The organism is Novosphingobium sp. SG751A, from assembly GCF_013149295.1.
Taxonomy (GTDB): Bacteria; Pseudomonadota; Alphaproteobacteria; order Sphingomonadales; family Sphingomonadaceae; genus Novosphingobium.
The window spans coordinates 1-57,351 of sequence record NZ_JABGCB010000018.1 but is presented as its reverse complement, the minus strand read 5'-3'; the positions used below and the strand labels follow the sequence as shown (position 1 = coordinate 57,351).

Below are 57,351 nucleotides of genomic sequence, written 5' to 3'. Positions count from 1 at the left end.
CCCGAACATAAGAAGGCAAAGCGAAATGGTACTGGAGATGGATGCCCCAAGTCTTGAATGGGTTGATGTCGTGCGAATCGCATCGCCCGACCAGATCCGCCCCGCCGCCGAGGCGCTCAACCGCATCGCCCTTGGTTGCGGCATGCAGGTGGCCCCGGCACACAGCATTGCCGACAAGCGCACCCCGGTGGATACCGAGGGCAATGTGCTGGCCCGCGATGTGTTCGGCTGGACCAGCGAGAAGGCGTGGTGGCGCAATCCGCGCATCGCGCTGGATTCGCCGATCACCTCGGCCTGCCGCTTTGAAAGCGAGCCTTTCTGGCTGAACGAGAAAGGGTTCCGCACCAGGCAGGCCAACCGTTATCTGAGCGCCATTGATCTGAGCAATTTTGAAGCCCGCGCGATGACCAAGGCCGCGATTGTCGTGCCGGTGCACCTGCCCTTTGGCCAGATCGGCGCGGTTTCGTTCAACCCGCTCGACCAGTCGATCACCGATCTTGCTGATATGTTCGAGCGCTTTGGCGATATATTTGGCCTGCTGGGCCGGACCTTCATCGCCAGCTATGTCAACACGATGGGTCTGGCGCAGGCTTTGCCCGCCACCTCACGCCTGTCCAAGCGCGAGGTGGAATGCCTGCGCTGGGCCGCGATCGGCAAGACCGATCTGGAAATCAGCATGATTATCGGCCGCAGCCGTGCCACCGTGCGGTTTCATATCCACAATGCCTCGATCAAGCTGGACGCGGTCAATCGCAGCCAGACGGTCTTTAAGGCCGCGCAATTGGGCTATATTTCGCTGCACAAGTAATGGCCGCCCCCATATGGCCAAGTTTTGCGCCCCACGCCGCAGCGGTCGTGGGGACAAACGCGTTTGCGTACGCACCCAAGCCGGCCATCGGGCCTGTAAACTGTACCAGCCTAGCGTTTTGAAGAGTCGCCAGCGGCCGCATCGGCGCGCTTTATCAAGCCATAAGGAATCACGGGAACCAAGAGGAGAGCCACCCTGTCAGCCGATGCAGCCCTGTTTATGCCGGATGCCCCGCTGCATCTGATGGGAGGACGCCATCGGCAGAGCGGGCGGATCACGTTTCCTCATCCCGGCGACGGGTTTGATGCGGTGGCGCTGCCTTCGCGCGGGACGCTCTGGTCCTATACGGTGCAGCGGTTCCGTCCCAAATCGCCGCCCTATGCCGGGCCGGAGATGTTTGAGCCTTGGGCGCTGGCCTATGTCGAATTGCCCGGCGCGGTGATTGTCGAGGCGCGGCTGGTCGAGGTCGAATTTGATGCCATCAGCATCGGCATGGCGCTGGAACTGACCAAGGTGGCGCTCGATCCCGCCGCGTCGGCGCCCGTCTGGTTGCCCGCCTTTCGCCCGGTGGCGGAGGATGCCCAATGAGCGCGGCCACCAATGTCTGCATCATCGGCATCGGCATTCACCCCTTTGGCCGCACCGATGGCCTGTCGGGGCTGGATCAGGGCGCCTATGCCGTGCGCGCCGCGCTGGCCGATGCGGGCGTGACCTGGGGCGATGTCCAATTCGCCTATGGCGGGTCGGATGCGGCGGGCAATCCCGACACGATGGTTGATCGCCTTGGCCTGACGGGCGTGCAATTCATCAATGTAAAAAACGGCTGCGCCACCGGCGGATCGGCGCTGTTTTCCGCGCAAATGGCCATCCGCTCCGGCGAATTCGAACTTGGGCTGGCGGTGGGCTTTGACAAGCATCCGCGCGGGGCGTTCAACGCGATGCCTGCCGAATATAACCTGCCCGAATGGTATGGCGCGGCGGGCTATATGGTGACGACGCAATTCTTCGCGGCCAAGATCATGCGTTACATGCATCTGCATGGCATCAGCCGACGCACGCTGGGGCTGGTGGCGCAAAAGGCCTTTGCCAATGGGGTGCATGCCCCCCATGCATGGCGGCGCGAGGAGGTGGCGCTCGACACGATCCTCGATGCGCCGATGGTCTCGGACCCTTTCACCAAATATATGTTCTGTTCGCCCGGCGAAGGCGGGGTGGCGCTGCTGCTGGCCAGCGAGAAGAAGGCGCGGGAACTGGGCATCCGTCCGATCCATCTGGCCGCAGCCACGATGCGCACGCGCCCTCCGGGCAGCTTCGAGGTCTTTGCCCCCAGCATCGAAATCGGCGGCGGGGTCAACACCGCCACCCGCCTCGCCTCTGCCGCGGCGTTTGATAAGGCGGGCATCGGGCCGGACGAAATCTATGTGGCCCAATTGCAGGACACCGAGGCGGGCGCCGAGATCATGCATATGGCCGAAAACGGCTTTTGCGCCGATGGCGATCAGGAACAATGGATTGCCGAAGGGCGCACCCGCATCGGCGGCACGCTGCCGGTCAACACCGATGGCGGCTGCCTTGCCTGCGGCGAACCGATCGGCGCCTCGGGCCTGCGGCAGGTCTATGAAAATGTCGTCCAGTTGCGCGGGGCGGGCGGCGGACGACAAATCCCCGGCACGCCCCGCACCGCCTATAGCCATGTCTATGGCGCCCCCGGCGTTTCCGCCGTCACCATTTTGCACACGTAGATTGGGGCCATGAACCTAGAACTCTCCCCTGAAGAACTCCGCTTTCGCGAAGAGGTCCGCGCCTTTCTGGCCACGCATCTGACGCCTGCAATCCGCGAGGGCGCGGCAGCCACGCCTTCGGTCTTTGTCGAACCCGACATCGGTCAGGCATGGAACGCGATCCTCAACGAACAAGGCTGGCTGGCCTATCAATGGCCCAAGGAATATGGCGGCACAGGCTGGACCCCGGTGCAGCGCTATCTCTTTGAAAAGGAATGCGCCGAGGCGGGCGCCCCCAATCTGACCGTGCTGGGGCTCAAACTGGTGGCGCCGGTCATCTACACCTTTGGCACGGCGCAGCAGAAGGCCCATTACCTGCCCCGCATCCTGTCGGGCGAGGATTATTGGTGTCAGGGCTTTTCAGAACCCGCCAGCGGATCGGATCTGGCCAGCCTGCAATGCCGGGCGGTCAGGGATGGCGACCGATACATCCTCAACGGCTCGAAAATCTGGACCACCCATGCCCATTGGGCCAACCGGATGTTCTGTCTGGCCCGCACCGATGCGAGCGGGCACAAAAGCACCGGCATTTCCTTCCTTCTGGTGGATATGAACCAGCCGGGGATTTCGGTGCGCCCGATCCTGACTTTGGCGGGCGATCATGAGGTCAATCAGGTCTTTCTGGAGGATGTCATCGTGCCCGTCACCGACCTTGTCGGCGCGGAAGGCGATGGGTGGAAACTGGCCAAATTTCTGCTGGAAAATGAACGCGGCGGTTCGTGCCATGCGCCCAAACTGGCCTATGACCTGCGCCGGATCTGCGCCGATGCGGCCGATCAGCCCGATGGCGCGGGCGGCGTGATGGCGGGCAATGCCGATTGGCGGCGGCGCGCGGCGCGGGCGCGGCTGGGGGTGGAATCGCTGGAGATGATCGAGCTCAAGATCCTCTCCGAAATCGCGCAGGGTCGGGCGCCGGGGCCGCAAACCTCGCTGGTCAAGCTGCTCGCCTCCAACCTGCGGCAGGAAATCGACCTGATGGCGATGGATCTGCTGGGCCTTGCCGGGCTGGAGCTGGACATGCGCCGCCCGCTCTATGGCGCCGATGCCCCGCCCCCCGTTCACAGCCGCCAGACGCAGGTTGCCGCCGCCCGCTATCTCAACAGTCGGGCATGGACCATTTTTGGCGGGACCAACGAGGTTCAGGCCAGCATCATCGCCAAGACGGTGCTGAACCTCTAGCCTGTTCAACAAGATAACAAAACGCCGGGAGCCGGAAATGCAATTGAGCCGAGAAGCCCTGCTGGCCGCCTATCGCCAGATGAAGATCATCCGCGAATTTGAAGAGCGGCTGCATGTCGAAATCCAGACCGGCGAGATTGCCGGTTTCACCCATCTCTACTGCGGTCAGGAGGCAGTGGCGGTGGGCGTGTGCGAACACCTTTCCCCTGCCGACAAGATCGTCTCGACCCATCGCGGCCATGGCCATTGTCTGGCCAAAGGTTGCGATGTGAATGATATGATGAAGGAAATCTGGGGCAGCCGCGAGGGCCTGTGCAAGGGCAAGGGCGGGTCGATGCATATTGCCGATGTGACCAAGGGCATGCTGGGAGCCAATGGCATCGTTGGGGCGGGCGCGCCGATTGCGGTGGGCGCGGCGCTGGCATCGCGGGTTGATGGGCCGGGGCCGGACGGGCTCAGAGTCGCCATCGCCTTTTCCGGCGACGGCGCCTGCAATCAGGGCACGACGTTTGAGGCGATGAACCTTGCCGCCGTGACCAAGGCGCCCTGCATCTTTGTGTTCGAAAACAACCATTATTCCGAACACACCGGCGTATCCTATGCGGTGGGCACCAATCAGGACATCGCCAGTCGCGCCGAGGCCTTCGGCATGAAGGCATGGCGCGCCGATGGCACCGATTTCTTCGCCGTCCACACCGCGATGCGCGAGGTGCTGGATTACGTGCGCGCAGGCAACGGCCCGGCGGCGGTGGAATTCGACACCGAACGCTTCTTTGGCCATTTTGAAGGCGACCCCCAACGCTATCGCGGGCCGGGCGAACTCGACCGCATCCGCGCCACACGCGATTGCCTGACCAAATTCCGCGCCTCGGTAACGGGTGCCGGCCTGTTGGCCGATGCCGATCTGGACGCGGTGGACGCCGATGTGATGGGCGCCATCGAGGGCGCCGTTGCCGCCGCCCGCGCCGCCGACCGGCCTACCGCCGAAGACGTTCTGGCCGACGTCTATATCGCCTATTAAGCGCGGGAGAAAATTGATGAGCAATATGATGTACCGCGCCGCTGTTCTCTCCACCATCATGGAGGAGATGGAGCGCGACCCCAATGTGGTGGTGCTGGGCGAAGATGTGGTGGGCGGCATGGGCACCGAGGGCGGGCCGGAAGCGATTGGCGGCATCTGGTCGACCTCGACCGGCCTGTATGATCGTTTCGGGGCAAACCGCGTGATAGACACGCCGATTTCGGAAAGCGCCATTGTCGGCGCGGCGGCGGGGCTGGCGCTGTCGGGCAAAAGGCCGATTGCCGAACTGATGTTTGCCGACTTCATTGGTGTCAGCCTCGACCAGATATGGAACCAGATCGCCAAGTTCCGCTATATGTTCGGGGGCAAGACGCGCTGTCCGGCGGTGATCCGCATGGCTTACGGCGCAGGATACAATGCCGCGGCCCAGCACAGCCAGTCGGTGCATCAGATCCTGACCGGCATGCCGGGGTTGAAGGTGGTGATGCCGACCACGCCCGCCGACGTAAAGGGCCTGCTGCGCACCGCGATCCGCGATGATGATCCGGTGATCTTTCTCGAACACAAGGCGCTTTACGCCACCACGGGCGAGGTGCCCGACGACCGCGATTTCATGATCCCCTTTGGCCATGCGCGCCTGTCGCGCGCGGGCGGCGATGTGACGATCATCTCCTCCGGCCTTTTGCTTGGCATGTGCGAGGCGGTGGCGGACAAGCTGGCGGGCGAAGGGATCGGCTGCGATGTCATCGACCTGCGCACCACCAGCCCGCTGGATGAGGAGACCATCCTTGACAGCGTGGAGGTGACGGGCCGCGTGGTGGTGGTGGACGAGGCCCCGCCGCGCTGCGGCCTTGGCGCGGATCTTTGCGCGCTAGTGGCCGAAAAGGCCTTTTCCAGCCTGAAGGCCCCGCCGCTGCAAGTCACCCCGCCGCACACGCCCATCCCCTTCGCCCGCGAATTGGAAAGCGCCTATCTGCCCTCGGTCGACAAGATCGAGGCGGCGGTGCGCCGCGTGCTGGCATGGCGATAAGGAGGGGATGATGCCGGACATCCGCCCGTTCTGTATGCCCAAATGGGGCATCGAAATGACCGAAGGCACCCTGGCCGACTGGAAAGTGGCCGAGGGTGACGCATTCACAAGGGGGCAATTGCTGTGCCTGATCGAGACCGCCAAGATCACCAATGAGGTCGAGGCCGAATATGACGCCGTGCTGGCCCGCGTGCTGGTGCCCGCCGGGAGCGAGGCGCAGGTGGTGGGAACGCTGCTGGCGGTAACGGCGCAGGCCGGGACGAACGCGGAGGAGATCGACGCCTTCATCGCCGCATTCCGCCCCGCCAATGCCCCGGTCAATCCGGGCGCGACGGCGCAGGATAATCCCGCCCCGGCCACCACCTCGACCCCGGCCCCGCGCCCCATTCAGACCAACCGCGCCATCAGCCCCGAAGCGCTGAAACTGGCCGAGGCTAGCGGGCTGGACATTGAACCGATCGAAGGTTCGGGCCGGAATGGCCGCATCACGCTTCAGGATGTGCAGCAGGCGTTGAATGCTCCGGCAAACCCGGTGCTGTCGGGCGCGCTGGCGGTTGCCGCCGAGGATGGCAAAGCCTTTGCCTCGCCTTTGGCCCGCCGGATCGCCGCCCAGCATGGGATCGACTTGTCAGGCGTCATCGGGACAGGCCCACGCGGGCGCATTTCCAAGGCCGATGTGCTGGCGCTGGTGCAACAACCGGCCCCGGCGCCGAGTGCGGCCTTCGTAGCTGTGCCCAATCCGCCCGCGATCATCCCCTTCGACCGTATGCGCAAGGTGGTGGCCCAACGGCTGACACAGGCCAAGCATGAGATCCCGCATTTCTATCTGCGCTCCAGCGCGCGGCTCGATGAACTGCTGGCCCTGCGCAAGACTGCCAATCTGGTGCTGGGGGCCAAGGCCTCGATCAACGATTATCTGGTGCGCGCCGCCGCCCTTGCGCTGGCGCAGCATCCCGAGGTCAATGTGCAGGTCCATGGGCAAACCATCCATCGCTTTGCCCATGCCGACATCGCCATTGCGGTGGCCAGCCCCAACGGCCTTGTCACCCCCATCGTCCGGCTGGCCAACCGCCAGACCATCGCCCAGATCGCGCAAGCCACAAGCGGGCTGATCGACAAGGCCAAGGCCGGGCGGCTCTCGCTTGGCGATATGGAGGGCGGGACTTTCTCGATCTCGAACCTTGGCATGTTCGGGGTGGAGGAATTTGCCGCGATCATCAATCCGCCCCAGGCCGCCATTCTGGCTGTGGGCGCGGCGGCGCGGGCGCCCTATGAAAAACCCGATGGCAGCGTGGGCTTTGAAACCCGCCTCGCGCTGACCCTCTCGGTCGATCACCGCGCGATTGACGGCGCGGCAGCGGCCCAATTCTTCTCCACGCTCAAGGGGCTGATCGAAGCGCCTGAAGCCCTGTTTGCCTGAAAGGATCATCACCATGGCCAAGCGCGGCCCGCTTACCGACATCGGCCCGATCTTTCAGATGGCCTATCTGCCATCCGATTTCGACGCCGCCATTCGCCATTGGACCGAAGTTGTGGGGGCTGGTCCCTTCTTCATCATGGAGAATATCCAGATCGCCGACATGACCTATCTGGGCCAGCCCAGCGATGCGGTGATCTCAGCGGCATGGGGCTATTGGGGCGATATGCAGATCGAGCTGATCCGGGCGGAAGATGATGCGCCCTCGATCTACACCGGCGAATACGCGGTCAAGGACCGGCTGCACCATGTCTGCGTCGCGGTAGATGACATTGATGCCGCGCGCGCGGCGCTGAAAGAGGCGGGCGCGACGATCCTGATCGAGGGCAAGGTGGGGGAAAGCGGCGCGGTCATCTATGCCGATGCGGGCGGCGGGCCGGGCAATGTCATCGAGTACGTCAAATTGATGGAGGGCGGCGCAGAGCTGTTCGCGATGATGCGCGAGGCTGCCCGCGATTGGGATGGCAGCGAACCCCTGCGCAGGCTGGGCTGAGGCGATGGTGACACAGCGCGCCGCCGCCATGGCCGAGAGGGTGGAGGATTTCGTCCGCACAAGGATCATCCCCTATGAGGCCGATCCGCGCCGCGACCATCATGGCGCGCCGCTCGACGAACTGGTCTATGAAATGCGCGATCTGGCCCGCGCCGCCGGGGTGCTGACGCCGCATATCCTGCCCGACGGCACGCATCTGACCCAGCGCGAGACGGCGGTGGTGCTGATCGCCTCGGGCCTGTCCCCGCTGGGTCCATTGGCCTGCAACACGATGGCGCCTGATGAGGGCAACATGTATCTGATCGGCCATGTCGCCAGCGCAGAGTTGAAGGAACGCTTCCTGAAACCTCTGGTCGAGGGGCGGGCGCGGTCGGCCTTTTTCATGACCGAACCGGCGGAGCTGGGCGGGGCGGGTTCGGACCCGTCGATGATGATCACCACCTGTCGGCGCGATGGCAACCACTGGGTCATCAACGGCAAGAAGCGCTTCATCACCGGGGCGCAGGGAGCCAGCGTCGGCATCGTCATGGCCAAATCCGAGGAGGAGGACAGCAAGGGCGGGGCCTGCATGTTCCTTGTCGATCTGCCCGATCCGGCGATCCGTATTGATGATGTGCCCAACACCATCGACACCTCCATGCCCGGCAGCCACGCCGATGTCACCATCGACAATCTGCGCGTGCCCACTGACCAATTGCTGGGCCATGCGGGCGATGGGTTCAAATATGCGCAGGTCCGCCTGTCCCCTGCCCGGCTCTCGCATTGCATGCGCTGGCTGGGCGGCTGTATCCGCGCGCATGAAATCGCCGGCGATTATGCCAACCGTCGCATGGCCTTTGGCAAACAATTGATCGACCACGAGGGCGTGGGCTTTATGCTGGCCGAAAACATGATCGACATCAAACAGGTCGAATTGATGATCGATTGGTGCGCGGGCGTGCTGGACACGGGCAGCCTTGGCACGGTGGAGAGCAGCATGGCCAAAGTCGCGGTGTCCGAGGCCCTGATGCGGATTGCCGACCGCTGTGTTCAGGTGATGGGCGGGACGGGCGTGACCGACCGCACCATCGTCGAACAGGTCTTTCGCGAGGTGCGCGCCTTTCGCATCTATGACGGCCCCACCGAGGTCCATAAATGGAGCCTTGCCAAAAAGATCAAGCGCGACTGGAAACACGCCCATGGCGGGTGAAACAGACATCACCGCCGCCAACAGCGGGGTGGGCGCGATGCGGACGGTCTTCAACGTGGGCGCGCTGGAAAGCTGGCTGAGCGCCCATATGGACGGTTGGCGCGGGCCGCTGACGGTAGAGCAATTCAAGGGCGGGCAATCGAACCCGACCTATCGGTTGACCACGCCCGCGGGTCGCTATGTGCTGCGGCGCAAGCCTGCGGGGCCGGTGCTGAAGGGCGCGCATGATGTGCTGCGCGAGGCGCGGGTGCAGCAGGCGCTGGCGGGCAGCGATGTCCCCGTCGCCCGCATCCATGCCGTGTGCGAGGATGACGGCATCATCGGCAGCCCCTTCTATATCATGGATATGGTCGAGGGCCGCGTGTTCTGGGACGCCAGTCTTAGCGCCCTGCCGATGGGCGAACGGGCGGCCTGTTATGATGAAACCAACCGCGTGATCGCCGCCTTGCACAGGGTGGATTATGGCGCGGCGGGGCTGGAGAATTACGGGCGCCCCGGCAATTATTTCGCCCGCCAGATCAAGCGGTGGAGCGAGCAATATCTGGCCGATGAACTGGCCGGGCGGGATCCGATGATGGACGCAATGGTGGCATGGTTGCCCGGCGCCATTCCCGACGGCGATGAGACCAGCATCGTCCACGGCGATTTCCGCATCGACAATGCCATCTTTCACCCCACTCAGCCGCGCATTCTGGCGGTGCTGGATTGGGAGCTGTCGACGCTGGGCCATCCGCTGGCCGATTTTGCCTATCATGCGATGGTCTATTCGATGCCGCCCGATATTGTCGCGGGGCTGGGCGGGGCCGATCCGGTTGCGCTGGGATTGCCCTCGCTTGAGGATTACATCGCCGCCTATTGCCGGCGGACGGGGCGCGGCAGCATCGACCATTGGAACTTCTATCTGGCCTTCAACTACTTTCGTCTGGCCGCGATTTTCCATGGCATCAAGGGTCGCGTCCTGCGCGGCAATGCCAGCAATGCCCAGGCCGCGCAAAGGGCGCAGGCCTTTCCAAGGCTGGCCCGCCTCGCCCATTCCTTCATCTAGAAAGCTTCCGCCATGGCCGCGCTGCCTGCTCATGTCCCCGCCGATCTCGTCGTTGATTTCAACATCTTTGACCCGCCCGGCGCCGAGGCGGACTATATCGCGGCATGGCAGGCGCTGCGCCGCCCCGGCGGGCTGGGTCTGGTGTGGACCACGGCCTTTGGCGGGCACTGGATCGCCACGGATGGCGCGGTGATCCGCCGCCTCTGGGCGGATGCGCAAAACCTGTCGAGCCAGGTTCTGGCCGTGGTGCCGGGTCTTGGCGAGGTGATGCAACTGATCCCGCTGCAAAATGACGGGGCCGAGCATAAGGCGTTTCGCAATCCCATCATGAAGGGCTTTGCCGGGCGCCATATTGCCGCGCTGGAACCCGCGGTGCGCGCGCTGGCTCGCGAATTGATCGCGGGCGTGATGCCGCGCGGGACTTGCGATTTCATGCCCGATTTTGCCGAGATCTTTCCGGTCCATATCTTCCTCTCGATGCTGGGCGTGCCGGTCGAGGATCGCGAAAAGCTGCGCCCGCTGGGCGCGCAATTGACGCGGCCCGATGGCACGATGAGCGTGGTCGAATTGCGCGATGCGGTGGATGATTATCTGCGCGCCCATGTCCGGCAAAGGCTGGCCGCGCCGGGTGATGATCTGCTCAGCCGCATTCTGGCCGAACCGGTGCAGGGCCGCGCATGGACGCTGGACGAGGCGCTGCGCATGGCGCGCAATGTGCTGTTTGCAGGGCTGGACACGGTGGCGGCGATGGTGGGCATGGTGGCGATGCATCTTGCCCGCTATCCAGAGGATCAGCGCCTGCTCCGCGCCCGGCCCGACCTGATCCCGGCGGCGGCGGATGAATTGATGCGACGCTATCCCTCCGCCTCGGTGTCGCGCAATGCGGTGGCGGATATTGACGTCAACGGCGTCACCATCAAGGCGGGCGATATCGTCTATCTGCCCAGCATGCTGCACAATCTGGACCCGACCTGTTTCGACCAGCCGGAGGAGGCAAGGTTTGATCGCGGCCTCAACCCCATCCACCACACCACCTTTGGCGTGGGCGCGCATCGCTGTGTCGGCGCGGGGCTGGCACGGATGGAAATGATCGTGTTTCTTCAGGAATGGCTGGGCGCCCTGCCCGAATTTGCCATCGACCCGGAGAAGCCGGTCACGATGAAGGCCGGCAATGTCGGCACATTGACCAGCCTTCCCCTGATCTGGGATCAGCGCGTGGGAACGGGCTTCTCGCCCGCATAATCGTAAAAGCCCCGCCCCGTCTTGCGGCCATACCAGCCCGCCTCGACATATTTTTGCAGCAGGGGCGCAGGGCGATATTTGCTGTCGCCGGTGGTGCGCAAGTACACCATCATGATCTCATACAGCGTATCCAGCCCGATGAAATCAGCCAGCTCAAGCGGCCCCATCGGATGAGCCAGTCCCAGCTTCACCCCGGCGTCGATGTCGGCAATGCTGCCTGTGCCATTGCCCAGCACAAAGATCGCCTCGTTGATAAAGGGTACAAAGATCCGGTTGACGACAAAGCCGGGATCATCCTGCGCCAGCACCACGGTCTTGCCCAGTTTTTCACCAAAGGCACGGGTGCGCGCGGTGATATCAGGCCGCGTGGCAAGGCCGGGAATGACCTCGACCAGCGGCATCACCGGCACCGGATTGAAAAAGTGTATGCCGATGAAACGCCCCTGATCGGGCGCGCTGCGCGACATGCGGGTGATCGAGAGCGAACTGGTGTTCGTGGCCAGCACCGCGTCAGCACCCAGGACCGAAGCCGTGCTTTCAAAGATTTTGAGCTTGATGTCCTCGCGCTCGGTCGCGGCCTCGATGATGATGTCGGCCTGCGCCATGGGGGCGATATCGGCGACCGGCGTGATCGCGTCCAGAACCTCGCCCGCCTGCCCCTCGCTCATCTTCTCCTTGGCCACCAATCGGACCAGCGCTTTGCCGATCCCCGCCTTGCCCTGCTCGGCCCGCGTCAGGCTGACATCGGACAAGAGCACCTTGTGCCCGGTCTGGGCGGCGGTCTGGGCAATGCCCACGCCCATCTGGCCCGCGCCGATCACGCCAACAATCTGCATGCTTCTCAACCTTTCATGGCCATGTGTTGCACCAGAGGTAAGGCGCGCATGCGACCTGCAACACTGCCTCAAAGGATAGGGGGCAAGCGCGCCCCGCCATGCCAGAATTGCCCCGGCCGCACAGATGGCAAACGGGAGAAGGGCAATGCGAAACAGGCTGGATGGCAAGGTGGCCTTGGTCACGGGCGGCGGCATGGGCATGGGGGCGGCCACCGCGCGGGTCATGGCCGGATATGGCGCGCGCGTGATGGTGGCCGACCGCAATATGGAGGCGGCGCGCGAAACCGTGCAATCCATTCTCGATGCGGGCGGGACGGCGGCGGCGCAACTCTGCGATGTGGCCGAAGAAGCGCAGGTGGCCGAGATGATCGCGGCCTGTGTCGCCACTTTTGGCCGCCTTGATTGCGCGGTCAACAATGCGGCCATCGCGCCCGATCTGTTGCCGATTGCCGATGCCGATATGGAGGTGTGGGACCGGGTGATCCGGGTCAATCTGCGCTCGGTGATGCTTTGCATGAAATACGAGATCCGCCAGATGCTGGCGCAGGGCGGCGCGGGCGCCATCGTCAATATCGCCTCGGTCAGTTCGGTGCGCCCGCTGCCGGGCAATTCGGCCTATGTCGCGGCCAAACATGGCGTAATCGGCCTGACCAAGACCGGCAGCGTCGAATATGCGCCAAAAGGCATCCGCGTGAATGCGGTGATGCCCGGCGCCATCGACACGCCGATGCTGCGCCAGTCGCTGGCTGACACCGGCTATACCGAGGCCGATTTCGCCCCTGCGCTCAGCCTGTTTGGCCGCTTTGGCCGCCCTGAGGAAGTGGCCGAGGCGAGCGCGTGGCTATGTTCGGATGCGGCCAGCTATGTCACCGGCCACGCGCTGGGGGTCGAGGCGGGCTATCTGACACGGTGAACCGTCAATTGCGCGTGCGCATGTGCCGCCCCGCCAGATAGGCAAACACCATCCCCGGCCCCAGCGTGCCCCCGCCCCCGCCATAGGTCATGCCCATCATGCTGGCCATAGCATTGCCGGCGGCATAAAGTCCGGGGATGGGTTGCATATCGAGATCCAGCACCCGGCCCAGCGTATCGGCCTGCGCCCCGCCCTTGGTGCCCAATGCGCCGCTTTTGACCTCGGCGGCATAGTAAGGCCCGCCATCGATCCGGCCCAGTGTGGCCTCTTTGCGCCCCTTATGCGCCGGATCGCCCCAATAGAGGTCGTAATAGCTCTCACCGCGGCCGAAATCCTCGTCAGCGCCTTTGTCCACCATCGCGTTCCAGCGCGCGACCGTGGCCTCCAGCGCATCGCCCGGCACGCCCAGCCTGTCGGCCAGTTCGCCCAGCGTCTGCCCGCGCATGATCCAATCGGCAGGCTCCTTGCGATGGCTATCACCGGTGCCGATCAATTGCGCGTCCAGAAAGCCCCATTTGTCGTAAAACGCCTGATTGAACACGCACCAGCAAGGCAGGTTGCGATAGGTGCTGCTCTTCTGGTCGATCTCGTGAAAGGCGCTGCCAAACGCATTGTAATTGGCCGCTTCGTTGCAAAAGCGCTTGCCCGCCCGATTGATCATGATCGTGCCGGGCAATGTCCGCTCGCCGGTGAACAGCATCATCCCCTTGGCGTTGAGAGGGGCCTCGACAATCGGCATCCACCATGCCTCGCGCATCGATCCCATCATCGCGCCCGCACGCATCGCCATCTTCTGACCATCGCCGGTGTTGGTGTCGATCGACACCGCATTTTGCAAAGGCCCGCGCAGGAAGGCTTTCCTGAACGCCTCATTGTGCTCAAATCCGCCGGTGGCCAGCATCACATTGCGCGCCCGCAACACCTGTCCATCGGCCAGCTCGACGCCCGCGACACACCCCTCATCCAGCACCAGATCCTTGCCCCCCACGCCCAGCAGGAATTCCACCCCCCGGTCGAGACACCCGCGCAACAACCGGCCCACCAGCGAATGCCCCAGTCCGCGCTCATCATTGGCCGCGCGACGCTCCGCTTCTTCGATGGGCAAGGGATCGGGCACCGCCTGTGCCAGCGAAGTTTCCCCCACGGTGAAATAGACATGGGGCCAGTAATAGGGCGATTTCTCAACCCTTTCCGCCCATTCTCCCAATTCGCCATAGGGATAGACCGGACATTCCAGCGTCCGCCCCCCGCGCGATGCCGCGCCGGGCCGTTCGGGGTGATAATCAGGGAAATCCGGCACCACGCTGAATTTGACCGGCGTGCTCTCCTCAAGGAACTGCACCATGGTGATGCCGCCGTCGATATAGGCCGCCGCCATCGCCGGATCGATCAATCCATTCGACATGCTGTCAAGATAGGTCAGTGCCTTTTCGCGGCTGTCCTGCTTGCCATAGGCCTGTTGATGGGGGTTGCAGGGGATCCAGATCTGCCCGCCCGACCAGGCGCTGGTGCCGCCGATCTTCTCGCCCTTTTCCACCACGAGAACGCGCAGCCCCTCCTCGGCCGCCGTCAGCGCAGCCGTCAGCCCCGCTGCGCCCGAACCCAGCACTATCAGATCAAAATCCGCCTCCGACATAGCCAAATCTCCCGCATCAGGCGCAGGTCTGTTGCCTGACCTTTACGGTGATGTTAGCCAAGCCCGAGCCTGCCTGAACCTCTCAACAGTCTCAGGTGCCGCCATCCGCAACCGGCGTGCTAGAACCTCTGCGCCACCGCGCTATTTCGGAGATATTCGATGCTGCCATCCACCACCCGCGCGCTTGTCACCACTTTGCGGGAAGACGCAAGGATGGTGGTCGAACTGGTCGAACAGCCCCTGCCCGCGCCCGGCCCCGACGATGTGCTGGTTCAGGTGGAGGCGGCCCCGATCAACCCGTCCGATCTGGGGCTGATGTTCGGTCCGGCGCTGATGGCGGAGGCCACTTATGAGCTGGGGCGCGTGGAGGCGCCGGTGCCGCCTGCCGCGATGAAGGCGCTGAGCGCGCGGGTCGGGCAGCCATTGGGGATCGGCAATGAAGGCGCAGGGGTCGTGGTAGGCGCGGGCACCAATGCTCAGCACATGATCGGACGGCGGGTGGCCGCCTTTGCCGGGGCGATGTACAGCCAGTATCGCGTCATCCCGGCCGCCGAATGCATGGTGCTGCCCGAAGGAATTACTGCTCGTCAGGGCGCGGCAGCCTTTGTCAACCCATTGACTGCACTTGCCTTTATCGAAACCATGCGGGCCGAGGGCCTATCCGCCTTGGTCCATACGGCGGCGGCATCCAATCTGGGCCAGATGCTGGTGCGGCTTTGTCTGGCTGATGGCATCCCACTCGTCAATATCGTGCGCAGCGCGCAGCAGGTTGCATTGCTGCGCGCCATGGGTGCCCACTATGTCCTCGACAGCACCAGCGCCACTTTCTCTCAGGAGCTTGAGCAGGCCTTGGCGGAAACCGGCGCGCGGGTTGTGTTTGATGCCATCGGCGGCGGCCCGTTGCTGGGCACGATCCTGACCGCGATGGAAAGGGTGGCAACCGCTGATGGCGCCTATTCGCGCTATGGCTCGACGCAGGTGAAGCGCGGATTTGTCTATGGCGCGCTGGATATGGCGCCGATCACCCTGCCGCGCACTCTCGGCTTTGTGTGGGATGTGTCGGGCTGGTTGCTGTCTCCCATGATGGAGAGGCTTGGCCCCGAGGCGAGGGCGCGGGTGCATGGCCGCGTCGCAGCCGAACTGACGACTACCTTTGCCTGCCATTACAAGGGTGAATTGTCGCTGGCCGATGCGCTGTCGCGCGAAGCGGTCGCCGATTACACCAGACGCGCAACGGGCAGCAAATTCCTGATCCTGCCGTGTAACAGTTCAATTGACATGTGACAGCCCGCTCCTTCTGCGGCAATGGCACCTGCGACATCGAACGTGAAGACCTTGGGCGTTGGCGTGATGGGGTGGTCGGCCTGGGCGAAAGCACCGCCGACAACCAAGTCATGCATTGATCGCGTTGGGAATGGGGGAACCGTGGATGGCGCTCCCCGGCTACAACAGAAGATTGCCAATGTTGCTGCCCTATCCTGCCCAAGGCAGGAAACATCATTGCCTGCCCCCCCCCCCCGCCTGGGTTCTGTCGCAAAGATTGGGTTCGGCCGAGAAGGGCTCTTTGACATGTTGAATTATGTGGCGAGGGCTTCGAACTGCTGGGCGACGGACGGATTTCGCCCGTCGCTCCGGGTTTGAACAGGCCACCCCATTTGATTTTTGCGGATCATATGGATGAGTTCGATGCCCTCCAGGATGATCGCGGCGCTGGCCATCGACTTGAAGCCGAGCATCGGGCGGGTTCTACGTTTGATCCGCCGGTGGTCCTGCTCGATCCGGTTGTTCATGTACCGGTTCTGGCGGATGGTTACCGGCTTGACCCTGGATCGCGTCTGCAATCTGACCTCGCCATGGCAGCGCCGGGCGGCTTCCAGATTGGTCTGACTGCCGTCGATCGTAACCTGCGGCGGCAAGCCATGGCGCTTGTATGCGCGCCGGAAAAACCGGCGTGCGTCCTTGAGGTTGCGCTTGGCCGAAAACATGAAGTTGACCGTGGCGCCCACCTTATCGATGGCCCGATACAGATACATCCACTGGCCCTTCACCTTGATGTACGTCTCGTCCATATGCCATTGACCCGCGACCGGCCGCTTGCGCCGGTTGAAACTGGTCAGCAATTTCGGCGCATATCGCAACATCCAACGATGGATCGTGGAATGGTCCACGCTGATCCCGCGCTCGGCGATCATCTCCTCCAAGTTCCGAAGGCTCAAGCCGTAACTCAGATACCAGCGTACGCACAGCAGGATCAGCGACGCATCAAAGTGGCGACCTTTGAACATCTCAATCCCTCAAAGCCTGATGCCGCTACCCATTGCCGCCCCCATGCGCAAGCTTGCGACAGCCCCCCCACGCTGCCCCATCTGATCATCTGGAAACCGGCGGAAACGAGCCGCCCGCTTTTCGTGGTAGGCCGACCCTTTGATGGCGGGGCAGCGGAGGCAGGCAATGGCCAAATGGTGGCATTGCTCGCGCCTGACCGCCCAATGGTCGAGCGTATTCATGCCATGGCGCTGGCCCAAGGCGCAACATGCGAGGGCAAGCCGGGCCTGCGCCCGCATTACCACGCCGACTATTATGGCGCCTATTTTCGCGATCCAGACGGCAACAAGCTGTGTATCGTCTGCCATGATCCTCAAGGAGGCATCGATGCCTGAACGTGATCCTGCACCGCGCGAGGCTCTCGCCATTGCGCCGCGCGCGAAGCCTTCCAACTATCCGCCCGAATTTGCCGCCCGTGTGGCGGGGCGGGTCAAGCGGCAATTGGGCGATGCCTTCGGCCTGACGCGCTTCGGGGTGAACCTCACCATCCTGCCGCCGCAAGCCCAGTCCGCCCTGCTCCACCGGCATAGCCGGCAGGAGGAGTTCATCTACATCCTGTCTGGCCATCCCACCTTGCGCACCGATGCAGGCGAGACGCTGCTTTCGCCCGGCATGTGTGTGGGTTTTCCGGCAGAAGGTGTGGCGCATCATCTGATCAACCGAACCGGCGGGGACGTCCATTATCTGGAGGTAGGCGATCGTGATCCCAACGATCAGGGCGAATATCCCGAGGACGATCTGGTCGCCCAATGGTCAGGCGGGCGCTGGCTCTTCACACACAAGGATGGCACGCCTTGGTGAAAATCCCTCAAGAACCGCCGTTCATCTGAAGAAAGCGCTCCGCATCGAGAGCCGCCATGCACCCCATGCCCGCAGCCGTCACGGCCTGACGATAGACCTTGTCAGCCACATCGCCTGCGGCAAACACGCCGGGGATCGCGGTCAGCGAGGTGCCGGGGCGGACCTGCAGATATTGATCCTCGTCCAGCGGCATCTTCCCCGCGAACAGCGCCGTCGCGGGCTTGTGGCCAATGGCGACGAAGGCGCCCTGCGTCGGGTGGTGACTGATCCGACCGTTCACCGTATCGATCAGGGCCACCCCGCTCAGCGCCCCGCCCGGCCCCCCACCGACAAAACGCGCCACCGCCTTGTTCCACAGCACATGGATGCCGGGATGGGCCAGCAACCGATCCTGCAACATCTTTTCCGCGCGCAACGTATCGCGGCGGTGGATCAGGGTGACGCTGGGGCTGTGGTTGGTCAGGTAAAGCGCTTCCTCGACCGCAGTATTGCCGCCGCCGATCACGCAGACCTCCCGCCCGCGATAGAAAAAGCCGTCGCAGGTGGCACAGGCCGATACGCCCTTGCCCGACAGCGCCGCTTCACCCTCGGCCCCCAGCCAACGGGCCTGCGCGCCGGTGGCGATGATCAGCGCGTCGCAAGTGTAGGTGACGCCGCCATCCGCGATCAGGCGGAAAGGCCGCCTCGACAGATCGACATCCACGATCGTGTCCCACACCATGCGGGTGCCGACATGCTCGGCCTGCGCCTGCATTTGCTCCATCAGCCATGGCCCCTGGATGGCCTCGCGAAATCCGGGATAGTTCTCGACCTCGGTGGTGATGGTCAATTGCCCGCCCGGCTGCATCCCCTGAATGACGATAGGGTTCAGCCCTGCCCGCGCGGCATAGATCGCCGCACTCAGCCCCGCCGGACCAGACCCCAGAATGATCACGCGGGCAAAGTTCTGATCACCGCTCGCTGGACCGCTCATTGCCCTGCCCCCCCGGCCTTGGCAGGCAGGCGCAGGAATTCCGCCTCGATGACCACCGACACATCATCCCCCAGCATCGAGGCATAGCGGTTCATGCCGAATTCCGATTTGTGGATCACCGTACTGGCGGAAAAGCCTGCACGCGGGGTCGGCAGGCCAAAGCCGGTGCCCGTGCCGTTGAATGTGACAGCAAGGGTCACGGGCCGCGTCACGCCGCGCATCGTCAGATCGCCGGTCATGGTGCCGCGATGCCCATCGCCCGGATCAATCGATCGCGAAACAAAGCTGATGGTTTTGTCATGCGCGGCATCGAACCAAGCCTCCTGCGCCAATTCCTTGTCCAGCGCTGGCTGTCCGGTGCTGACCGAGGCGGGGTCGATTTGCGCGGAAACATGCGCGGCGGCGGGATGGGCCGGATCATAATCGAATTGCGCCGCGATCCTGTCGAACCGCAGGGTGAAGAACGAAAAGCCCAGATGGCTCAGCCTGACGGTGAGGCTGGCGTGGCCCGGATCGATCTTCCATGCCCCGGCGGGCAGATCGGCGGGATTGCGCGACACGATGCCCGGTTCCGCCCACGCGGGCGTCGCGGCAAGGATCGCCAGCGCAGCGCCGGCGAGACAACGAAAAGTCATGGGAAATTCCTGTGCAGAGATGTCGATCAGGGCTGAACCGCAGCGCGCGTGGGGTGCCAGACCATCAGCTTCCAGCCCTGTCCGTCGCGGAGATAGACCGAGGTGAAATATTGCGTCCCGACATTGCCGCGCCCGTTGACCGTGACATTGAAGCGGAACAGGCCTGACAAAACCCCCACCCCGCCACGCACCGAGGCATGCAGGTCATCGAGGCTGTAGCTGTTATAGACCACGCCTTCGGTCGCCAGATGGTCGAGATAGGCCTTCTTGTCGCGTTCAAACCCCGAGGCATCGACATAGATCAGATCGGCGCTGGTCATGGCATCGATAGCAGCCAGATCGACATGGGCGACGGCCTTGCGCCGGGCATGTTCAAAGGCGATCAGCCCATCGGCGGGAGAGGCAGCCGATGCAGCAACCGGCATGACCGCCAGCAGGCAGGTGAGCGAACCAAGGAAAAATCGGGTCATGAGGGGAAACCTCGCATGGCTTCGCCGCGCCCCCCAGCGAGAGGGACCGCAACGGGAAAATAGCATTGGGCGTCGGGGGCGTGGCTGGATTAAAGCCTATTTCAGCGCATATTTCACCGAACAGCCGTAAGGCATTGCCGCCTTGGTCGTGATCGGCTTGCCCGCCAGTGCCTCATCCAGCGCGGCGGCAATGTAGTTCTTGGCCATGGGCAGATCCTCCACCCGGTTAGTGGGGATGCTGTCAATGCCGCCCATATAGAGCAATTTGCCATCGCGCCCGATCAGGAACATATGCGGCGTGGTGGTGGCCCCGTACATATGCCCCACCGTGCCCTTGGGATCGAGCAGGACATCGGTGGGCGCCGCCTTTTGCAGCGCGGCGGTGGCCAGCGCCGCTTCGGGTGTGCGATAGCCTTCGCGCCCCGGCGCGCCCGAATTGATCGACAGCCACGTCACGCCGCGCTTGGTGTAGGTGCGCTGAAGCCCCTGCATATGGTTGCTGCCATAGTGTTTGCGCACAAAGGGGCATTCCGGGTTGGTCCATTCCAGCACGATGAACTTGCCCTTGAAGCGGTCGAGCGAGACCTCTTTGCCATGCATGTCGGTCAGGGTGAAATTGGGCGCGACATCGCCCACATGCACATCGGCCAGCGCCGCCACCGGACCGGCGACAAGGGTAAAGGACAAAACGACGGACAGAGATTTGCGGTTCATAATCAGCTCCTTGATCGGAATGACATTCATGCTTTGGGCGAGGCGGCAGGCAGGCGGGCCAATGCGCTGACGATCTCCTCCTTCGAGACCAGATCGCGCACCAGCAGCGGCTCGCCCTCGCCCGGCGCATAGAGGATGTGCAAGGGCACCCCGCTGCGCCCATGGGCGGCCAGAATTTTGGTGATAATCGCATCGCGCCGGGTCCAGTCGGCCTCCATCAACACCACGCCGTGCTCGCGGAAGGCGCGGGTGACGTCCGGTTTGCTCAGCACCATCTGCTTGTTGACGATGCAGGTGGCGCACCATGCCGCGCTGAAATCGACGAAAACGGGTTTGCCCTCGCTGCGCATCTGCGCCAGTTTTTCGGGGGTGTAGGCCTGCCACTCGCCCGAGGTGTCACTGGCCGCGGCGGGCGGCAGCAACAGCGATCCGGCATAGGCAAACCACAGCGCCGCTGCTCCAGAGGCCAGCAGCACGCCCAGCGCGCGACGGCGCACCGGCGCCTCCTGAAACATCGTGCCCCAGCGGCCCCATGTCCACAGCCCGATCGAGAGCAGCAGCATGGCGATCATCGCCTGCAACAGGCCGTTCATCCCGGTCTGCTGGCCAAACACCCAGAGCAACCAGATGATCGTGCCCAGCAGCGGAAAGGCCATCGCCTGCTTGAGCGTGTCCATCCACGCCCCCGGCTTGGGCAGAAAAGCCAGCCATTGCGGGCGCAGCGACAGCACCAGATAGGGCGAAGCCATGCCCAGCGCGAGAGCGGTGAACACTACAAAGCCGATGAAGGTGGACTGGGTCAGCGCAAAGGCCAGCGCCGTGCCCATGAAAGGCGCGGTGCAGGGCGTGGCCAGAACCGTGGCCAGAACGCCGCTCATGAACGAGCCGCTGACGCCGCCCTTGTTGCGCACACGCCCGGCAGCGCCCACCAAGCCTGCGCCCATTTCAAAGATGCCCAGCAGGCTGAAGGCCAGCGCCAGCAGCAGCAGGCACAGCAGCACGACGATGATCGGCGACTGCAACTGAAACCCCCATGCCAGTTGCGCCCCCGCCGCGCGCAGGCCCATCAACGTGCCCGCCAGCACCCAGAACGAAGTCAGCACCCCAAGCACATAAATCCAGCCATGCAGCGCGATCTTGCGGCGATCATCGCCCGCGCTTTGCACAAAACCCATGATCTTGAGCGAGAGCACCGGAAAGACGCAGGGCATCAGATTGAGGATCATGCCCCCGACAAAAGCCGTCAGCAACATGCCGCCCAGCGTGGCCAGATCGGTGCCGGATGCAACGGGGGGCAGAATCTGTCCAGCCGCCTTGGCCCCGATGCGGGTTGTCACCTGCGCGGCGCTGAGGCCATCGCCCCAGCCGCCGCCCGGCGCCACCCACACGCCGTTGAGTGCGCCGGGGGTGCCTTGCGCATATTGCGAGGGCTTGAGCGTGACCGACAGCGCGCCATTCTCGACCGTGGCAGTTTGCGGCGCGCCCGATTGGGTCACACCCGCATCATCGGCAAAGAAATAGGTGTCCTTGGGCAAGGCTTGCCCGGCGGCAGGGCGGGCAGACAGACGATAGGAACCATCGCCCAGCCGCTGCGAGGTGAACTGCCATTTGGGCGCGGATTGGGGCAATTGCGCGCCGGCCTTGGCAAACAGCGCGGCTTGCGCCTGATCCATCGCCACCGCTTGGCCCACCGGCAGAGTCAGCGCCAGATCCGCCCCGCCCGGAATGCATTCTTCCGCGCTGCACACCAGCCAGTCGACGCGCGCCTTGATCTGGGCTTTATCGCCCGCCACCGCTGCGGTCCGGATCGGGCTGGCCAACAGAACATCGCCTTCATAGCCATAATTCATGATGGTGGAGAGCGGCAGGCGTGCGGGCGTGGGCCATGCAATCGGCCCGGCCTCAAAACCTTTGGGCAGCGTCCATTTGATGGTCGTGGCCAGCCCTGAATCGCCCGAATTGCGCCAATAGGTGTGCCAATGCGGGTCCATCGTCAGATGCACGCCCAGCGTGACCGGCTGACCCGGCACATAGGCGCTTTCCCGCGCGACCAGTTCGGCCACTACATGGCCATCACGCACCGGCGCTGCGTGGGAGAGCGAAGCGCAAAGCAGACCGGCCAAGCCGAACAGCGCGCGGGCGAGTTTGGGAAGATGCATGTTCATGGAACCTTCGTTGCCTCCCAAGCCTGAAGCCGCCATTGGCCATGGTCCCGGACATAGACCGCGGTGAACAGCGTCTTGCCCGTGCGGACGGGGGGAGAGGATGCATTGGTGGCAAAGGTGTAAAGCCCGTGGGTGACGGCCACATCGCCGATCACCCGCACGCTTTCCTTGCCTATGTCATAGGATGCCAGCGTCACTTCACCCTTGGCGATATAGGCGAGATATTGTGCCTTGTTCTGCCGCAATCCGCCGGCGTGGACATAGTTGAGATCGGCGGTGGTCATCCGGTCCAGCGCGGTCAGATCGCGCGCGACGGTGGCATCCAGCCGCTGTCGCTCGATTTTCAGCACGGTCTGTTCGACTGGGGCGGCGGCGGGGGCCGGGGCGGTAATCGCCAGCAGCGGTAGGAAGGCAGCAGCCCTCCATGCGAGATGTCTCATCCTCGGGCTCCTCAAAACTTCTTGGAAATGTCGAGCGTCCAGGTCCGGCCCGGCAGCAATTGGCCATAAACACCCGTGTTATAGCCCTGCGGCGTGCCGTCGAGCGGGGGGTGCTGATCAAGCAGATTGACCACGCCGAGCCGCACGCCCAGCCCGTTCAGCACATCGCGGCGGTCGCGAAACTCATAGCCGACCGACAGGTTGTAGGTGGTGGTTGCAGGCACGACATAGCGGTAATAGACCGTGCCCAGATTGGTGCCCTTGGCGATATAGGACGGGGCGCCCAATTGCTGGTACAGCGCTTCGGACTGGGCCTGCTGAGCGGCGGTGGCGACCGGCAGGGTCACGCTGCTCGATTGATAGGAGCCGATGTAATAGGCCCCCAGCGAGGCCGAAAAGCCGCCCTTGAGCCAGGTCAGGTTGAGATTGCCGCGCCATTTGCTGGCCCCATCCCGCCCCAGCCGCACATCGGGCAGCGAGCCCGTGGTGGGCGTCACCTCGTAACGGCGCAGGTTGGCCGCGTCGAATTGCAGCATGAAGCGGCCAACCGGCAATTCGGGCAAACGATAAGTGACGCTGAAATCGAGGCCGGAGATGAAGGAACTGGCCGAATTATAGGGCGGCGTACGCACGCCATAGACCGTGTTGTCGGCATTGCGGATGACGCGCGGATCGCCCTTATAAGCATCGGTGCCGCTGCCGAACGGCTGAGCGCCATAGGCGATGCCCGGATTGGCCGCGACGATCTTGCTGAGCAAGGCCGCGTCATTTTGCAGAATGTCGGACACAGCCACCGTGGTGATCAGATTGCGCTGGCTGATCTCCCAGTAATCGACCGAAAAACGCAGGCCGCGCACAAAGGGCACATCGACCACCGCGCCCAGCGACCGCCCCGTCGATTCCTCGGGCTTGAGCGTCGAATTGCCCGCAAAAATTGTCCAACGCGGCCCGCTGACATTGGTCATAGGGTCGAGGAACACCGACAGGCTCTTGCGTTCGCCACCATTGAGTGTGGGCAGATTGGGCGCGCGAAAACCCTGATTGTACGAACCGCGGAACAGCAGCCAGCGGGTCGGGCGCAGCGTGGCGCCGAATTTGGGTTTCACCACTGAGCCAAAATCGCTGTAATTCTCAAACCGGAACGATCCGGTCAGTTCGAGCGAGCGGATCAGCGGCACCTTGTTGTCGGGAGAAATGACCGGCAACACCGCCTCGCCATAAAGGCTGCTGATGTTGCGGCTTGCGGCCCAGTTGGCGGCGGGACCGAACAGGATGAAATCATTGTTATCCGTCGCCAGTCCCGATCCCGCCGGGTTCAGCCCCGCATAGGGCGGCATGGTGAAACTGAACGTCTCGCGCCGGAATTCGCCGCCCGCCGCAACCGACAAGGGCCCTGCCCACAGATCGATCAGCTTGCCGCTGATTTTCGCGTCCACACTGGCCAGCGACGACCGGCCCTGCCGCTTGAAATCAGCCAGAAACGGGCTGTAGGCGCTGGCCGGATTGCTGTAGGGCTGATCAACGACAACCGCCCCGCCCACCTGTTTGAAGGTAAAGCCGAAGGGATTGTAGGTGCCATCGCTCACCGCCTTTTGCAGCAGGCTTTCGCGCACGGCATTATGGCCGATGTCGGTCACTTCGCTGGCGGTGTAATAGGCCGCCGCTTCCCAGCGCCACTTGTCGGCCAGCGTGCCGCGCAGCCCGCCCAGAACCCGGTAAACCGTATCGGTAATCTCATCGCGCTCATTGGGCAGATCGGTGAAGACCTTGGTGAGCAGCGTGACGGGCTGGCCATAGGGGTTGAACGGGCTGCCGGCGGGCACGATCAGCTTCTGATCGGCAAAGCTGCCGCCGTTATAGCTGATGGGCTGGCGCACCAGCACCGAATGGGCGCGGTAATAGGACAATTCGGCAAAGGCCGTGATGGCGGGCGAAAGCTCATAATCCACCGCCGCGAACAGGTTGATCCGGTCGCTTTGCGGCACGATGGCCTGATAGGCATTGTTGTTGAAGTAATAGCCGGGCGCGGTATCGATGCTGCGCGCAGGCGCGGTGGTGGTGAGGGAATAGGAACTGCTTTGCGGCACCACATAATTCGTCGTGCTGCCCGAACCCACGATAAAGCTGGGATAGGCCCCCGCCGCCTGCAGGCGATAGAAGGGGTTGGCCGACAGCGGGATCAGCGTGCTGACCGCATTCCACGGCGCGGGGGCCTGCGAAACGAAATTGCCGGCGGCGGTATAGGGTCGGTCTTTCAGAAAGATCGCGTCGCGGTGGTAAAAATCGACGGTGGCCGTGACATGCCCGCGCCCCTGCGCGAATTTCATGCCCGCCAGCAGCGAGCCGCTGAACTCCTTGCCATCGCCATATTCATTCGCGGTGGAGCGGATCCTGGCCTCCAGCCCGTTGAATTTCTTGTCGATGATATAGTTGATGACGCCCGCCACCGCGTCGGAGCCATAGATCGAGGAGGCGCCATCGCGCAGCAATTCAATGTGATCCAGACCCTGTGTCGGCAATTGATTCACATTGACAGAAGAGGAAGGCAGGCCGCCTTCGTCGGTCGTGCTGATGGCATGGGGGGCAAGGCGGCGCCCGTCGAGCAGGACCAGCGTATTGCCGCTGCCGATACCGCGCAGGTTGATCGCCGCGAAATCGCCGCGCGCCGAAAAGGAACCATTGGCCCCTTCGTTGAGCGGCGCACCCGTCACCTGCGGCAGGCTGGTGAGCAGCGCGACGGGCGTGCTGGCATTGCGCGTTTCGATGGCGCTGCGATCGACGACCGACAAAGGCAGGGCGCCGCTGTCGGCGCGCTTGATGTTGCTGCCGGTCACGATAATTTCTTGGACCGGCGGTTCGGGCTGGCGTGCCCCGCCTTCGATGGGCGCCACAGGAAGGCCGATGGCCTGCGTCATGGCCACCGGGGTCGTCCGGGCATGGGACGCCTCGCCCGATTTGCGCAGGACCACCGTATGCCCATTGTCGCTGATCACGCTCAGCCCGGTCCCGGTCAGGACAGTTTTGAGGGCCTGTCGGACATCATAGGCGCCGTGCAGGGATTGAATTCTGCCCGCGCTGGCATCGTCGAGCGGAAAGATGATCTGAAGCCCGGCCTGTCTGGCAAACAGGGGCAGACCGGTACGCACCGATTGAGCAGGAAGATCGAAATTCCTGGTCTGTGCTGTGGCGGTGGCAGGCTGGGCATAGATGGCAACACTGGCCATCAAGGCCGCCCGACAAAGGCTTCCTCTCATCACTCTCTCCTTACCTCACCCTTTGTTGTCCAGGGTGTTTTTGGTCTTCAGGACAGATGACGAGCGTGAAAAAATATTCCGCCGCTCTGACTGGATATTTTTACAAAAACCTTCGTGCCCCCGATTATTCTATCGAAGCACAGAAAAATTCACTTTTTCATCAGGCGGATCGTTTCGCCCTGCCGGTCCACTTTGGCATCCAGCATGGTGGCCGCCGCCAGCGCGAAGCCCTGAGGATCACCGCGCGAAAACCAGCCGATGACCCTTTTGTCGCCCAGCGCCGGATCGACAATGACGATCTGGGTCCGGTTATAGCGGTTGAAACTGTCCGCCGCCTCGCGCAGGGTTTCCCCGTCCAGCCCGACCGACCCTTCGCGCCATGCCATCTGGCGGTTCATCGCATCATCGGACAGGCGGGCCAGCTTCAGCCCTCCGGCCCGGTCGATCATCGCGGTTTCATTGCGGTGCAGGTCGATGGCGCGCGCATGATCGGCGGCTGTCATCCGTACGATGCCCTCGCTGACCACGATCCGCGTCGCGCCCTCCCTGCTGACCGAAAAGGCGGTGCCGACCGCAACGAAGCGGGCCCCATTGGCCGAAACGGTGAAAGGCCGGGTCTTGTCCTTGGCAACGTGGAACCAGCCGGTTCCTTCAACCAGCGCCACGTCGCGCGCATCGCGCCGCATCGTCACATCGACGCGCGATCCACTATCCAGAACGATATGGGATCCATCGGAAAGCGCAAATTCTCGAACCTCACCCCGGCCCGTTTGCAAAATCTGCTGCTCATCGCGCAGATAATTGCGCAGGACCAGCGCCCCGGCCACCGAGGCCGCCATGGCGCCCGCCCCGCCAAGCATCCGGCGCCGGGTCAAACGCGGATGAACCCGGTTGCGCACCGGCAGAACTGCATGCGCCGTCGGCAAGGCCGGAGCCTGCGCCGCGCCGTCCAGCATCCGCCATAGCGCCATCGCGCGCATATAGGCGCCCTTGTGACGACTGTCCGCCTCCAGCCACAGGGTCAGACTGGCACGATCTTCTTCGCTGGCATGGCCCGACACCATGCGGGCCAGCCACCGGGCGGCCATCTCGTCGATCGTGGTCGCCGGATCGGGGGTCATCTTGCGGTGCCTTCCTGCTGCTCACCGGCGTCCAGATCGCTTATGGCCTGCATCAGCAATTTCATCCCCCTTGCCACATCCTTTTCGACGATGTTTTCCGAAATGCCCAATCGCTCGGCCGTTTCCCGCTGACTCAACTGATGCACCTTGCGCATGGTGAACACCTCCCGGCATCGATCGGGCAGGCCTTCGATCAGCCTGCACACCATTTCATATTGCTGCTGTCCGCTGAGCACGCGCTCGGCGGAGGGACTCTCATCTATGACGTGCAGGGATTCGATTTCCGCCAGACTTTCGAATTTAATAATCTTCTCGCGCCGAAACCGCTCGATCATGATGGAGCGCAGGACGGTGTAGAAATAGGCGCGGCCATTGCGGATATGGGACAGATCCTGCGCCGCGCCGATCCGGCAATAGGCGTCCTGAATGATGTCATCCTCAAGATCACGCGACTTGCTGACACGGCGCAGCCAGCGGCGTACCTCACCCTCAAAAGGCAGGAGGTTCGCCCCGATCCAGGCGATGATGCCGTCATCCATGGCTTGTTGCAGCCTCTCCCCACGCGGCGCTTATGTCAGGGCCTGCCGTTTTTACGCGGGAAGACCTCTTGCCGTTATGCCCGTTATAGACCGGGATCGTTATGATGGGAAATAGCAGGTGGGATTGATATGTTCAATGACATTCTCCCTGCCAAAAAAGGTCGGATAGGCGGCGCCATAAAGCGGGCCCAATCGAAAGCGCAGCGATATCACGGCCGCCCCGGCGGACCCAACGCCAGACCACGCCCCGCCACCATCAGGAGCAAGGCGATCAGCAAAGGCCCGGCGGCCAGCAGCGCCATCACCGCGCTCAGAGACAGCGACGTTGAAAGCAGCAAACTGCCCAGCAACGGAATGGCGATGCCGCCGATGCGCCCCGCCCCACCGGCCCAGCCAAGGCCCGAACTGCGTAGGCCCAGCGGATAGGCATGGACGATGCTGACGTTCAGGGCCGCCTGCCCGCCCCCTTGTGCCAGACTCCACAGGAACAGCACGGCGGGAAACACCCCCGAGGCAAAGGGGATAAGGCCCAGCCCGCAAACCGCCGTCGCCTGTATCAGGTAAAAGCCGACCATCACCGGCCGCGGCGGCAAACGATCGAGCAACCCGCCGGCCAGCAAGGTGCCCACCGATCCGCCCAGCAAACCGAAACTGGCCACCGCGGCGAAACGTTCGACCGGCACGCCCGCCATCTGATGAAAGAAGCTGGGCATCCATGAGGCGAAAAGCGCGATCATGCCCATGCTGGCGAAAGACGCCGCCCAAAACACCAACGTTGCGTGACGCTGCTCGCGCCACAATTCGCTCAAAGGCGCCAGACGGCTATCGGCCTTGTCGGTGAGCGCAAAATGCTCGTTGCCGGTCAGGGGCGTGGCCGGATCAATCCGGCGCACAATGCGCGCGATCCGGGGGTCCACAGCATTGCGCGCCACCAGAAATTGCAGGCTTTCAGGCAACAGCCACAGCAATCCGGCACAGAGCAGACCCACCGCGCCGCAGAACCAGAACAGCCCTGTCCAGCCATAGGAGGGCAGCAACCTTGCGGTAAAAAACGCGCTGCCCGCATTGCCAAGGCCATATCCCACCAACCCCACCGCCATGATCGTGGTGCGCCGTTGACGCGGGGTGAATTCGGCCAGCAGCGCCAGGGTGATCGGCACCACCGGCGCCAGCAAAGCCCCCGCCAGCCCGCGCAGCAGGGCAAAGGCGGGGATCGAGGTCGCCTGCGCGCTCAGGATCGTCAAAAGGCCAAAGCCCAGCGCGCAAAACTCCAGCACCCGCTTGCGCCCGATGCGGTCGGCAAAGGGGCTGATCAGGAACGCGCCCAATGCCAGCCCCACCTGCTGGGCCACCACCACCATGCTCAGGCCTGCAGGGGTCGTGCCGAAATGTTTGGCGATGACGGGCGCGACCTTGCCGAACATGAAGATGTCAAAGCCATCGGTGAACAGCAGCAACAGGCAGACCACCAGCAAGCCATACTGGACCGGCGCCCAGCGATGCTCGTCGATGAAGCGCTGAACGTCGAACGGGGCCATATCAGCGCACCACGAAATAATGGATGGCATTGCCCTCGGGGAGCTTCTCGGCCACGCCCACGAACACATGTTTGGCCAGCCATTCATGCGGCCCAGCGGCCACCTCGAAACGGGGCGTGACGCGCATGTAATAGGCATCGAAGGGCACCGGCTCGCGCCGCGCCTGCGCCGCCATCACCTCGGGCGATCCCCAGCGGAAGCCCCGGTTCTGCATATAGACCGGCGTGCCGTCGGCCAGTTCGAGCGTATAGCGCGCATCGAAATCCAGCGTGCCATCGGGCCTGATCTGCGCCCAATCCGCGCCCGACATCGGCACAACCCGCCCTTGCAGCATGGGGCCGGTGATCGTGCCTTCGGTGATATGGATGATCGCCCGGTTTTGCCCGGTCACGCAAGGCTGCACCCGCGTGGGCGGCCCCGACAGTTTGATCGCGATGGTAAAGGCATATTCCAGCTGCGGGAAAAACGGATGCGGGTCGGTCATGCTGCAACCTTTGCTGTCATCTTGAACAGGTCCTGCGCGTTGGTCTGAAAGAAGCGCTTCTTGTCGGCATCGGCAAGGCCCATCGCATCAAGCGCGCGCACTTCATCGGCGGGGCATTGATAGGGATAGTCCATCGCATAAAGCACCCGGTCCATGCCCAGCACATCCTGACAGAAGCGGATCGCCGGTTCCCACGCCATGCCCGAACAGGTCACCCAGACATTTTCGCGCAAATAGGCCGAAATCGGCCCGCGCTGCAGGGGTTTGAGGACTTCATAGCGCCCCGAGCGAACCTGTGCGCCATGCATGAAATCGAGGCGATAGAGCCAGTAGGGCAAGGCCTCGCCCATATGGCCCAGCACCAGTTTGAGCCGGGGAAAACGGTCGAACACCCCCGCCGTAATCATGCGCAGCGCGTGAAAGCCGGTTTCGACGCCAAAGCCGAAAACCGCGCCGTCCAGCCCGGCCTCGACCATCGGGCCGATCATCGAGGCAGGCGGGGTTTGCGGATGCAGATAGAGCGGAACGTCCAAGGCCTCGGCCGCCTCCAGCATCGGCCAGAATTTGGGGTCGGAGAGATATTCGCCCAAAGTGTGCGAATTGACGATCACGCCCTTCATGCCCAAGCGGCCCACCGCGCGTTCAAGCTCGCGCGCGGCCTTGTCCGGCTCCTGCAAGGCGCAGGCGGCGAGGCCGACAAAGCGGTCGGGATGATCGGCGCAGGCCTGCGCCAAACGGTCATTGGCCAATTCGGCCAGCGCCGTTGCCCGGTCCGCCGCCAGCATCTGCACCCCCGGCGAGGTCAGGCCCAGCACCTGAATGTCGATCCCTCGCTCGTCCATATCGGCGATCCGCTGCTGCCCCAGATCGAGCAGCCGGTCGCGCACCCAGCGCGCCCTTTCCGATTCATGGGTGAAATAAAAGCCCAGCAGGCTGCGCACGCCGGGGTCCACATCGGGGCTGGCCAGCATGTCGCGGTAAATCTCGACCATTTCGGGAATGGCGAAGGCTTCTTCCGTGGCGATGCGTAAATAGCCTTGCGCGCCGCCGGTGCGAAGCGGGGGGAGTGTGTCGTTCATGCTGTATGGATCGCTTTCGTGATGCGGCATGCCATGACGCCCTCGGGTCCATCCTCGGAGCCATAGCCGCTTTCCTTGACGCCGCCGAAAGGCGCGTCAGCCGCGCCGATGGCGGTGGTGTTGATCGCCACCATGCCCGCCTCGATGGCGTCGGCAATCAGATTGGCGCGGCGGCCATTCTCGGTGAACGCATAAGCGGCAAGGCCGAAAGGCAGGCGATTGGCCTGTTCGACCACCTCGTCAAAGGTCGAGAAACGGGCGGTCATGACCACCGGGCCAAACGGCTCCTCCTGCATGATGCGGGCGGCAGCGGGCACATCGGTCAGGAGCGTCGGCTGCCAGAAATAGCCGGGCTCACCCGCCGGCTCGCCGCCCAAATCCAGCCGTGCGCCATGGGCCACAGCATCGCCCACCAGCGCGGAAATGGCGGCGGGGCGGCGGATATTGGCCATCGGCCCCATCGTGCTTTCCGGGTCCAGACCGTTGCCGGGCCGGATTGCCGCCATCCTTTCGGCCATCGCCGCGACGAAACGATCATGGATCGCCTCCTGCACATAAAAGCGCGTGGGCGAGACGCAGACCTGCCCGGCATTGCGGAATTTGGACGCCGCCAGCAACGGCACCGCGCGATCAAGATCGGCATCGTCAAAGATAATGACCGGCGCATGGCCGCCCAGTTCCAGCGTCGTGCGAATGGTGCGATCCGCCGCAAGCCGCGCCAGATGGCGCCCCACGGCGGTCGATCCGGTAAAGCTCATCTTGCGGATAACGGGACTGGCCAGCAGATGGCGCGACACTTCATCAGGCACGCCGAACACCAGTTGCACCACGCCCGGAGGCAGGCCCGCATCGAGCAGCGCCTGAACCACCGCCATGGCCGAAGCCGGAGCCTCCTCGGCGGGTTTGAGGATGACGCTGCACCCCGCCGCAATCGGCCCGCCCAGCTTGCGCGCGGGATTGTTGATCGGGAAATTCCATGGCGCAAAGGCCGCCACCGGCCCAATCGGCTCGCTGGTGACCATCGAGCGCTGGCCGGTGGGGCGGACCAGCACGCGGCCATAAAGGCGCTTCGTTTCCTCGGCGTAGAAATCGAACAGGGCGGCGCTCATCATCACCTCGGCCCTTGCCTCGGCCAAGGTCTTGCCCTGTTCCAGCACCGCGCAGGCGGCGATGGCATGGATACGTTCGCGCAGCAAAGCCGCCGCCCCGCGCAGCACACCGGCGCGCTGATCGGCGGCGGCCCCGCGCCACTGGCGAAAAGCGCGATCCGCACTGGCCAGCGCCAGATCGAGATCGGCGGCATCGGCCAGCGGCACTTGGGCAAAGGCCTCACCCGTGGCCGGGTTGATGACATCATGGGTGCGCCGCCCTTCGGCGCCGATCCACGCGCCGTCGATATAGAGCGCCAGAGGCGGATAGTGGGGAACTTCGATCAAGGTCGCAAATCCTGTCTGGAACGAATGGTCGTCGAAGACATGCCTCGCCTTTGCCGCGCAGCGCGCGGCGCAAGGCATCTCCTCCTGCGCCCTATGGCTAACCAAACCGGAGAAATCGGGAAGGCGGTAAAATTCGCAGGCTGCTATAAAGAGGCTTTATAGCAAGGCCGATCCCTCACACCGGGTCGATCAGCCCGCCAAAGGGCGCCATCGCCTCAACCACCGCCCCGGCAATCGCTTCTTCCAGTTCGAGCGGAACCGTGGCGGCCACCAGCATGGCAACCTCAAGCGGGATGGCCGGTTCGATCGGCCAGACGCCGAGCAGATCGCGCTCATATTCGTCGATGAACACGCCGGGCGCGGCCACGGTGCGCTGATCGCCATAGACCACCAGCGAGCGGCGCAACCCGCTGGGGTCAAGTTCCTGAACGATGTTGAGCGCAACGCCCGCCGCCTGTGTCGCGGCCATCAGCCTCTCGCGCACCAGATGGCCGCGCGGTCCGGCGACGATGGGAATATGGGCCAGTTGCTGCAAGGTGATCGGCCCGATGGGCAGATCCTGCGCTCCCAGATTGCCGATCAGGCACAATTTTTCCCGATAGAGCGGGCGCAGCCGGAAACCGGGGCGCGGATCGCGGCTGAGCGTGATCGCCATGTCGAGATCACCGCGCAGGGCAAGGTCGATCAGATCCTCCGAATAGCCCTCGCGCAGGGTGAATTCGACATTGGCCAATTGCGCCGACAGAGCCGCCATCGCCCGCCCCACCAGCCGCGCGGGCGTGGGCGACAGGCCCACGCGCAAAATGGTTCGACGCCCCACCCGAAACGGCACCATGGTCGAACGCGCCTCGGTCACGGCATCGAGGATCTTCTCGGCCTTTTGGAGGAAGGCCATGCCCGCAGGCGTCAGCGAAACCCCGCGCGAATGGCGGTGGAGCAGTTCCACATCGAGTTCGGCCTCCAGTTGTTTGATCTGATAGCCCAGCCCCGGCTGCGAGGTGTTGATGCGTCTGCTGGCCGCGGCAAAGCTGCCCGCACGGCATACCGCGACAAAGTCGGATAGCTGTTTGATCTCCACGCCGTCCCCCCCTCTTTTCTATAAAGGGATTTTATAGCTACTCGCGAATTTTGGTCAATTCCGGCATCCGCAATCGCTGCCTATCCATACGTCATGAGAGCGATCCGATCGTTCGCTGAGAGAGAACTCGCACGTTCCCTGCAGGAAATGCCGCTGTTTCCGATCTCGGCAATACCGGAAGCTGAAAGACAAAGCGGGCGAATGTCCGCAAAAAATCGGGAGGGACTATGACCATGAAACCGAACAACCATCGCCATTGGGAAGCATCGCGCATCGTGTTGGCCGCCTTGGGCCTGACTGTGCTTGCCCCAGTGGCGCAGGCGCAGGAAGCCGCCCCAGTCCCGGCCGCCGAGATCATCGTGACCGGATCGCGCATCGCCAAGGCAGGCTTTAACGCGCCCACCCCCACCTCGGTCATCGGGCGGGATCTGATTCAGGCCAAGGGCCAGACATCCACCACTGAAATCCTCAACAGCCTGCCCTCGGTCCGTGCCAGCGCCAGTATCGCCAATGCCACCCCGGCCCAGCGCGCGGGCAGCCAGAATGTCGATCTGCGCGGGCTTGGCACGGTGCGCACGCTGCTGCTGGTCGATTCCCAACGCGCCGTGCCGACCACGCAAACCGGCGTGTCCGATCTCAGCCTGATCCCATCGCTGATGATCGACCGGGTGGAGGTCGTCACGGGCGGTGCCTCGGCGGGCTATGGCTCGGACGCGGTGGCGGGCGTGGTCAACCTCATCCTGAAAAAGCAGATGAAGGGGATCGAAGGCGAAATCTCCAAGGGCATCACCGCCTATGGCGACCGCGCGGAGACCAAGCTGGGCCTGATCGCGGGCACGGATTATGCGCAAGGGCGCGGCCATTTCGTGATCGGCGGCGAATATCACAATATCGGCGAGATCTATGATGCCCGCAGCCGCCCATGGGGGCAAAACGCCTATGCCGTCTATTCCAATCCCTGCGCCGGGGCGGCGGGCACGGCGGTTGCGGCCAGCCTTGGTTGCGCGGGCAATGTCGCCAATGGCCTGCCCCAGCGGATCATCTCGCCCAACGTCTATTTCTCGAACTATACGCAAGGCGGCCTGATCACGGCGGTGGGCGGGGCGACCCCGGCCTCGCTGCGCGGCACCGGTTTTGGCACGGGCGGCACGCCCTACAGCTTTCCCTTCGGCGGCCTGACCACGACCTCGCAAACGCTGACCAATGGCGCGATCAATGCGCTCAACCTTGCCGACAATATTGCGCTGTCCCAGCCCATCGAGCGCTATAACGTGATGGCGCGCACCGAATTTGAGGTCAGCGATGGCCTGAAACTCTGGGCCTCGGCGCTCTATGCGGCCAGCAGCAACACCACGCGCTCCTTCCCCCAACGCTCGCTGCCGCTGACCATTCGCGGCGATAATGGCTTTTTGCGCACGGTGCCCGCGCTGGCCTCCATCGCGGCACAAATTCCGGCGGTGTCGACCAACACTTTCTCGCTGGGGCGCGAATGGGATGACATCGGCCCCTCCGGCTTTGCCATCAGTTCGGGCAAGAACGAGACGTATAATTTCGTGGGCGGCCTGACCGGCAAGATCGGCAAGACATGGTCATGGGAAGTGACCGGCCAAACCGGGCGCAATGTCTATAACCAGTCCAGCCCCTATCAATTGGTCCGCTCGCGCTTCAACAATGCCGTCGACAGCGTGGTTTCGGGCGGCCAGGTAGTGTGCCGGATCAATGCCGACGCGATCACCACCAATGATGATCCCTCCTGCGTGCCCATCAATCCTTTCGGCAGCGGCTCTCCCTCGGCGGCGGCCACGGCCTATGCCACCGGCACGGCCACCTTCCGTCAGGTGGTCAGCCAGACCACCGTCAACGGGCTGGTGCGGGGCGATGTTGTGCAGCTTCCGGCGGGCGCGCTGTCCGTGGCGGCGGGCGCGGAATATCGCACCACCAGCGTCAACCAGACCGTCGATGCCACCTCGGCGGCCAATGGTTACATCAACGCCACCACCAACCAGCAGCCGCTGGCCGGATCGTATAACGTCAAGGAGGTGTTCGGCGAAATTCAGGCGCCGGTGTTCAAGAACAGCTTTCTTGGCAAAGGACTGGATTTGAACGGGGCGGTGCGCCGCACCGATTACAGCACCAGCGGGCCTGTCACGACCTGGAAAGTGGGCGGGGTCTATCGCCTGATCGACGGGATCTCCTTCCGCGCCACACGGTCGCGCGACATTCGCGCGCCCAACATCAGCGAATTGTTCTCGGGCGCCGTGGGCGGCAATCCTTCGGGGCTGAGCAATCCGTTTCTGGGCGGGACGGGCATCGGGCTGGGCGTGACCTCGGTGACATCGGGCAACCCGGCGCTGAAACCCGAAGTCGCCAACACCGAAACCATCGGCCTTGTGCTGAAGCCGCGCATCATTCCGGGGCTGGCTTTCTCGGTCGATTATTTCAACATCGACGTGCGCGGGGTGATCGGCACGCAAACCAGCCAGAACATCATCAATGGCTGCTACAGCGGCAATCAGGCCCTATGCGGCCTGCTGACCTTTGGCAGCGACGGCAAGTCGATCACCAATATCGCCATCAAACAGCTCAACCTGTCGCGCTGGGCGTTCCGGGGGCTGGATTTCGAACTGTCCTATGGTTTCAACCTTGGCGGCGGACGGGTGACGCTCTCGGCGCTGGCCAGCAAGACGATCCACACGATCATCGACGATGCGATCAACGGCCCGATCGACTATGCCGGCGCCATCGACGGCGGCGCGGTGGGCACCTATGGCCTGAGCCGCCCCAAATGGAACGGCAGCCTCTACATGGGCTATCGCAAAGGCCCGGTGGGTGTCGGCGCCGAGGTCCGCTATATCGGCGAGGGCGTTTACAGCGTGCTGGCGGTCGAAGGGGTCAGCGCCACGCCACGGCCGGGCATCGGCTTTACCATCAACAACAACCATGTTCCGGCGGTGGCCTATCTCAACCTCAACGCCTCGGTCGATGTGGTCAATGACGGACGGCGCAAGCTGCAGTTCTTCGGCGTGGTCAACAATGTGTTCGACAAGGCACCGCCGCTGTTCCCGGTCAGCGCCAGCCCGACCAATCCGACCATCTATGACACGGCGGGTCGGGCCTTCCGGGTCGGGGTGCGCTTCAAATATTGATGGGAGACGAGATGATGATGCTTTCCCTTTTGCTGGCCGCCACCACGGTTGCCCCGCCGGTGGGCGATAATGCGCAGACCTACCAACTCGCACCGGGGGTGGAGAGCCGATACCGGCTCTTCGTGCCCGAGAACTGGAAACCGGGGGATCACTGGCCCTTGGTGGTGATGCTGCATGGCGGCGGGGCGACGGAGAATGGGCCGTTCGACCGCGATCCGGCCTTTCGTCCGCGCCTGTTCGATGCGGCGCGGGCACATCACTTTATCCTGCTCTCGCCGCGCGGGCACAAGGGCGGATGGGGCGCCCAGTTGCTGGTGAAAGGGGGCGGCACCGGCCTGCCCCCGCGCGGCACCTATCGCTGGCCCGCGCCGGGCGCGCTGACCGGGCCGCCGCCCGATATCGCGCCCAAAAGCGTGCAGGATGTGGCATTGGCGCAGCAGGATGTGTTTGCCACCATTGCGCGGGTCAGGGCCGCCTATGGCACATTGCCCCATCCCTATCTGATGGGCAATTCGATGGGCGGACAGGGCACGCTGCATCTGGCGCAGGATCAGCCCAGGACATGGTGCGCGATTTCCCCCAGCGACGGGCCTTTCGATCCGTCATCCTATCCCTACGCCCGCGCCAAGGGCACGCGGGCCGCGCTGTTCGTCCATGGCGACAAGGATAATGTGGCGCCCATCGAAAGCATGGTCGCCATGGCCAGCGGGTTTGAACAGGCGGGCATTCCCACCCGCCTGATGGTGATACCGGGCGGCGGGCACAGCGATTCATGGCATCGCGCCATGCCTGCGGTCTTTGATTTCTTTGCCCGCAACCCCTGTGACGGCAAGTGATAGCTTGGCGGACGGCACCTGATGGCGCCGCCCGCCCTCGTTCAGACCCCCGCCAGAGCGGACGCATCCACCCACGATCCATGCAGCCCGTTGCGCATACGGAACGGCACATGTATCCGCGCAACCGGCCCCGCCGCGATGTTCAGCGCCTCAAGGATGACAAGGTCGGAATAATTGGTGACCTGATTGTCCACAAGCGCCAACAGATAGCCATCGCCCTCGGCGGCATCCTTGTGGCGGGGGACGAATTGCGGCTCCTGAATCAGCGATTGCGGCCCGCAATGCCAGGTACTTTCCTCGCCCGTCACGCGGTTGAAATGGCCGATCCGGTTCATCCGAAAACCCGAAGCGCGAACCCCCTCGCCCTCGAACGGCATATCCGGGTCCATCACCAGCATCCAGCCATGCGTATAGGGCTGGCCCAGATAGCGATCGTCGATCTTGGGGAATTCGGCGATCAGGTCGGACACGCGCTCGAACTGTTCGAATTCATCGGAATTGGACGCCATATCTACCACCCAGCGGTGCAGGAAAGGCCGCGCCGCCACCGGATCGAAGGGCGCATCGTTGATGTCGGGGAAGAAGGGGAACGCATTGCCTTCGGATTGCGGAATGTCGAAAGTGATCCGCGTGCCCTCATTATAGGCATTCATTACATGGCTGGCGAAAACCGTCCGGGGCGCTTTGAAATAGCGCATATCCTCCGCCCGCCCCCCGCGCGGCAGCACCGCCAGATAGACCGGCAGCGAGGTGTCGAACCCGAAATGCGGCTTGTTGGCGCGCAGCCGGTCCCAATTCGAGGTGATCGGGCAGAGGTGAAAGATCGCATAGTCGCGCGTCACCGCGAAATCATGCATCATGCAATAATAGGGCACCTCGAAGAAGGTCTCGAACAGGAGATCGCCATCGGGGCTGATTTCCATATAGGACACATCGCGCGTCAACAGGCCGGTGGCGGCATAGCCGAAATTGCACATATTGCCGCTCAACGGGTCGATCTTGGGGTGCGCGGAAAAGGTCTGATTGCGCATCTTGCCCGCAAAATTGCCATAGCCCTGTGTCTCCAAGGTCACAGGGTCCATCAGCAGCGGCGGGCTGTCCTCTTTCAAGGCATAGAGCCTGCCCGCATGGACGATGGGGGTGGTGTTGGCGGTGCCCCGGATCATGCCCTTGACGCTGTCATCATCGGTCAGCGGGTTGCGATAGGCACCGAACAGCGCGTGCCCAGCCTTGCGCTCGGCCTTGAGCTTGTCGGTCATGGCATAGCGCTGTTTCAGATCGACACGGCCATGGCGAAAGGTGAATTGCGATATCAGCCCATCGCCGTTGAAAAACTGGTCATTCTCAAAGATCGGTTCGAACTGGGCATCGGGCTGGACGCGGTAGAATATGCCGTTGAGTTCGGGCGGCACCGTTCCTTCCACCTCAAGGTCGATCAGATCGCCCTCCAGCCGTAAGGGCCTCAGCGAATAGCGGAAATTCCTGGTGTCGGGAAATCTGGCCATGGTTCTGGCTCCTCTCGCGGGCCGCTGAAATTGCGGCCCATGAATGGTACTTACCAGATGGAATTTCGCGTAAAATGGACTAAACCGGGCAGACAATGGTACTTTTCGCAAGGGCAATGACAAAGATCGACACGCCCCATTCTCTGGCCCCGATGCAGGAACCCGGCGCGCGCGCGGATCTGTGGATCGAGGAGATGCGCGCGCCCGACGGCCCAACGGCCAGCATCGGGCCTCATAGCCACCGCGATCTGTTGCAGCTGATCGTGGCCACGGGCGGCTCCTGTCTTGTCGATCTGGACGGCGTCCGGAGTGAGGTGGCGGCCCCCTGCCTGATCGCCATTCCGGGCGGCACGATGCATGGCTTTGACATCGGGCCGGGGGCACAGGGCTGGAACGTGCTGATCCGTCATGATCGCGTGCTGGAGGTGGTGATGAACCTGCGCGTGGGGGTGGCGTCCTTGCTGGCCGCGCCATGCGTGATGGATCTTGGCGATCAGGTGCAGGACCTCTCCGCGCTGCTGACGCTGTTGATGAAGGAGAGCCGGGGGGAGCGCGATGGGCAGGCGCTGTGCCTTGATGCGCTGCTGCGCCTGTTGCTGGTCCATCTGGCCCGCTTGATGGAAAAGCGCGCCGCCGATCCGCGCGGCCATGGCGATCACGCGCTGTTTCTCGAATTTCGCGCGCTGGTCGAGCGGCGCTTTACCCGCACCCGCCAGATTGCCGATTATGCCGCCGCGCTCAACACCACTCCGGCGCGGCTCAATGCGCTGTGCCGCCGCTATGCCCATCGCAACGCCAAGCAGGTGGTGATGGACCGCCTGATCGACGAGGCACGCCGCCGCCTGCTGTTTTCGGGCGAGAATGCGGCGGATATTGCGCTCTCGCTGGGTTTTTCCGAACCGTCCTATTTCGTGCGCATGTTCCGCAAGCGGACCGGCGCCACGCCGGGCCGGTTCCGCCTGCCATCCGAAACAACTTAACGGGGTCCGGCGACCGGCCCGTCCGCCCCACCGCTCCAGCCCGTGCCGGACTTGTAAACATTGGCGTTGAGGAACACGCCCTGCACCCGGATGATCTTGCCATGGCGGATCTTGAAGGCCTGACCCAACAGGTTCTCGTTGGGAAACTGGGTGCTTTCCATGAAGGAGGTGAAGGCGCCGTTATAGGTCACGCCTTTGACATCGCCCCGGCGGCGGAAATTCCATTGGCCGAACACGATCTGGCGCTCGACATCAATCACCGGAAAGCGGGCATTGTTATAGCTGGTGATGAAGCCATAGATCCCGGTGTCGAGCTGCTTCGCGCATCCCATGCCCAGCGTCGATGCGACAAGGCGGATCCAAGGCACCGGCGATTGCGCATTGGGGCCAGGCTGGGGAGGATGGTCATTGGCGGTCTGCGCCATCACCCCGCCATTTTCCAGCCGGACGCAGGTGTCGGGATCGAACGGCGCCTTGCTGCCATCACCCGCCGCCACGGCGGCCAGATAGCTTTGCGCCACCGCCGCCAGTTGCGCGCGGGTGAGCCGGGTGGCCGCCGGTTCAGGCGCCTCCCACAGCGGCTCGGGGGGCACCATGCGTTCGGCATTGGCGGCGCCGCGATTGACCACGGTTTCGATCTCGGAAATTCTGCCGCCCACGATTTTCAGGCGCAGGGACATCAGCCCCGCTTTGCCGTTTTCGACGAAATCGAGATGAGCCGCCACCTGCCCCGCCGCGACATCGACATAGTCATAACGATAGCGCTGCCCAACCGCACTCACCCCGGTCCACAGCCCCTCGCCCAGCGGGATGGCGACGCCGTTCTCGGTAAAACGCGAGGCCTTGGCCAGCGGCAGCGCGGCAGGCCGGTGATGGGCCAGCGCATCGACATAGGAGGTGATGAAACCCGACAGACAGGCCCGGTCGCAGGCCGGCTTTTGCGCTATGGCGGGAGCGCCGCCCGAAGATGCCACCAGCGCGGCAAGCGTTGCGATCATGCGGTAATGCAAGGGTTCTCTCCTCCGGTCTTACGGCCATCATGCGGCTCTTGTCCCCTGTGTGAGGGCAAGCGGGCGCCCCCGTCCAGCCTCAAGCTCGCCTGTTCCCTGATGGAGAATTTGCGCGTTCCTTCGTGGCAAGGTGGCGGCGGGCAATCTGGGCAAAGCTGTCGGCCGCAACACAGGGGAACGAACGCAAGTGGTCCACAGCATGATCTACGCAGCAGCAAAGGACCCGAGACGGCTTGCCTTGGCGCCCAAAACGATAAATGGCTCTGTCATGCGCCATTCCTCCTCCTCTTCGCGCCTGTCCGGGCTGGTCGGTTTCCACTTGCGGCGGGTTTCCGCCCAGTCGCAGGTCGAATTGGAGGAAGTGCTGGCCGATCTCGATCTGCGCACGATCCATTATGCCGTGATGGCCGCGATCGAAACCAGTCCGGGCGGCAGGCAGCGCGAAATCGCCGGGGAAGCCAAAATCCGCCCCGGCAATCTGGTCCCGCTGCTCGATCAACTGGAAAAGCGCGGGTTTGTGCGGCGCGCGGTGGATGAGGCGGATCGCCGCTCGGTACGATTTTCGCTGACCGCGGCGGGACAGACGATGCTGGACGCCATCCACGACCGGGTGCTGGGGCATGAGGACCGCTTTTTCGCCGCGCTGGAAGAGGGGGAGCAGGCCGCTCTGATCGCGCTGCTGCGCCGGATTGAGACGCCGTGACACAGGCCCCGGATCGACGGCGTGTCTTGGGGATGATGGGCGCAGGAGGACTGGCCATGACGATGAATTCCACCGCTTCGGCGCTGACCGGCGAGCCGGTTGCGCAGACCGCCAGCGGCAAGGTGATGGGCGCAAGGCTCGGTAATGTGCTGGCCTTTCGCGGCATTCCCTATGCGCAAGCCGCGCGTTTCGAAAGGCCGCGCGCGGTCGCGCCATGGACGGGGGTGCGCGAGGCGCTGGCCTTCGGACCGATCTCGCCGCAGGTAAATCCGCGCGCGGGCGGACCCTCGCCGCTTATCATCACCCGCCTGCCCCGCCCCGCCAATGCGCCGCCGCCCGCCCCAGCGCGTGAGGATGAGGCGTGCCAGATGCTCAACATCTGGACCAGCGGGCTGCGTGATGGGCACAAAAGGCCGGTGATGGTCTGGCTGCATGGCGGGTTCTTTGCGGTGGGGTCGGGCGCGTCGGGCGATGGCGCGGCACTGGCGCGGCGCGGCGATGTGGTGGTGGTCAGCCTCAACCATCGGCTCAATGTGCTGGGCTTTGCCCATCTCGACGATCTGCCGGGCGGCGATTTTTCCGGCACCGGCAGTCTGGGCATGCTCGATATTGTCGCGGCGCTCGATTGGATCCGCGAGAATATCGAGGATTTCGGCGGCGATCCCTCGCGCATCATGGTGTTCGGCCAGTCCGGCGGCGGGATGAAGACGAGCTGGCTGCTGGCCTCGCCCGCCGCGAAAGGGCGCCTGCATCGCGCCGCAGTGCAAAGCGGGCCGGGCCTGCGCATGATGGAGCGCGACCGCGCCGCAGCGGTTACAGATCAGTTGCTCCATGCCCTGTCGCTGCGCCCGCAGGAGGCGAGCGAGTTGCGCCATTTGCCGCTCGACCGGTTGATGAGCGCCTATTTCACGGTGGCCGCCGCCAATCCGGCGCGGGGGTTTACCGATCTGGCCTGTTTCGCGCCGGTCCTCGATCCCGATCTTTTGCCCGCCCAGCCCTTTTCCCCCGCCGCGCCCGAACAGGCCCGCGATGTGCCCCTGCTGATCGGCTGGAACGCGCAGGAGATGAGTTTCTTCATGGGCAATGACGAGGCCGGTTTCGCGCTCGACGAAGCCGGGCTGGCCGCCCGCGCCGCCGCCTATCTGGGGCCGAATGCCCATGATCTGCTGGCCATCTATCGCGCCCGCTATCCCGATACTTCGCCCGCGCGGCGCTATATACAGTCCTTTTCCGATCAGCAGGTGATGGCCCCCACCCTGCTGATGGCGGATCGCAAGGCCGCGCAAAACGGCGCGCCCGTGTTCGCCTATCGCTTCGACTGGCAAAGTCCGGCGTTGGAGGGCAAGCTGGGCGCGCTGCACACGCTGGAGGCGCCATTCGTCTTTGATACGGTGGACGCGCAAATGGCGCTGACCGGCGGGACGGCGGAAGCGCGCCTTCTGGCCCGGCGGATGAGCAGCGCATGGGTGGAATTTGCCGCCACGGGGCGCCCCGCCGCCGATGGCCTGCCGACATGGCAGCCCTATGACGGCGAGCGCCGGATCATGGCGCTCAACCATCAGAGCGCTTTGCTCACCGATCCCGAAGCCGATATTCGCGAGAAACTGGCCCGCCGTCAGCCATAGGGATGCGCCATGCGAAACGCGGTGTCATCCAGATGCGCGGTCGCCGCAAGCCCGCGCATCCCCTTAGGCGGCTGCCAGCCCGAGGTCTGGCCGGTGGCGTCGAAATAGACCTGTTCATGATAGGTCGCGCCCACCAGTGTGACGGCGCGCGCCTGCACCGGCGCGGATAACCGGGGGCCGAGCGCCAGCAACGCCCCGGTGCGCAGCAGGCCCCTGCGAGTGATCTCGATCATCACGCGCCCCCCAGACCAAGCTGGTGATCGCCGAACCAGCGGCCATGCACCTGCACGTTGGAGCGGAAAGGCAGGATGATGCGCGCCACCGCCCCGGCGGCCAGATCGCGGGTGTCGGCGATGATCATCTCGGAGCGATTTTCCGCGTAATTGTTCGCCACCCCGATCAGCCAGCCATCGCCTTCGGGCGCATCGGACGAGCGGGGGATGAATTCGGGTTCCTGCAAACTATGCACCGGGCCTGCGAAGAAGGAGCGCCATGTGCCGTCCTTCAGGTCGAACATGCCGTAAGAATTGGTGATCCGCCCATTGGCCTGCCCCGCGCGGGCGGCATCGAAGGGCTTGCTCTCATCCCGAAACGGCGCAAAGCCATAGCGATTGTCGCGCCCGGCATAGCGATCGTCGATCCGCGCCAGATCGACCACCGGCAGGCCAGGCACGATGATCTCCTCGGCATAGCTGTCGTCCTTGGAGGCAAGATCGAAGGTCATCCGCCGGATCATCGCGCGGCCCTTGGCCGGGTCCCATTTCGCGCCGTCCTGTGCGGGGAAGAAGGGGAAGGGATTGCCCTCGAAGGTGGGCGCTTCAAGGATCACCTTGTCGCCCACCGTGCGCGCATTGAACGTATGGACGATGGCGCGCGCCGGTCCCTTGAACCAGCGGATGTCGCGGGCGGAGCCATAGCGGGGCATGATGCCGATATAGGTTGGCCGCGCCCCGTCCCATTTCCAGTGGGTCTGGCCCGCCTGCAACTGCGCCATGCTGGTGCAATAGGGAAAGACCGGGAAGATCACATGGCTCTCGGTGACGGCCCAATCGTGGATCATGCTGACATAGGGGACTTTGAGGCGCACCTCGTGCTTCACCCGCCCCTTGGCGTCGATCACATAATAGAACAGATCGTCGCTCGCCAGCCCGGTCGCCTCGAAACCATAGGTCAGCAGATCGCCGTTGCGCGGGTCGATCTTGGGATGGGCGGTGAAGGTCTGGCTTTTATAGCCGCCATGGAAATCCCATAGGCCCTGCGTCTCCAGCGTCACCGGGTCCACCGCATAGGGTCGGCTGTCTTCCTTGAGCACCAGCAATTTGCCCGCATGGGCCAGAACCGCCGTGTTCATCACCGTGTTCAGCCACGGTTTGTCGATGTTCTGAAAACCCGGCTCATTGTCGAAAGGGTTGCGGTAATAGCCGTAAAGCTGACGCCCGGCCTTGTGGCAATTGAGGAAGCGCGGCGTTTTGACCCAGCGGCCCTTATAGCTGGCGCGGCCATCCTTGATGCGGAACATACTGATATAGCCGTCCTGATTGAAGGGCGCGTCATCGGCATGTTTGGGCGGATAGTTCCAGTCGCTGCCCACGCGGACAAAGGCGCCGTTCAGGCCGGGGGGGATGGTGCCCTCCACCTCGCAATCGAACACGTCGGCCTCAAAGCGCTGGGGTGCAAAGAAGCCGCGCATTGCCGGCATGCCGCTGTAATCTACCATGCTCTTTCCCGTCACCCTTCCATATTTGCGGGTCATTCTAGCCCCCGGCGGACGGGCTGGGCTTTCTTGGCAGGGAACCGGGCAGTTTTCCCTTGGCGAACAGGACAGGAGGGGCTTGCGCCTGCATATTAGTTCTGTCACATAACTAATATGCAGGCGCTCAGACGTCGCACCAAAAACATGACCAGTCGGCGGGGAGAGAACCATGGCCGCAAGCAAGCATTTTTCCACCTCCGGCCTGCCTCAGGCCGAAGCCGCCGAGCTATGGGCCAACCACTGGCGCGCAACGGTGCCGCTGCGCGTGCGCAGCCTTGGCGAGGCGGGACTGCGCGCCGATCTGCACATGCGCGCGCTTTCCTCGCTCTCGCTGGGGCGCATCGCAGTCAGCGCGCATGCGATCGAGCGCGAAGGCGCCGCGCCGCATGACGAGGCGGGCGATATGTTGAAATTCGTCGTGCAGGTGTCGGGGCATACGGTGGTCGAACAAAATGGCCAGCAGGTGATGCTTCAGCCCGGACAATGGCTGCTCTATGACATGGCGCGCTTCTATCGCCTGACCAACGAGGGGCCGACCGAGCAATTCGCCCTGATGGTGCCGCGCCGGGCCTATGCGGGCCTTGCCGACAGCGCCCGCCGCCTCGCGATGCGTCCGCGCCCGGTGGACGGCGTGGTCAAGCTGCTCCAGCGCTGTACGCAGGGCGTCCTTGAGGATCTGGACGAGGGCGGGAATGCCGTTCTGGATGGCGATCTGGGCGGCACGATGGTCGATCTTCTGCGCCTCGCCCTTGGCGGATGCGAGGATGCGATGGAGCGCACATCGATGCAGGACACGATGCGCGAGCGGGTGCTGGCCTATATCCGCCACAATTATCGCGATCCCGATCTCTCGCTCGATGGCGTGGCGCAGGCAATGCGCTGCACCAAGCGCTATTTGCACAAGCTGTTCTGCGCCGATCAGACGATCAGCGAATGTATCTGGGCGATGCGGGTGCGGCGCTGCGGCGATGAGCTGGCCTCGCCCGCCTTTGCCGCGCGCTCGATCACCGAGATCGCCTTTGCCAACGGTTTCAGCAATTCGGCCCATTTCAGCCGGGTTTTCAAGGCCCATTACGGCGCCAGCCCCAGAGCCTTCCGCGCCGCCCGTGCCGCCTGAGCATAGGCCGCCGGTTCGCTCTGGGCAAAGACGGGGCGGGGCCGGGCTGTTTAATTTCGGCAGGCATAATCAGACCGGGAGAAGACCATGGGCTTGAAACGATCGCTTGCTGTGCTGCTGGGCCTGTGGTCATCCGCTCCGGCGTTGGCGGCGACATCGCCCGCTTGCGACAAGACCTGTCTGGAGCAGGTCGCCGCCACCTATCGCGCGGCCTATCTGGCGCATGACCCCAAACGCGCGCCGCTGGCCGCCGGGGTTCGTTTTTCCGAAAACAATGTGGAAATGGCGCTGCCCGATGGCACATGGAGCACGGTGGCCCGCGAAATCGGCCCCGCGCTGACCGTGTCCGATCCTGTGGCGGGTCAGGTGGGCATCTATACTTCGATCCAGCAGAATGATGTTCAGGGGTTTCTGGCGATCCGCCTCAAGGTGCGCGGGCGCAAGATCACCGAGGTCGAACATATCATCTCGACCAAACGCAACCTGTCCGCCCCGCCCACCCCCATCGGCCCGGTCGAGACATTCGTGCATAATCCCGATCTGGCCCTGCCCGTGCCCCCCGGCGAGAGGATGGGGCGGCGCGCGATGGTGGCGCTGGCCGATGGCTATTTCACCACGCTGGAAAACAACGATGGCGCGATCCGCAACACGCGCTTTGCGCCCGACGCCAAGCGGTATGAAAACGGCATGGAATTTCCCGAAATCGAGAAGAACTTCCGCGCCGGACGCTATCGCTTCAACGAAAGGGTGCGCGACCGGGAATATTTCCTGATCGACGAGGCGCGCGGGATCGTCATGTCGCGCGCCTTTATCGACCACAAGGGCGTGCTGGACGCGTTTGAACTGACCGACGGCACCAAGACCCGCTCGATCTTCCGCGAGCCGCAAAGCTGGAGCGTGCTGGAACTGTTCAAGATCAAGGGCGGCCAGATCACCGCCATCGAGGCGACCTTCATTCAGGTGCCCTATTACATGCGTTCGCCATGGACGCCCAAGCCGGATCGGCGCAAAGGCGGCCTGAGCGTGCCGCCGCCCATGCCCGCCACATCCGCGCCGGCCTCGACCAACCCGCCGCTGTAATGTCGAGGGCATCCCCCATGGATGCCCTCGAAGCCAAGGTTCAATCCAAAGCCAGATCGCCCGCCGAAGCCCATGTGCCATGCACCTGAAACGCATTGCGGAAGGGCAGGATCACCCGCGCGCATTCCACCATCGCCATCGCGTCGAGAATGACGATCTCGCTGCGCCGCTCGATCAGATTATGCGCGGTGCCGATGATCCAGCCCTCGCCCTCGGGCGCATCGGGCGCGCGGGGGATATGGACCGGTTCCTGCAACACGCATTCCGGGCCGCCGAACCATGCCGCCTGCTCGCCGGTTTCCACATCGAAACGGCCATAGCAATTGACCGGACGCAGGCGCGGGTCCTCGGGCAGGACGCCGTCGAACGGGCGATCGGGATCGACATATTGCACCCAGATATAGCGGTGCCGCCGCGCGATATAGCGGTCATCGATGCGGGTGAAGCTGGTAACGTCGCGGGGGAACAGTTCCTGTTCCTGCGCCTGCGCATTATGGCTGCGCATATCCAGCGTGATCCGGCGGATGGTGAACAGGTTCATGTCGAAAGCCCCGCCATCGACATCCTCGAACCATGGCCATGTGTTGCCCGATGCCATGGGGGCATCCATGGTGATCAGCGGGCCATCGTTCCATGCATTGGCGGTATGGACGATCGAGCGCTCGGGGCCGTTGAAGACGCGGGCGTCCTCGGCCCGGCCCCCGCGCGGCACGACCAGATGATAGGAGGGCAATTTGCTGTCCCACGCCCAATGCTGACGCCCCTGCTGCAGGCGCTCGATGCTGGTGACGGTGCCGCCACCCGGAATAATGACGTAATCCTTCGTCAGCGCCATATCGTGCAGCATCGAGGAATAGGGCACCTGCACATCCACCCGCCAGGTGATGTTGCCCGCCCGGTCAAAGCTGGCAATATGCACGTCCGTCGTGGCCAGCCCTTTGGATTCAAAGCCATAGGCAATGGTTTCGCCGGTTGCCGGGTCATATTTGGGATGAGCGCTGAAGGTCTGGCTGTGCCACGCCCCGGCAAAATCGCTCTCGCCCAGCGTGTCGAGCGTGTTGGGGTCGATCTCATAGGGCAGCCCCTCCTCCTTGGTGGCATAGAGCCGCCCGGCCAGCACCACCGGCGTGGTGTTGGCCGCCGTGCGCCGATGGGGATGATCGACATCGCGCACCGAAGGATCATCTGTATAGGGATTGCGATAATAGCCATAGAGCTGGCGCCCCGCGGCGATCTGGCGCTGGTATCTGTCGGTTTTGACATAGCGCCCGCGATAATCGACCCGCCCATCGCGAAAGCGCAACCGGCTGATGTAACCATCGGCCGACAGGCTCGCCTCATCGGCAAAGGCGGGCGGATAGAGCCAGTCGCCATGCATCCGATAGAAGGCGCCATCCAGTTCGGGCGGGATAGTGCCGGTGACAACGCAATCGCGCAGCTCGGCCTCAAAACGAACCGGGGCGAAAAAGCCCTTCAGGCTCTGACTTGCTGAAAAATCGACCATCTGGTCCTCTCCTGTCATCAGAAACTGCGCTTGACCGACAGCGACCATTCGCGCGGCGGGGCCGGATTGCCGGTGACGGTGCTGTTCGATCCGCGATTGTCGAAGACGGTGTTGTAATAGACCTTGTTGGTCAGATTGCTGAGTGCCGCCGTCACCGACCATCCGCGCGCCGCCGAACGCCATGTCAGGCTGGCATTGACCAGCGTGCGTCCGGGCACGACATTATAGGCCGTGTTGGTGGGCTGGGCATAAAACGCATCGACATGCGAGAGATCGACGCGCGGCGTCAGCGTGCCCGCCGCCCCCAGCGCGCCTTCATATTGCGCGCCAAGACTGTATTGCCAGCGCGGCGTGAACGGCCCGCGCATATCCAGGCTGACGCCCGAGGCGATGGCCGCGCTGCTGAGCGCGGTATAGCGGAAATCGAGATAGGCGAGCGAGGCCTCCACAGTCAGGCCTTTCGCCAGACGCAGGGTGGTTTCGGCCTCCACACCCTTCACATCGGCCTTGCCCGCATTGACCGGCAGCGCGCAAGGCGCCGCTGGCGCGCCCGCCAGCGGGCAGGCGGAGACGATCACCAGAATATTGTCATATTTGTTGTAGAAACCCGACAGATTGAAACGCAACCGCCGGTCAAACAGATCAGCCTTCAGACCAAGCTCATAGGCGGTCAGCGTTTCCGAACCGAAGGGCAGCGCCTGTTGCGGGAAGAAGGCGCGCGGATTGACCCCGCCCTCGCGGAAACCGGTCGAGACCTGCGCATAGGTCATCAAGGCGGGGGACCAGCGATATTGCAGGGCCAGGCGATAGTCCCAATGATCGCCCTCGTGGCGCCCGACAATGCCATCGAGCGAACGCACCCGAGGATCGGCCAGCCCGCCATAAATGCTGCCCGGAATGCCGAGGCGGCCATAGGTCACGGTCTTGTCGCCCTGCGTATAGCGCAACCCGCCTACCACATTGAGCGCCCCGCTAGCCTGCCAGTCGAGGTTGAGGAAACCGGCGCGCGTGTGCTGGGTGATCCGGTCATCCTCGATGAACTGAAGCGAGGGAATATCGACGCGCTGGCGCGTGCGCGCCTGATATTCCAGATAAAACCCGCCCAGCGTGTAATTGAGCGACCCCAGCACCCGCCCCGACAGGCGCAGTTCCTGACTGAATTGCGAGAGGCGGTTATAATTATCGATCAGCGCCGTATCCACCGGCGTGCCTTCGTCGAAAATATAGCGGGCGACATAGCCGCGCGCCGCCGTGATCGACTTGAACGCCATATTCTCGCCCAGCCGGTAGTCCAGCATCAGCGATCCGCCCCCTCCATTGACCGTGCTGCGATCCGCCACCGTATAGGGCGCGGTGCCATCACGCGGCGCCGGGTTGGTATAGGTGGCATAATTCACATAGGGGCTGTTGGTGAAAGAGTCCTGCGCAAAGGCGCCATAGGGCGAGGAGGTGATAAACGGCGAGCCGGTGGCATTGCCCAGCGCCACGCCGCCGATCTGATAGGCCGACGTCGCATTGGGCACGCCCGGAACCCCCGCCGCAGTGCCCACGAACAGCAAGGTGCTGGGCGCGGCCTCGCTGTTGTCATTGGTGTAATCGGCGCTCAGATTGACTTCGAGCCGGTCGCTGCCCATCCAGCGCAGCGCGCCGCGCACCGCCTGATAGGCCTTGCCTCCCTGCGTGCCCAATTTGCACCCGGTGCCCGCCGTCTGGAACGAGGGCACCGTGGTGCCCGGATGGGTGCAGGCATAGTCATAGCGCGTGACATAGCCATCCTTGCGCACACCCGTTGCCGAAATGCGCGCCATCAGCTTGTCGGGCACCAGCGCGAAATCCAGCGCCCCGCGTGCCTCGATGCGGTTGAAGCTGCCGCCCGTAACCTGCAAAAAGCCGCTGCTATCGCCGCGCGGCTTGCGTGAATAGAGCTTGACCGAACCGCCGATCGAATTCTGCCCCGAGAGCGTGCCCTGCGGCCCGCGCAGCACCTCCACCCGGTCGAGATCCATCAGATCCAGCAGCGATCCGGTCAACGTGGAATAATAGACATCATCGACATACATGCCCACGCCCGGTTCAAAGGCATAGCTGGAATCATACTGTCCCACGCCGCGAATGAAGGCCTGAATCGAAGGGCCAAAGGTGGCCGCCGCCGGGCGCAGCGTGACATTGGGCGCCTGCGCGGCAATATCGGTGATCGAGACCTGACCGCGCGCCTCCAGCGTGGCGGCATTGATCGCGGTGATGGCCAGCGGCGTGTCCTGCAAGCGCTGTTCGCGAAATTGCGCGGTGACGACGATCTCGCCGGGCTGCGGGGCCGGGGCAGTCGCGGTCTGCGCCATAGCGCTGCTGCTGATCGCCATGGCGGCCACGCCCGACAGCATACCCAATCTGCATGCATTCATCCTGATCTCTCCCCTTTCAGGTGGCGCAGGCTTGTTGCCCTGGCGCTCGATGCGGGAGTGGTATTTAATTTAGTTTATAATGTAAAGTATCAAAATGCATCGACAGGCGCCCCGCGCCGAGGCATAGTGCCGACAGAGCGAGAGCCTTATGGGGAGAATTTTGAGTGGCCAGAAAGGCGCAGTCGACCAGCACCAACACCATTGCGCAGTCGCGTTCGAGCGCGATGCAGGATGCCGCCGCCGACATCGACACGCTGATCCGTCCCGAGCCCAACCCGATCGAGGTGGGCCCGCTGACGCAATATCTGGGCTATTATCTGCGCCGCCTCTATGAGGCCTATCGCCGCCATTTCCTCAAGGTCGCGGGCGAATTCGACTTTGGCCCGCGCGAGGTGGGCGCGGTCTTTGTGATCGGTCTCAACCCCGGCCTGACGCCCTCGCAACTGCGCGAGGCGCTGGCGATGGACGGCGCACAGATCACCGCCCTGCTCAACACATTCGAGCGTCGCGGTTATATCGAAAGGCGCGTCTCCCCCACCGATGGCCGCTCGCGCCATGTCTTTCTGACCGTGGATGGCGGGGCCTTGCTGGCGCGGCTCAAGGAAGTGGTCGGCTGGTTCGACGAAAGCTTTAGCCAGGGCGTATTGAGTGAGGAAGAAATGGCGGAATTGCTGCGTTTACTGACCAAACTGCACGCCGCCACCTCCACCCTCAACGCTGCTGACTGACGGTCAGGGGCGCATCAGTTCGGGCGGGCGCCGCCGTGCAATTTTGGCGCCGCTCTGGCCGGGAAAGGCCGCCAGACTGGGCCCCGACCAATCGCGAATCAGCCTTTCGGCAAAGCGCCAGCGGCCATCGCAACGCACCACGATATCATCATAGCGCCCGGCAAAACGCAGATGATAGGGCGGCTCACCCTTGTTGTCGGTCACAAAGCAGAACGAGCGGACGCTGGCCCGCTCCCCCTCGCCTTCGATCAGAATTTGGCTGACATGATGCTGGCGGCCGGGAAAACTGGGGCGCGAGAAAAAGAATTCCGCCATCGCGCGAATGCCCGCCTCGCCTCCCCAGATATCGGGCTCCTCGAAGGCATCCTCGCACAGGATCGCATCGGGGGTGAAGCAGGCGACAAAGCCCTCAACATCGCCCGAATCAAACGTCCACGCATAGCGCGCCAGCAATTCCTGAATGTCGAGACGATCCTCCACACTCAGTCCGCATTTCTGTGTCATCAGCATCCTCCATTTGACTTGATTTAGTTTTTAAATCATATTACCTATCGTCAGGCAAGGGCGCCAACCAACAATAAGGCGCCAACACAGGGGAGAAAAAGCGATGCCCACCGCGCTGCGGGCAAGCGGTAAAACGGACAGGCCTGCCCCATTGGCGGAGCGTGAACGCGATGGCATCAGCGCCCTGATGCGGGCCGTCATATGGCCGCTGGCGGGGCTCACCTTCGTCAATGCCATCGACCGCGCCAATCTCAGCTTTGCCGCCCACGCCATGGAACAGGACATCCACCTGTCGCCCACCAGCTTCGGCACGGCGGTCGGCGCGTTTTTTCTGGCCTATCTGCTGTTTCAATATCCCCATGCCGCCTTGCTGCGCCGGTTCGGCATCCGCCGCTGGCTGTTATGCACGGTCAGCCTGTGGGGCGTGGCGGGGCTGGCCATGTCGCGCGTCAACTCGCTGCCCGAATTGCTGACGGCGCGCTTTCTGCTGGGCGTGGCCGAGGCCGGTTTTGCGCCGGGCGTGACATGGTACATCAATCGCTGGTTCCCCCAGCAAGCGCGTGCGCGGGCCATGGCGGTGGTGTTATCGGCGGTGCCCGCCTCGATGGTGCTGGGCGGGCCGATCTGCGGGCTGATATTGGACGCGCCGCATCCGGCGGGCCTGTCGCCATGGCGCTGGATGTTCGTGCTGCAGGCCCTGCCGAATTTCGTGCTGGGGCTGCTGGCCTATGCCTATTTCCGTGACGATGTGCGCGAAATGCCCGGCGTGCCCGCCGATACGCCGGTGGCCGAGGGTGGCCAGAATGCCGAACCGGCCAATCTCGGGACATTCGGCCCGATCCTGCGCGATGCCCGCGTTTGGCGCTGCGCCTTTGTCTGGCTGTTTGTGATGACCGGTTCCTACGCGCTGCTCTTCTGGCTGCCGCAACTGGTGCGCCAGATGATGCCCGGCGGCAGCGAAACGCTGATCGGTACGGTTTCGGCTTTGCCCCAGGCGGGGCTGATCGCGGGAATGCTGCTGGTCGGGCGTCACTCCGACCATACCGGCGAACGTCTGTGGCATATGGGTATTTCGGCGGTCATCGCCGGAGTTGCGCTGCTCATCGGCGCGTTCATGCCCATCGGCTGGGGCGCCATGGCGCTGCTGGTGCTGACGGGCGGCGCCATCGGCGCGGCGCAGGCGGTGTTCTGGGCAATCCCGGCGCACCTGGGCATCGGCCAGGGCCGCGTCTCGGTGCAGGCCATCGCGCTCATCTCCATGTTCGGCACGGGGGGGGGCATCCTTGGCCCGATGCTGATCGGGGTGATGAAACAGGCAACGGGAGGTTTTGCGGGCGCGCTGGCGGTGCTGGCGCTGATGCTGGTGGCGGGCGGTGTGCTGATCATGCCCCTGCGTTCCAAGGATAAAATTGCATGACACAGCCAATTTTCACGCCGCCGCTGGAATTTGCCTTTCGCATCCGGCTCGATTTTCCGCCCGGCGCGCGCAGCCGCTTTGCCCTGCCCGGCGGCACGCTGCGCGGCTATGTCCCCGTCATCGGCGGCACAGTCACCGGCCCCCGCCTGAACGGCACCGTCATCGCCCATAGCGGCGGCGACTGGCCGCTGATTCGGCCCGATGGCGTGATCGCTTTTGACGCGCGCTATCTGATCCATGCCGAGGATGGCACGCCCATTCAGGTGTTCAATCGCGGCTATGCCCATGCCCCCGCGCATATTCAGGCGCGGATCGAGGCGGGCGAGCCGATTGACCCGGCCGACAATTACTTCCGCATCTCGCCCGTGTTCGAGGCGCCCGGCGGCCCGCATGACTGGCTGACCCGCACCGTCTTTGCCGGGACCGGCGAAAAACACGCCGATCATTCCTTTTTCGATGTCTTCGCGGTCGGCTGACCGCAGGCTGTTTCAGGAGATTGAATCCATGCGCATCACCCGCGTCGAATGCATTCCCGTTCACACCCCCCTCAAACGCCCGATCATCATCGCCACCACCCATATCAACCGGCTGGAACAGGTGATCCTGAAAATCCACACCGACGATGGGCTTGTCGGCATTGCCGACAGCGGCGACACATCGGCCTTCTATCATGGCGAAACCCATCATTCGATCGCGGGCATCATCGCCTGCCAGATCGCCCCGCGCATCCTGATCGGCGAAGACCCGTTCAACATCGAAAAGATCGTGGGCCGCATGGATCTGATCGTGCGTGACAATTATCACGCCAAATCCATGGTCGATGCCGCGCTGCATGACATCAAGGGCAAGGCGCTGGGCGTGCCGGTCTATCAGTTGCTGGGCGGCAAGACGGTCGATGCGATCGACTGCGGCTATGTGCTGATGGCCGCCCCGGCGCAGCAATTGATCGACGAGGCGCGCAAGGCGCTGGCCAAGGGTTTCAAGGTCATCAAGGTCAAGCCCAGCATGGATTTTGACCAATCGGTGCAATCCATGATCAACATGCGCGCCGAACTTGGCCCCGAAGCGCGGCTGATGATCGATGTGAACGGCATGTGGACCTATGATATGGCCTATAAAGCGCTGCGGACGTGGGACCGCGCCGACGTCAATCTCGAACTGATCGAACAGCCCCTGCCCTATTGGGATATCGAGGGCATGGCGCGGTTGCGGGAAAAGGTGGGCACGCCGATCTGGGCCGATGAATCCGCCCGCGAGTTGCAGAACATCAAGGAAATCATCGACCGCCGCGCCGCCGATGGCCTGTTCATCAAGGTGCAGAAGGCGGGCGGCCTGCTCAAGGCGCAGCGCTGGCTGACGCTGGCGCGGCTGTCGGGCCTGCCGGTGATGTGCGGCTGTATGCCCGGCTCCAGCCTTGAGGCCGCGCCCACCGCGCATCTGCTGGTCGCCAACCAGTGGGCCTCGCAATATGTGCAGGAAAATTGCGGGCCGCTCTCGATCCACGATGCCTATGAACTCGATGACACGCCGCGCCTTGGCGAGGTGGCCTTCAATGGTCCCAACTATATCGACGGGCGGATGTATGCCCCCGAAAGGCCGGGTCTGGGCGCCGATCTGAACGAGGATTTCATCAAGGAATTCACCAGCACCGAGCTGGAAACCCGCATCATCACCTGAACGTATGGGTTTGATATTTCAGGATTACGGAGAAATCATGCGGATTATCAATCATTTTCTGGCGGTCGGCGATGCCCCGGCGCCTTCGCGCGTGGCCCAGGTCTTCAACCCCTCGACCGGGCAGGTTCAGGCCCATGTGGCGCTGGGCGATGCGGCGCTGCTGGACCGCGCCGTGGCGGCGGCACAGGCCGCGCAACCGGCATGGGCCGCCACCAACCCTCAGCGCCGCGCCCGCGTGATGTTCGAGTTCAAGCGGTTGGTCGAAGACAACATGCAGAGCCTGGCCGAACTGTTGGCCAGCGAACATGGCAAGGTGGTGGCCGATGCCAAGGGCGATATTCAACGCGGGCTGGAAGTCGTCGAATTCGCCTGCGGCATCCCCCATGCCCTGAAAGGAGAATATACGCAGGGCGCCGGACCGGGAATCGACGTGTTTTCCATGCGCCAGCCCATCGGCATTGGCGCCGGGATCACCCCCTTCAACTTTCCCGCCATGATCCCGATGTGGATGTTCGGCGTGGCCATCGCCTGCGGCAACGCCTTCATCCTCAAGCCTTCCGAGCGCAACCCTTCGGTGCCGGTCCGCTTGGCCGAACTGATGCTGGAGGCCGGCGCGCCCGAGGGCATTCTCCAAGTCGTACAGGGCGACAAGGAGATGGTGGACGCGATCCTCGACCACCCGGCGATTGGCGCGGTCAGCTTTGTCGGTGCGTCCGACATCGCCAATTACGTTTATCAAAGCGGCGCGGCGGCGGGCAAGCGCGTGCAGGCGATGGGGGGCGCGAAAAACCACGGTATCATCATGCCCGATGCCGACATGGACAGAGCCGTGGGCGACCTGATCGGCGCGGCCTTCGGATCGGCGGGCGAGCGGTGCATGGCGCTGCCCGTGGTGGTGCCGGTGGGGGAAGGCACAGCAGAAAGGCTGATCAACAAACTGATCCCGGAGATCCTGGCGCTCAATGTCGGGACCAGTCTCGATCCTGATGCGCATTATGGCCCTGTCGTTACCGCCCAGCATAAGGAGCGCGTAGAAGGCTGGATCACGCAATGCGAGGCGGAGGGCGGCCAAATCCTGATCGACGGTCGCAATTTCACGCCGCAGGGGCTGGAGGGCGGCTTCTATGTCGGCCCGACGCTGATCGACCACGTGACGCCAGAGATGGACAGCTATCACAACGAGATCTTCGGCCCGGTGCTGCAGATCGTGCGCGCGCCCGATTTCGAAACTGCCCTCTCGCTGCCCAGCAAGCATCAATATGGCAATGGCGTGGCGATCTTTACCCGCAATGGCCATGCCGCGCGCGAATTTGCCGCGCGGGTCAATGTCGGCATGGTGGGCATCAATGTGCCGATCCCGGTGCCCGTCGCCTATCACACCTTCGGCGGGTGGAAGCGCAGCGCCTTTGGCGACACCAACCAACATGGCATGGAAGGCGTCAGGTTCTGGACCAAAGTGAAAACCGTGACGGCCCGCTGGCCGGACAAATTAGAGCCGGATAGCAGCGACCGGGGTGGCAATGCCTTTGTCATTCCGACCATGGGTTAAGGTCAGGAGATGGAAACGGCCTGCAGGCTCCATCAGGATCGCGTCCCATGGCGTGGTGTAGCTGGGGTTGATCTCCGCGTTATCCGGCGTCAGCCAGGGCAGGTCATGTGCCG

At 63.6% G+C, this 57,351-nt stretch carries 51 protein-coding genes; 27 read left to right on the top strand and 24 right to left on the bottom strand.

All coding sequences use genetic code 11. The annotated features are described in order from the left end of the window. The first annotated feature begins 37 nt into the window (after positions 1–37). The 11 genes from FHW96_RS20750 to FHW96_RS20700 all read left to right on the top strand — a co-directional run bounded on the left by FHW96_RS20750 (position 38) and on the right by FHW96_RS20700 (position 11,265). On the top strand, positions 38–808 hold the full coding sequence (locus FHW96_RS20750; protein ID WP_172342534.1) for a LuxR C-terminal-related transcriptional regulator: 771 nt from the start codon (positions 38–40) through the stop codon (positions 806–808). A gap of 219 nt (positions 809–1,027) precedes the next feature. Further along, positions 1,028–1,396: a Zn-ribbon domain-containing OB-fold protein gene (locus tag FHW96_RS20745; protein WP_172342491.1), complete on the top strand. Its 369-nt coding sequence runs from the start codon at positions 1,028–1,030 to the stop codon at positions 1,394–1,396. Then, positions 1,393–2,550 (top strand): thiolase family protein, encoded by a 1,158-nt coding sequence (locus FHW96_RS20740; protein ID WP_172342490.1) that lies wholly within the window; start codon positions 1,393–1,395, stop codon positions 2,548–2,550. Before FHW96_RS20745 ends, FHW96_RS20740 begins: the two co-directional genes overlap by 4 nt. Positions 2,551–2,559: 9 nt before the next feature. Further along, positions 2,560–3,768 carry an acyl-CoA dehydrogenase family protein gene (locus FHW96_RS20735; protein ID WP_172342489.1) on the top strand — a complete coding sequence of 403 codons (1,209 nt, stop codon included), beginning with the start codon at positions 2,560–2,562 and terminating at the stop codon, positions 3,766–3,768. A gap of 37 nt (positions 3,769–3,805) precedes the next feature. Further along, the gene (locus FHW96_RS20730; RefSeq protein ID WP_172342488.1) at positions 3,806–4,789 is read left to right on the top strand and encodes a thiamine pyrophosphate-dependent dehydrogenase E1 component subunit alpha; all 984 of its coding nucleotides are present in this window, start codon (positions 3,806–3,808) and stop codon (positions 4,787–4,789) included. A 16-nt stretch (positions 4,790–4,805) separates the two neighbouring features. Then, positions 4,806–5,819, top strand: a complete 1,014-nt coding sequence (locus FHW96_RS20725; protein ID WP_172342487.1) for an alpha-ketoacid dehydrogenase subunit beta — start codon at positions 4,806–4,808, stop codon at positions 5,817–5,819. A 10-nt stretch (positions 5,820–5,829) separates the two neighbouring features. Further along, on the top strand, positions 5,830–7,239 hold the full coding sequence (locus FHW96_RS20720) for a 2-oxo acid dehydrogenase subunit E2 (RefSeq protein WP_172342533.1): 1,410 nt from the start codon (positions 5,830–5,832) through the stop codon (positions 7,237–7,239). Between the two features lie 13 nt (positions 7,240–7,252). Next, positions 7,253–7,789 (top strand): VOC family protein, encoded by a 537-nt coding sequence (locus FHW96_RS20715; protein WP_172342486.1) that lies wholly within the window; start codon positions 7,253–7,255, stop codon positions 7,787–7,789. A gap of 4 nt (positions 7,790–7,793) precedes the next feature. Next, positions 7,794–8,978 (top strand): acyl-CoA dehydrogenase, encoded by a 1,185-nt coding sequence (locus FHW96_RS20710; RefSeq protein WP_172342532.1) that lies wholly within the window; start codon positions 7,794–7,796, stop codon positions 8,976–8,978. Next, a complete protein-coding gene (locus FHW96_RS20705) occupies positions 8,968–10,023 on the top strand; it encodes a phosphotransferase family protein (protein ID WP_172342485.1) in 1,056 nt (351 codons plus the stop codon). The genes FHW96_RS20710 and FHW96_RS20705 overlap by 11 nt, the downstream gene beginning before the upstream one ends. 12 nt (positions 10,024–10,035) lie before the next feature. Next, entirely contained in the window at positions 10,036–11,265 is a 1,230-nt protein-coding gene (locus FHW96_RS20700) for a cytochrome P450 (RefSeq protein ID WP_172342484.1), read from the top strand. Here FHW96_RS20700 and FHW96_RS20695 read toward each other — a convergent pair. Next, complete coding sequence (locus tag FHW96_RS20695) at positions 11,232–12,101, bottom strand: 3-hydroxyacyl-CoA dehydrogenase NAD-binding domain-containing protein (protein ID WP_172342483.1); 870 nt, start codon at positions 12,099–12,101, stop codon at positions 11,232–11,234. The genes FHW96_RS20700 and FHW96_RS20695 overlap by 34 nt on opposite strands. Positions 12,102–12,246: 145 nt before the next feature. On the opposite strand from FHW96_RS20695, the gene FHW96_RS20690 reads away from it, so the two are divergent. Beyond that, positions 12,247–13,014 carry a glucose 1-dehydrogenase gene (locus tag FHW96_RS20690; RefSeq protein ID WP_172342482.1) on the top strand — a complete coding sequence of 256 codons (768 nt, stop codon included), beginning with the start codon at positions 12,247–12,249 and terminating at the stop codon, positions 13,012–13,014. Positions 13,015–13,018: 4 nt separating this feature from the next. On the opposite strand, the gene FHW96_RS20685 is transcribed toward FHW96_RS20690, so the two are convergent. Further along, positions 13,019–14,650, bottom strand: a complete 1,632-nt coding sequence (locus FHW96_RS20685) for an FAD-dependent oxidoreductase (RefSeq protein ID WP_172342481.1) — start codon at positions 14,648–14,650, stop codon at positions 13,019–13,021. A 159-nt stretch (positions 14,651–14,809) separates the two neighbouring features. Between FHW96_RS20685 and FHW96_RS20680 the strand changes: the two genes are divergently transcribed. Continuing rightward, the gene (locus FHW96_RS20680; RefSeq protein ID WP_172342480.1) at positions 14,810–15,934 is read left to right on the top strand and encodes a zinc-binding dehydrogenase; all 1,125 of its coding nucleotides are present in this window, start codon (positions 14,810–14,812) and stop codon (positions 15,932–15,934) included. Between the two features lie 293 nt (positions 15,935–16,227). Here FHW96_RS20680 and FHW96_RS20675 read toward each other — a convergent pair whose 3' ends face one another. Continuing rightward, positions 16,228–16,935, bottom strand: coding sequence for an IS6 family transposase (locus FHW96_RS20675; protein ID WP_172342479.1), 708 nt, complete (start codon positions 16,933–16,935; stop codon positions 16,228–16,230). Positions 16,936–17,139: 204 nt separating this feature from the next. On the opposite strand from FHW96_RS20675, the gene FHW96_RS26810 reads away from it, so the two are divergent. Then, complete coding sequence (locus FHW96_RS26810) at positions 17,140–17,310, top strand: hypothetical protein (RefSeq protein WP_371815771.1); 171 nt, start codon at positions 17,140–17,142, stop codon at positions 17,308–17,310. Next, on the top strand, positions 17,303–17,776 hold the full coding sequence (locus FHW96_RS20665) for a cupin domain-containing protein (protein ID WP_172342478.1): 474 nt from the start codon (positions 17,303–17,305) through the stop codon (positions 17,774–17,776). Before FHW96_RS26810 ends, FHW96_RS20665 begins: the two co-directional genes overlap by 8 nt. Positions 17,777–17,783: 7 nt before the next feature. Here FHW96_RS20665 and trxB read toward each other — a convergent pair whose 3' ends face one another. The 14 genes from trxB to FHW96_RS26300 all read right to left on the bottom strand — a co-directional run bounded on the left by trxB (position 17,784) and on the right by FHW96_RS26300 (position 33,702). After that, positions 17,784–18,749, bottom strand: coding sequence for a thioredoxin-disulfide reductase (gene trxB / locus FHW96_RS20660; RefSeq protein WP_172342477.1), 966 nt, complete (start codon positions 18,747–18,749; stop codon positions 17,784–17,786). Beyond that, entirely contained in the window at positions 18,746–19,384 is a 639-nt protein-coding gene (locus FHW96_RS20655; protein WP_172342476.1) for a YceI family protein, read from the bottom strand. The genes trxB and FHW96_RS20655 overlap by 4 nt, the downstream gene beginning before the upstream one ends. 26 nt (positions 19,385–19,410) lie before the next feature. Next, complete coding sequence (locus FHW96_RS20650) at positions 19,411–19,854, bottom strand: nuclear transport factor 2 family protein (protein WP_172342475.1); 444 nt, start codon at positions 19,852–19,854, stop codon at positions 19,411–19,413. 96 nt (positions 19,855–19,950) lie between these two features. Next, entirely contained in the window at positions 19,951–20,568 is a 618-nt protein-coding gene (locus FHW96_RS20645) for a redoxin domain-containing protein (RefSeq protein ID WP_172342474.1), read from the bottom strand. A 26-nt stretch (positions 20,569–20,594) separates the two neighbouring features. Then, a complete protein-coding gene (locus FHW96_RS20640; RefSeq protein ID WP_172342473.1) occupies positions 20,595–22,733 on the bottom strand; it encodes a protein-disulfide reductase DsbD in 2,139 nt (712 codons plus the stop codon). Continuing rightward, a complete protein-coding gene (locus FHW96_RS20635; protein ID WP_172342472.1) occupies positions 22,730–23,173 on the bottom strand; it encodes a nuclear transport factor 2 family protein in 444 nt (147 codons plus the stop codon). Before FHW96_RS20635 ends, FHW96_RS20640 begins: the two co-directional genes overlap by 4 nt. An 11-nt stretch (positions 23,174–23,184) precedes the next feature. After that, complete coding sequence (locus FHW96_RS20630; RefSeq protein ID WP_172342471.1) at positions 23,185–26,397, bottom strand: TonB-dependent receptor; 3,213 nt, start codon at positions 26,395–26,397, stop codon at positions 23,185–23,187. A gap of 179 nt (positions 26,398–26,576) precedes the next feature. Then, positions 26,577–27,548, bottom strand: a complete 972-nt coding sequence (locus FHW96_RS20625; protein WP_172342470.1) for a FecR domain-containing protein — start codon at positions 27,546–27,548, stop codon at positions 26,577–26,579. Beyond that, positions 27,545–28,087 carry an RNA polymerase sigma factor gene (locus FHW96_RS20620; RefSeq protein WP_172342469.1) on the bottom strand — a complete coding sequence of 181 codons (543 nt, stop codon included), beginning with the start codon at positions 28,085–28,087 and terminating at the stop codon, positions 27,545–27,547. The genes FHW96_RS20625 and FHW96_RS20620 overlap by 4 nt, the downstream gene beginning before the upstream one ends. 209 nt (positions 28,088–28,296) lie before the next feature. Further along, positions 28,297–29,625 carry an MFS transporter gene (locus FHW96_RS20615; protein ID WP_172342468.1) on the bottom strand — a complete coding sequence of 443 codons (1,329 nt, stop codon included), beginning with the start codon at positions 29,623–29,625 and terminating at the stop codon, positions 28,297–28,299. 1 nt (position 29,626) lies between these two features. Then, positions 29,627–30,109 (bottom strand): DUF3237 domain-containing protein, encoded by a 483-nt coding sequence (locus FHW96_RS20610; RefSeq protein ID WP_172342467.1) that lies wholly within the window; start codon positions 30,107–30,109, stop codon positions 29,627–29,629. After that, positions 30,106–31,188 (bottom strand): amidohydrolase family protein, encoded by a 1,083-nt coding sequence (locus FHW96_RS20605; protein WP_172342466.1) that lies wholly within the window; start codon positions 31,186–31,188, stop codon positions 30,106–30,108. Before FHW96_RS20605 ends, FHW96_RS20610 begins: the two co-directional genes overlap by 4 nt. Beyond that, the gene (locus FHW96_RS20600; protein ID WP_253951119.1) at positions 31,185–32,624 is read right to left on the bottom strand and encodes an NAD-dependent succinate-semialdehyde dehydrogenase; all 1,440 of its coding nucleotides are present in this window, start codon (positions 32,622–32,624) and stop codon (positions 31,185–31,187) included. The genes FHW96_RS20605 and FHW96_RS20600 overlap by 4 nt, the downstream gene beginning before the upstream one ends. Before the next feature lie 175 nt (positions 32,625–32,799). Next, positions 32,800–33,702, bottom strand: a complete 903-nt coding sequence (locus FHW96_RS26300; RefSeq protein WP_172342464.1) for a LysR family transcriptional regulator — start codon at positions 33,700–33,702, stop codon at positions 32,800–32,802. Between the two features lie 227 nt (positions 33,703–33,929). Here FHW96_RS26300 and FHW96_RS20590 point away from each other — a divergent pair, with 227 nt between their 5' ends. Together FHW96_RS20590 and FHW96_RS20585 are read left to right on the top strand one after the other, a co-directional pair. Further along, positions 33,930–36,848, top strand: a complete 2,919-nt coding sequence (locus FHW96_RS20590; RefSeq protein WP_172342463.1) for a TonB-dependent siderophore receptor — start codon at positions 33,930–33,932, stop codon at positions 36,846–36,848. Between the two features lie 11 nt (positions 36,849–36,859). After that, positions 36,860–37,684, top strand: a complete 825-nt coding sequence (locus FHW96_RS20585; protein WP_172342462.1) for a hypothetical protein — start codon at positions 36,860–36,862, stop codon at positions 37,682–37,684. Between the two features lie 41 nt (positions 37,685–37,725). Here FHW96_RS20585 and FHW96_RS20580 read toward each other — a convergent pair whose 3' ends face one another. Continuing rightward, positions 37,726–39,189, bottom strand: a complete 1,464-nt coding sequence (locus tag FHW96_RS20580; protein WP_172342461.1) for a carotenoid oxygenase family protein — start codon at positions 39,187–39,189, stop codon at positions 37,726–37,728. A gap of 116 nt (positions 39,190–39,305) precedes the next feature. Between FHW96_RS20580 and FHW96_RS20575 the strand changes: the two genes are divergently transcribed. Next, positions 39,306–40,169, top strand: coding sequence for an AraC family transcriptional regulator (locus tag FHW96_RS20575; RefSeq protein ID WP_172342460.1), 864 nt, complete (start codon positions 39,306–39,308; stop codon positions 40,167–40,169). On the opposite strand, the gene FHW96_RS20570 is transcribed toward FHW96_RS20575, so the two are convergent. Further along, positions 40,166–41,167, bottom strand: a complete 1,002-nt coding sequence (locus FHW96_RS20570) for a hypothetical protein (protein WP_172342459.1) — start codon at positions 41,165–41,167, stop codon at positions 40,166–40,168. The genes FHW96_RS20575 and FHW96_RS20570 overlap by 4 nt on opposite strands. 280 nt (positions 41,168–41,447) lie before the next feature. On the opposite strand from FHW96_RS20570, the gene FHW96_RS20565 reads away from it, so the two are divergent. Then, complete coding sequence (locus FHW96_RS20565; protein ID WP_172342458.1) at positions 41,448–41,882, top strand: MarR family winged helix-turn-helix transcriptional regulator; 435 nt, start codon at positions 41,448–41,450, stop codon at positions 41,880–41,882. Positions 41,883–41,938: 56 nt separating this feature from the next. Next, entirely contained in the window at positions 41,939–43,507 is a 1,569-nt protein-coding gene (locus FHW96_RS20560) for a carboxylesterase/lipase family protein (RefSeq protein WP_172342457.1), read from the top strand. Here the strand turns inward: FHW96_RS20560 and FHW96_RS20555 are convergent. Next, the gene (locus tag FHW96_RS20555) at positions 43,498–43,740 is read right to left on the bottom strand and encodes a hypothetical protein (RefSeq protein ID WP_172342456.1); all 243 of its coding nucleotides are present in this window, start codon (positions 43,738–43,740) and stop codon (positions 43,498–43,500) included. The two genes, FHW96_RS20560 and FHW96_RS20555, sit on opposite strands and share 10 nt — an antisense overlap. Beyond that, on the bottom strand, positions 43,740–45,224 hold the full coding sequence (locus FHW96_RS20550; protein WP_253951118.1) for a carotenoid oxygenase family protein: 1,485 nt from the start codon (positions 45,222–45,224) through the stop codon (positions 43,740–43,742). Before FHW96_RS20550 ends, FHW96_RS20555 begins: the two co-directional genes overlap by 1 nt. A 205-nt stretch (positions 45,225–45,429) precedes the next feature. On the opposite strand from FHW96_RS20550, the gene FHW96_RS20545 reads away from it, so the two are divergent. Together FHW96_RS20545 and FHW96_RS20540 are read left to right on the top strand one after the other, a co-directional pair. Beyond that, positions 45,430–46,377 carry a helix-turn-helix domain-containing protein gene (locus FHW96_RS20545; RefSeq protein WP_172342455.1) on the top strand — a complete coding sequence of 316 codons (948 nt, stop codon included), beginning with the start codon at positions 45,430–45,432 and terminating at the stop codon, positions 46,375–46,377. 87 nt (positions 46,378–46,464) lie between these two features. Next, positions 46,465–47,457, top strand: coding sequence for a hypothetical protein (locus tag FHW96_RS20540; protein ID WP_216650990.1), 993 nt, complete (start codon positions 46,465–46,467; stop codon positions 47,455–47,457). Positions 47,458–47,497: 40 nt separating this feature from the next. Here the strand turns inward: FHW96_RS20540 and FHW96_RS20535 are convergent, their stop codons facing one another. Beyond that, positions 47,498–48,961 (bottom strand): carotenoid oxygenase family protein, encoded by a 1,464-nt coding sequence (locus FHW96_RS20535; protein ID WP_172342454.1) that lies wholly within the window; start codon positions 48,959–48,961, stop codon positions 47,498–47,500. Positions 48,962–48,978: 17 nt separating this feature from the next. Then, positions 48,979–51,363: a TonB-dependent receptor gene (locus FHW96_RS20530; protein ID WP_172342453.1), complete on the bottom strand. Its 2,385-nt coding sequence runs from the start codon at positions 51,361–51,363 to the stop codon at positions 48,979–48,981. A 164-nt stretch (positions 51,364–51,527) separates the two neighbouring features. Between FHW96_RS20530 and FHW96_RS20525 the strand changes: the two genes are divergently transcribed. Beyond that, positions 51,528–52,091, top strand: coding sequence for a MarR family winged helix-turn-helix transcriptional regulator (locus FHW96_RS20525; protein WP_172342452.1), 564 nt, complete (start codon positions 51,528–51,530; stop codon positions 52,089–52,091). A gap of 3 nt (positions 52,092–52,094) precedes the next feature. Here FHW96_RS20525 and FHW96_RS20520 read toward each other — a convergent pair whose 3' ends face one another. Continuing rightward, positions 52,095–52,595, bottom strand: coding sequence for a nuclear transport factor 2 family protein (locus FHW96_RS20520; RefSeq protein ID WP_172342451.1), 501 nt, complete (start codon positions 52,593–52,595; stop codon positions 52,095–52,097). A gap of 187 nt (positions 52,596–52,782) precedes the next feature. Here FHW96_RS20520 and FHW96_RS20515 point away from each other — a divergent pair, with 187 nt between their 5' ends. From FHW96_RS20515 to FHW96_RS20500, 4 genes are read left to right on the top strand one after another with little or no spacing between them, the layout of a single operon-like run. Beyond that, a complete protein-coding gene (locus tag FHW96_RS20515; protein ID WP_172342450.1) occupies positions 52,783–54,012 on the top strand; it encodes an MFS transporter in 1,230 nt (409 codons plus the stop codon). Beyond that, positions 54,009–54,488: a DUF3237 family protein gene (locus tag FHW96_RS20510; RefSeq protein WP_172342449.1), complete on the top strand. Its 480-nt coding sequence runs from the start codon at positions 54,009–54,011 to the stop codon at positions 54,486–54,488. Before FHW96_RS20515 ends, FHW96_RS20510 begins: the two co-directional genes overlap by 4 nt. Positions 54,489–54,516: 28 nt before the next feature. Next, the gene (locus FHW96_RS20505) at positions 54,517–55,689 is read left to right on the top strand and encodes a mandelate racemase/muconate lactonizing enzyme family protein (protein ID WP_172342448.1); all 1,173 of its coding nucleotides are present in this window, start codon (positions 54,517–54,519) and stop codon (positions 55,687–55,689) included. Between the two features lie 37 nt (positions 55,690–55,726). Further along, positions 55,727–57,238: a CoA-acylating methylmalonate-semialdehyde dehydrogenase gene (locus FHW96_RS20500; RefSeq protein ID WP_172342447.1), complete on the top strand. Its 1,512-nt coding sequence runs from the start codon at positions 55,727–55,729 to the stop codon at positions 57,236–57,238. The last annotated feature ends 113 nt before the right edge of the window (positions 57,239–57,351 follow it).

Excerpts from the sequence above, each read along its gene's own strand:
- FHW96_RS20750 (WP_172342534.1), top strand. The coding sequence starts at position 38 with ATGGATGCCCCAAGTCTTGAATGGGTTGATGTCGTGCGAATCGCATCG.
- FHW96_RS20745 (WP_172342491.1), top strand. The coding sequence starts at position 1,028 with ATGCCGGATGCCCCGCTGCATCTGATGGGAGGACGCCATCGGCAGAGC.
- FHW96_RS20740 (WP_172342490.1), top strand. The coding sequence starts at position 1,393 with ATGAGCGCGGCCACCAATGTCTGCATCATCGGCATCGGCATTCACCCC.
- FHW96_RS20735 (WP_172342489.1), top strand. The coding sequence starts at position 2,560 with ATGAACCTAGAACTCTCCCCTGAAGAACTCCGCTTTCGCGAAGAGGTC.
- FHW96_RS20730 (WP_172342488.1), top strand. The coding sequence starts at position 3,806 with ATGCAATTGAGCCGAGAAGCCCTGCTGGCCGCCTATCGCCAGATGAAG.
- FHW96_RS20725 (WP_172342487.1), top strand. The coding sequence starts at position 4,806 with ATGAGCAATATGATGTACCGCGCCGCTGTTCTCTCCACCATCATGGAG.
- FHW96_RS20720 (WP_172342533.1), top strand. The coding sequence starts at position 5,830 with ATGCCGGACATCCGCCCGTTCTGTATGCCCAAATGGGGCATCGAAATG.
- FHW96_RS20715 (WP_172342486.1), top strand. The coding sequence starts at position 7,253 with ATGGCCAAGCGCGGCCCGCTTACCGACATCGGCCCGATCTTTCAGATG.
- FHW96_RS20710 (WP_172342532.1), top strand. The coding sequence starts at position 7,794 with ATGGTGACACAGCGCGCCGCCGCCATGGCCGAGAGGGTGGAGGATTTC.
- FHW96_RS20705 (WP_172342485.1), top strand. The coding sequence starts at position 8,968 with ATGGCGGGTGAAACAGACATCACCGCCGCCAACAGCGGGGTGGGCGCG.
- FHW96_RS20700 (WP_172342484.1), top strand. The coding sequence starts at position 10,036 with ATGGCCGCGCTGCCTGCTCATGTCCCCGCCGATCTCGTCGTTGATTTC.
- FHW96_RS20695 (WP_172342483.1), bottom strand. The coding sequence starts at position 12,101 with ATGCAGATTGTTGGCGTGATCGGCGCGGGCCAGATGGGCGTGGGCATT.
- FHW96_RS20690 (WP_172342482.1), top strand. The coding sequence starts at position 12,247 with ATGCGAAACAGGCTGGATGGCAAGGTGGCCTTGGTCACGGGCGGCGGC.
- FHW96_RS20685 (WP_172342481.1), bottom strand. The coding sequence starts at position 14,650 with ATGTCGGAGGCGGATTTTGATCTGATAGTGCTGGGTTCGGGCGCAGCG.
- FHW96_RS20680 (WP_172342480.1), top strand. The coding sequence starts at position 14,810 with ATGCTGCCATCCACCACCCGCGCGCTTGTCACCACTTTGCGGGAAGAC.
- FHW96_RS20675 (WP_172342479.1), bottom strand. The coding sequence starts at position 16,935 with ATGTTCAAAGGTCGCCACTTTGATGCGTCGCTGATCCTGCTGTGCGTA.
- FHW96_RS26810 (WP_371815771.1), top strand. The coding sequence starts at position 17,140 with ATGGTCGAGCGTATTCATGCCATGGCGCTGGCCCAAGGCGCAACATGC.
- FHW96_RS20665 (WP_172342478.1), top strand. The coding sequence starts at position 17,303 with ATGCCTGAACGTGATCCTGCACCGCGCGAGGCTCTCGCCATTGCGCCG.
- trxB (WP_172342477.1), bottom strand. The coding sequence starts at position 18,749 with ATGAGCGGTCCAGCGAGCGGTGATCAGAACTTTGCCCGCGTGATCATT.
- FHW96_RS20655 (WP_172342476.1), bottom strand. The coding sequence starts at position 19,384 with ATGACTTTTCGTTGTCTCGCCGGCGCTGCGCTGGCGATCCTTGCCGCG.
- FHW96_RS20650 (WP_172342475.1), bottom strand. The coding sequence starts at position 19,854 with ATGACCCGATTTTTCCTTGGTTCGCTCACCTGCCTGCTGGCGGTCATG.
- FHW96_RS20645 (WP_172342474.1), bottom strand. The coding sequence starts at position 20,568 with ATGAACCGCAAATCTCTGTCCGTCGTTTTGTCCTTTACCCTTGTCGCC.
- FHW96_RS20640 (WP_172342473.1), bottom strand. The coding sequence starts at position 22,733 with ATGAACATGCATCTTCCCAAACTCGCCCGCGCGCTGTTCGGCTTGGCC.
- FHW96_RS20635 (WP_172342472.1), bottom strand. The coding sequence starts at position 23,173 with ATGAGACATCTCGCATGGAGGGCTGCTGCCTTCCTACCGCTGCTGGCG.
- FHW96_RS20630 (WP_172342471.1), bottom strand. The coding sequence starts at position 26,397 with ATGGCCAGTGTTGCCATCTATGCCCAGCCTGCCACCGCCACAGCACAG.
- FHW96_RS20625 (WP_172342470.1), bottom strand. The coding sequence starts at position 27,548 with ATGACCCCCGATCCGGCGACCACGATCGACGAGATGGCCGCCCGGTGG.
- FHW96_RS20620 (WP_172342469.1), bottom strand. The coding sequence starts at position 28,087 with ATGGATGACGGCATCATCGCCTGGATCGGGGCGAACCTCCTGCCTTTT.
- FHW96_RS20615 (WP_172342468.1), bottom strand. The coding sequence starts at position 29,625 with ATGGCCCCGTTCGACGTTCAGCGCTTCATCGACGAGCATCGCTGGGCG.
- FHW96_RS20610 (WP_172342467.1), bottom strand. The coding sequence starts at position 30,109 with ATGACCGACCCGCATCCGTTTTTCCCGCAGCTGGAATATGCCTTTACC.
- FHW96_RS20605 (WP_172342466.1), bottom strand. The coding sequence starts at position 31,188 with ATGAACGACACACTCCCCCCGCTTCGCACCGGCGGCGCGCAAGGCTAT.
- FHW96_RS20590 (WP_172342463.1), top strand. The coding sequence starts at position 33,930 with ATGACCATGAAACCGAACAACCATCGCCATTGGGAAGCATCGCGCATC.
- FHW96_RS20585 (WP_172342462.1), top strand. The coding sequence starts at position 36,860 with ATGATGATGCTTTCCCTTTTGCTGGCCGCCACCACGGTTGCCCCGCCG.
- FHW96_RS20580 (WP_172342461.1), bottom strand. The coding sequence starts at position 39,189 with ATGGCCAGATTTCCCGACACCAGGAATTTCCGCTATTCGCTGAGGCCC.
- FHW96_RS20575 (WP_172342460.1), top strand. The coding sequence starts at position 39,306 with ATGACAAAGATCGACACGCCCCATTCTCTGGCCCCGATGCAGGAACCC.
- FHW96_RS20570 (WP_172342459.1), bottom strand. The coding sequence starts at position 41,167 with ATGATCGCAACGCTTGCCGCGCTGGTGGCATCTTCGGGCGGCGCTCCC.
- FHW96_RS20565 (WP_172342458.1), top strand. The coding sequence starts at position 41,448 with ATGCGCCATTCCTCCTCCTCTTCGCGCCTGTCCGGGCTGGTCGGTTTC.
- FHW96_RS20560 (WP_172342457.1), top strand. The coding sequence starts at position 41,939 with ATGACGATGAATTCCACCGCTTCGGCGCTGACCGGCGAGCCGGTTGCG.
- FHW96_RS20555 (WP_172342456.1), bottom strand. The coding sequence starts at position 43,740 with ATGATCGAGATCACTCGCAGGGGCCTGCTGCGCACCGGGGCGTTGCTG.
- FHW96_RS20550 (WP_253951118.1), bottom strand. The coding sequence starts at position 45,224 with ATGGTAGATTACAGCGGCATGCCGGCAATGCGCGGCTTCTTTGCACCC.
- FHW96_RS20545 (WP_172342455.1), top strand. The coding sequence starts at position 45,430 with ATGGCCGCAAGCAAGCATTTTTCCACCTCCGGCCTGCCTCAGGCCGAA.
- FHW96_RS20540 (WP_216650990.1), top strand. The coding sequence starts at position 46,465 with ATGGGCTTGAAACGATCGCTTGCTGTGCTGCTGGGCCTGTGGTCATCC.
- FHW96_RS20535 (WP_172342454.1), bottom strand. The coding sequence starts at position 48,961 with ATGGTCGATTTTTCAGCAAGTCAGAGCCTGAAGGGCTTTTTCGCCCCG.
- FHW96_RS20530 (WP_172342453.1), bottom strand. The coding sequence starts at position 51,363 with ATGAATGCATGCAGATTGGGTATGCTGTCGGGCGTGGCCGCCATGGCG.
- FHW96_RS20520 (WP_172342451.1), bottom strand. The coding sequence starts at position 52,595 with ATGACACAGAAATGCGGACTGAGTGTGGAGGATCGTCTCGACATTCAG.
- FHW96_RS20515 (WP_172342450.1), top strand. The coding sequence starts at position 52,783 with ATGCGGGCCGTCATATGGCCGCTGGCGGGGCTCACCTTCGTCAATGCC.
- FHW96_RS20510 (WP_172342449.1), top strand. The coding sequence starts at position 54,009 with ATGACACAGCCAATTTTCACGCCGCCGCTGGAATTTGCCTTTCGCATC.
- FHW96_RS20505 (WP_172342448.1), top strand. The coding sequence starts at position 54,517 with ATGCGCATCACCCGCGTCGAATGCATTCCCGTTCACACCCCCCTCAAA.
- FHW96_RS20500 (WP_172342447.1), top strand. The coding sequence starts at position 55,727 with ATGCGGATTATCAATCATTTTCTGGCGGTCGGCGATGCCCCGGCGCCT.